Genomic DNA, 55,337 nt, shown 5'->3' with positions numbered 1-55,337 from the left:
AATCCCGAGCGCACCATCCCGCGAGCCACGTACCTCGCGGTCGTCATCATCGGCGTGTTCTACGCGGTCTCCTGCTGGGCGCTCGTCACGGGCGTCGGCGCGGGCAATGCGGTCGCCGTGGCCCAGCAGACGCTCGCGGGCGAGGGGAACCTGCTCCTCGACACCACCACGCAGTACCTCGGGCCGGTCGTGCGGGACGTCGTCCAGGTCCTGCTCATCACGAGCCTGTTCGCGTGCGTCCTCTCGTTCCACAACGTGATCGCCCGGTACCAGTTCACGCTCGCGCACAAGGGCGCGATGCCCGCTGCGCTCGGGCGTCGCCACGAGAAGCACCACTCGCCCGCGACGTCCTCGCTCGTGCAGACGGCGACCGCCGCCGTCGTGCTCGCCGTCCTCGCGCTCTCGGGCCTCGACCCCCTCGTCGGTGTCTTCGGCTCGATGGCCGGCGTCGCGACGGTGGGGATGGTGCTGCTCATGCTCGTCACCTCGATCGCGGTGGTCGTGTTCTTCGCACGCCGCCCCGAGCTCGGCGCGGGGCGCGCCTGGTCCACCCGAGTCGTGCCCGCGGCGGCGGTCGCCGGCCTCCTCATCGGGATGTGGCTCGTGCTGTCGAACTTCACCCTCGTCACCGGCGGGAGCCTCGGCGTGAGCATCATGCTCGCCCTGGTCCCGGCGATCGCGTTCGTCGTCGGTATCCTGCTGGGCAGGCGGTTCCCGCTCGACGCGTCGGATGACGACGAGGTCGCGGAGGTCGCCGCAGCAGACCGCGGCTGAACGCCGACCCCCGACATCCGTCACCGCGCCGGATCGCACGCGAGCCTCGGAAGGAGTCCTCGATGGATCTCTCATCCGGGCCGCTCGGTGCGATCCGGCGTTCGGGGGCGGTCGACACCGTGCGGGCGCGCATCATGCTCGCCGTCGAGCTGGGGATGCTCGCGCCCGGCCAGCGACTCCCGTCGCCCGAGGAGACGGCGAGGGCGTTCGACGTGAGCGAGATGTCGGTGCGCCGCGCGTATCGCACGCTCGCCGACGAGGGCCTCGTCTCCCGTCGTCGCGGCAACAGCGGCGGCACGTTCATCGTCGACGAGCCCCACGTGGGCGACCTGCCCGAGATCGAGGCGTACCGGGCCGATGCGCAGCACGTCCACGACCTCATCGACCAACGCGCCGTCCTGGAGGCCGGGCTCGCCGGGCTCGCGGCGCACGCCTGTCCGGCAGAGGACCTGGCGGCCCTGTCCGATCTCGTCGAGCGCATGCGCACGGTGCCGGACTGGGCGGGCTACCGGGAGCTCGACGCCGAGTTCCACGACCGCATCGCCCGCATTCCCGGCGTGGAGGCGGCCGCCCTGCTGCACCACCGACTGTCGCACGAGCTGTACGCGTACTTCATCCCGTACCGCATCGACTACCTGCGGGCGTCGAACGAGGAGCACGCCCGGCTCGTCGACGCCCTCGCGGCCGCGGATGCCGCACTCGCGAGCCGCCTCACGTTCGCGCACATCGTCGAGCTCCACGAGTCGATGTACGTGGGCCTCGGTGAGCGGGAGGCGCGCGGCGACTCGCGGCGTCCCGACCCGCCCGCGGACGCGCGGTGAGGCGGCCCGGCCGGGTCGGCCCGGCCGGGGCGTTCGGTGACCGGAGGCGGGGCGGGGATGCCGTCGCCCGCCGACCGCTCAGGATCCGGTCGGCCCCTGTCCGATGCTGAGCCACTCGCCCGCGTCCTCGGTGCCACCCGGTCGGCCTGTGCCGCCCGCCGCTGATGCGCCCGTGCCCTTCATCGCCTCGAGCTGCCGGTCGATGTCGGACTTCGCCTGCATCGCGGCGAGCTGGCGCTCGATGTCGGCATCCGCGGGGGCCGTGAGGTCCTTCAGCGCGCCGCTCGCGAGCATCTCGTCGGTGGCCTGGGCGCGCGCCTGCATCTGCGCGACGCGGTCGCGAGCGCGTTCGAGGCTCGTGCCGACGTCGTGCATGCTCGTGCCGAGCCCGGCGACCGCCTCGTTGGCCCGCACCTGCGCCTCGGAGGCGGAGTAGGTGGCCTTGATGGCCTCCTTCTCGATGCGGAAGGCGGCGACCTGCTCGGACAGCTGGCGTTCGCGGTCCTGCAGCTGCTCGGTCTGACGCTGCATGCCGAGGTACTGCTGCTGCAGGTTCGCGACCTGCCGCTCGATGAGCGCGCGACGTTCGAGGGCGGCGCGCGCGAGGTCCTCGCGGCCGCCGTCGAGGGCCTCCTGCGCCTGCGCCGCGAGTCGCTGGTAGCGCGCGCCGAGTTCCTGGCCCTGCAGGTCGATGCGCTTCTTCGCGGTCGCGACCTCGGCGAGGGCCTGCCGGACCTGCTGCAGCAGCTTGACCTGCTGGTCGTAGCTGTCGTCGAGCATCTCGCGGGGGTCCTCGATGCGGTCGAGGGCGCGGGAGGTCTTGCTGCGGAAGATGTCACGCATGCGCGACGAGTTGCTCATGGTGGTGTTCCCCTATCTCGAGCGGTCAAGGCGTCGGGCGGATGACTCGGGGGAGGCGTCGCCGTACGCGTCGCGCCCGTTGAGGGCGCGGAGCTCCTGGACCCCGGCGTGCAATGCGGACACCTCGCGGTCGACGTCGGCGCGCAGGGCCGCGAGGCTGTCGTCGGTGAGCCCGTCGAGCTGTGCGCCGACCGCCGCGCGGACGCGGCGCACGAGCGACACCAGCTGGTCGACGCGGCCCTCGGCGACCGGGAGGTCGCGCGCGAGGGCGGCGGTGTCGGTCTCGCTCTCCATGAAGCGCAGCTGACGGTCGAGGGCGTCGCCCTCCTGGGCGATGCGCCGATGCAGCCGGTCGAGCTCGCCGCGCGGTCCGGCGCCCTGCGCCGCGAGATCCACGGCGGCTCGTCCGCTGGCGAGCGAGTCGGCCAGTCGGACCCGGAGTCGCAGGACCTGTCCGCGCGGCCCGGTCGTGAACCGGGCGCGGGTGCGCAGGGCGCGCCCGGCGAGGGCGCGGCTGCGGCGGATGCGGCGGAAGACGGCGCGCACGACGAGCACCATGATCGCGATCGAGGCCACGGCCATGACCAGGAATGCGACGAAGATCCAGAGCAGGACCTCCACACGACCACCTCCAGCACGCGGGTCGCGCGGGACGAGTTCCGCGCGCTCAACTCGCGATATAACGCAATGTACGCCCCATCGCGGGTCGGACGGGAGGGTTCCCCCCAAACTCTCGGGATCGCGATGGAATCGGCCCCGACCGGTCGGGAGTCCCGGCGGCTACGCTGGGGCGGGTGACGGATGCCGCACCCCTCGCCCCGCTCGGCCTGGGCCTGGCCGCGCTCGGCCGCCCGGCCTACATCACGGAGGGTCGCGACGACGACCTCGGCGGCGACCGGAGCGTCGAGGCGCTGCGCGCTCGCGCGCACGCGATGCTCGACGCGGCGTGGGCCCGCGGCATCCGCTTCGTCGATGCGGCCCGCTCGTACGGACTGGCCGAGGAGTTCCTCGGGTCGTGGCTCGCCGCCCACCCCGAGCGTCGCGCCGACCTCACGATCGAGTCCAAATGGGGCTACGAGTACGTCGGCGGATGGCGCATGGACGCCGACGTGCACGAGCGCAAGGAGCACTCGCTCGCCATGTTCGAGCGCCAGTGGCCCGAGACGCTCGCCGCGCTCGGCGGGGCTCCGGACGTGTACCTCGTGCACTCGCTCACGCCCGACAGCCCGGCGCTCGCCGACCGGGCGCTGCTGGGCCGCCTCCGCGGCCTCGCGGCGTCCGGCATCCGGGTCGGCGTCTCCACCAGCGGACCCTGGCAGGGCGAGGCGCTCGATGCGGCGCGCACCCTGCCCGATTCGCCGTTCACGGCGGTGCAGGCGACGTGGAACCTGCTCGAGCCCTCGGCCGGGCCGGCGCTCGCACGCGCGCACGACGCGGGCTGGCTCGTCGTCGTGAAGGAGGCCGTCGCGAACGGCAGGCTCACGCCCGCGGGTGCCCGGCCCTCGGCGGCGGCGCTCGCGTCGGCGGGAGGCGCGTCGCTCGACGCGGTGGCGATCGGCGCGGCCCGCGCCCAGCCGTGGGCCGACGTGGTCCTCTCGGGGGCGGTCACGCCCGAGCAGCTCGACGCGAACCTCGCGTCCGGTGCGACGGTGACGGATGCCGCAGCCCTGCCCGACCTCGCCGAGGACCCCGAGTCCTACTGGGACGCCCGGAGCGCCCGTCCCTGGACCTGACCGAACGGGACGCGGCCCCGCCGCACGACGAACGCCCCGGGCCGAAGCCCGGGGCGTTCGTTGCGATCCGACGTGCGACGGTCCGGGGAACGGGTCACCGGACCACCGTCCTGATCGATCAGACCCGCTGCGGGAGGATGTCGAACGCCACGCGTCCGTCCTCGGCCACATGGGCGTCCAGGGTCTTGTCGTCGAGCGCCTTCGCCGCGTTCTCGGCGAGGTAGACGCGCGCGCCCTCCTGCTCGACGACCGAATCCCGCTCCTCAGGAGCCGGCGCGATGGCGACGCCGAATTCGGTGCCGGCGGCATCCTCGGTGTCGATGCGGAGGCCGGCCCCGGCGGGGGCACCACTGCGGTCGACGATCTCCTTCACGACGGTGCTCGCCGATGGGGTGAGTGTCAGCATGTCGTTCCTCCTCTGATCACGAGCCTCCAACCCTTCCGAACGGCCGGAGGCGACGCGACCCCTTGCGGCATGGGCGCGGATGGCGCACACTGGGCGCCCCTCGCCGCGAGGCGGCATCCGTCTCGCCAGCGCGCAGTGGGGCACCCGGGCGCCGTTCAGGCGCACGGACTACCCTGAAGCGTGACTTCCGTGGATTCCCCCGTCGAGGCCGCGGCTCCCGAGGAGCCCGCCGCGATCACCTTCTCCGACCTCGGGCTCGAGGGTCCGGTGCTCAAGGCACTCGACGACGTCGGCTACGAGACGCCCTCCGCGATCCAGGCCGCGACCATCCCGACCCTGCTCGCCGGCCGCGACGTCGTCGGACTCGCGCAGACCGGCACCGGCAAGACCGCCGCGTTCGCGCTGCCGATCCTCGCACGCCTCGACGTGTCGCAGAAGACCCCGCAGGCCCTCGTGCTCGCCCCCACCCGCGAGCTCGCGCTGCAGGTGTGCGAGGCGTTCGAGCGGTACGCCGCCCACCTCCGCGGCGTGCACATCCTGCCCGTCTACGGCGGCCAGGGCTACGGCGTGCAGCTGTCGGCGCTGCGCCGCGGCGTGCACATCATCGTCGGCACGCCCGGCCGCATCATGGACCACCTCGACAAGGGCACGCTCGACCTGTCGGAGCTGAAGTACCTCGTGCTCGACGAGGCCGACGAGATGCTGAAGATGGGCTTCGCCGAGGACGTCGAGACGATCCTCGCCGACACCCCCGACGACAAGCAGGTCGCGCTGTTCTCGGCGACCATGCCCGCCACGATCCGACGGATGTCGCAGCAGTACCTGCACGACCCCGAGGAGATCACGGTCAAGACGAAGACCCAGACCTCGGCGAACATCACGCAGCGCTACCTCGTCGTGTCGTACGCGCAGAAGGTCGATGCGCTCACCCGCATCCTCGAGGTCGAGAACTTCGAGGGCATGATCGTCTTCGTCCGCACCAAGAACGAGACCGAGACCCTCGCCGAGAAGCTCCGCGCCCGCGGCTACGAGGCCGCCGCGATCAACGGCGACATCGCGCAGGCGCAGCGCGAGCGCACCGTGAACCAGCTGAAGTCGGGCAAGCTCGACATCCTGGTGGCGACGGATGTCGCGGCCCGCGGCCTCGACGTCGAGCGCATCAGCCACGTCGTGAACTTCGACATCCCGACCGACAGCGAGCCCTACGTGCACCGCATCGGGCGCACGGGCCGCGCGGGTCGCACCGGCGACGCGATCAGCTTCGTCACGCCCCGCGAGCGCGGGCTCCTCGCGCGCATCGAGAAGGCGACCAAGCAGCCCATCACCCAGATGCAGCTGCCGAGCGTCGACGAGGTCAACGAGACCCGGCTCGCACGGTTCGACGACCGCATCACCGCCGCGCTGGGCCAGGCCGAGCGCATCGACGGGTTCCGCGACATCATCGCCCACTACGTGCGCAACCACGACGTGCCCGAAGCGGACGTCGCGGCGGCCCTCGCCGTCGTCGCCCAGGGCGACTCGCCGCTGCTGCTCGAGCCGGAACCCGAGCGGCCGGTGCGCGAGCGGTTCGATCGCGACCGGGACCGCCCGGACCGCGGCGACCGCGGCGACCGCGGCGGCGAGCGACCGGACCGCCGTCCGCGTCCGAACACGCGGATGGCGCAGTACCGCATCGCCGTCGGCAAGCGCCAGCGGGTGCAGCCCCGCCAGATCGTGGGTGCGCTCGCGAACGAGGGCGGACTGCAGCGCGACGACTTCGGCGCCATCCAGATCAAGTCGGACTTCTCGCTGGTCGAGCTGCCCGCCGACCTGCCGAACGAGGTGTTCGACCGCCTCGCGGGCACCCGGATCTCGGGGCAGCTCATCGAGCTGCGGCCCGACTCCGGGCGGCCGCGCCGGCGCAGCTGGGACGACGACCGGGGCCCGCGCCGCCCGCGCGAGTACGGTGACCGCCCTGCGCGCGAGGGCGAGGCCGGCGAGGCGGCCGGGGGCGACGACCGACCCGCTCGCAAGCCGCGTCACTCCAAGCGCTGACGCCGGCGCACGGTCACGCCCGCCTGGCGAGCTCCTCGCTGCGCCAGCGGTCGTACCGCTGCCAGGGGTCGTCGACCCCGGCGGCGAGTTCGGCCACGAGCGCGGCGATCGGGGCGTCGAACGCGAACCACTCGCCGCCCGGGTACCGGGATGCCGCGAACTGCGCGTGCCGCCGCTGCTCGAGCAGACGACCGCCGCGTTCGAAGGCGAGCACCTCATCGTGCGGGATCACCGCCAACCGCTGCCGCGGGTTCGAGGACGTGCCGATCTTGACGCGGTCGCGCCAGCGCACGTAGTAGACGACGTCGACCCGGGCCGGGAGGACGTCGAGGTCGGGCACGTCGCCGAGCCGCCACTCGCAGACGGCGCAGGTCCACCCCGACGGGAAGTGCACGCCCACGCGGGAGCCGCACACCGGGCACGCGCCCGGCAGTACGTCGGTCACGCCCTGCTCGCGCGCGACCCAGTCGTACGCGGCGAGCAGGTGCGTGGTGCACAGCGCCAGCGGAGCGCCCGGTTCGGCGGGAGCCGAGCAGGCGCCGAGTTCGTCGACGGCGGTGCAGGCCGCGGCATCGGTTGCCATGGAGGCAGCGTACGGCGAGCCGGTGACGTTCGGCCGGGTCTCGGTACGGGCGCTTCGCGTCCGCCTCGACCACCACTGGTCAGCGGGCGAGCAGCTCGTCGGTCGTGAGGTCGGGCAGGCCGACCGTGACCTGGGTGCCCCACGGGTCGTCGACCGTGATGGCGCGGCCGTCGTCGGCGAACCGCAGGCCGCGTCCGCGCAGGCGGGCGGCGAGCGCGTCGAGGTCGTCGCGGGCCGGCACGGTCACGGAGACGTCGCCGAGGCCGAGGCTCGCCGCGCGAGGTCCGGCGCCGCGGCTGTTCCACGTGTTCATGGCGATGTGGTGGTGGTATCCGCCGGCCGACGCGAACACCGCGCCCGGGTACCCGGTCTGCGTGGGCTCGAAGCCGATCGCGTCGACGTAGAACTCCCGTGCGCTCGTCAGGTCGCCGACCTGCAGGTGCACGTGCCCGACCTTCCCGACGAGCGACGGGCCGGCATCGACGGCGGCCTGGCTGAGGTGGCGGCGGAGGTAGTCGTTGGGATCCAGGTAGGCGGTCGCCATCCGGATCTGCTCGCCGTCGTGGATCCACGTGCTGCGATCGCGATCGGTGTAGAGCTCGACGCCGTTGCCCTCGGGGTCCGTGAAGTAGAACGCCTCGCTGACGAGGTGGTCGCTCGAGCCGACGAAGCGGCTGCGCGGGTCCTGCGCGGCGCGGAGCACCGTCGCCGCGAGGCTCGCCCGGTCGTCGAACAGGAACGCCGTGTGGAACAGGCCCGGCTGGCGGGGGTCGACCACGGGCAGGTCGGGCGTGTGCACGAGTCGGACCAGGGGAGTCGTGCTGCGACCCAGGACGCGATGCACCTCGCGGGCGCGGCTGCGCTCTTCGAGCGGCTCCATCGCGAAGGCGTTCGCGTAGTAGGCGGTCATGCCCTCGAGGTCGCCGACCCGCAGCGTGACGGCGCCCATCGAGGTGTCGGGGTCGAGTACGCGCTCGTCGGACATGAGGATCTCCTGTCGGTGATTACTTGTAGCAACAAGTATAACTCCGACGGTGGCGGGCGCATTCCGCCGCGTCGACGGAATGCGCCCGGTCGCGCTACTCGGTCTGGACCCGCTCGGACGACGCCGTGCGCCGCGCGCCGCGGACCAGGAGCCCGATCCCGATGGCCGTCACGACCCAGGGAGCCGCGACGATCACCGGGTCCATCCACTGATGCGCGGTGTCGGCGCGACCGACGCCGAACCGTGAGGCGACGCCGTGCCGGCGCCCCTCGCTCAGCACGCCGGTCTGCGTGATCGGGTTGTCGGGCCGCGTCGAGGCGAGCGAGCGGAGGTGCTGCTCGCCCGCGTCGACCCGGTCGCCGAGCACGAGCAGCAGCCAGTGCGCGGCGCGCGCCTCGCTGTAGTTCTCGTATGCGTAGCGTCGGATCGCCCCCGACAGGCCGCGCAGCGGCGCGACCGTGCCGAAGACCGGCGGCAGCATCCCGTGCTCGATGGACCGCTCACGCGGCTCGAGCTCCGGCTGACGCTCGGGCACGTCCCAATGCGCGCCGTTGTCCTCGGGGGTCAGGTTCAACTCGCGCGGCACCGACGGCCGATCGGCCGGGTCGAGGTCGGCGCCCCACCCGGGGATGCGCTCCCTCAGCGCCTCGGAACTGGGCCGGCGCAGGTGCGGTTCAGCGTTGTACGGCATGGTCTCCTCCTCCGTTCAGGCCGCGCTCGGCACGACGATGGGCTTGATGCAGTTGTCGAGCTTCGCCGAGAACATGTGGTAGCCCTCGGTGATGTGCTCGAGCGGGATCTCGTGGGTGATGATGTCGCTCGGCTTGAAGTAGCCCGCGCGGATGTGCTCGAGCAGTCGCGGCCACTGCCGCTTGACCGGGCACTGGTTGGTGCGGATGGTGAGGCCCTTGTTCATGGCGTCCCCGAACTTGACCGCACTGAAGATCGGCCCGTACGCACCCACCACCGACACCGTGCCGCCCTTCCGGACGGAGTCGATCGCCCAGTTCAGCGCGACGGGCGAGCCGCCCTGCAGCTTGAACTTCGCGCTGGTCACGTGCTGCAGGAAGTTCCCGTCGGCCTCCGCGCCCACCGCATCGATGACGACATCCGCCCCGAGCCAATCGGTCGTGCGCTTCATCTCGACGACCACGTCGTCGAGCTCGGTGAAGTTGACCGTCTCGGCGTGGGCGAAGTCCCGGGCCTTCTCCAGCCGGTACTCCAGGTGGTCGACGACGATGACGCGGCCGGCGCCCATGAGCCACGCCGACCGCGCGGCGAACAGCCCGACCGGCCCGGCCCCGAAGACGACGACCGTGTCGCCCTCGGCGATGTCGCCGAGTTGCGCGCCGAAGTAGCCCGTCGGCAGCGCGTCGGTCAGCAGCACGGCGTCGCGCTCGTCGAGCCAGTCGGGGATCACCGACGGACCCACGTCGGCGAGCGGCACGCGGACGTACTCGGCCTGGCCGCCGTCGTAGCCGCCGCTCGTGTGCGAGTACCCGTAGATCCCGCCGACCGCGGTGGCGTTCGGGTTCACGTTGTGGCAGTTGGAGAACAGGCCGCGCACGCAGAAGTAGCACGACCCGCAGTAGATGTTGAACGGCACCATCACCCGGTCGCCGACCTTCAGGCGCTCCACCGACGGTCCGACCTCGACGACCTCGCCGACGAACTCGTGGCCGAAGGTCATGCCGACTCGCGTGTCGGGGATCATGCCGTGGTACAGGTGGAGGTCGGAACCGCAGATCGCGGCGGCCGTGACGCGCACGATCGCGTCGTTCGGATGCTCGATCCGCGGCCGGTCCTTCTCCTCGACGCGGACCTTGTAGGGCCCTCGGTACACCATCGCGCGCATGTGTCGCTCCTCATCGTCGGCCGTGCCGTGTCGTGCTCGAGCGCACAGCCGAACACGGCGGTACCGACGCCGTCAGGGGGTTGCGGAACGACCGGAACAGTCGAACGCGACGGACGCGGTGCGTCTCGGAGCTCAGCCCTGCTCGTGCGCGCGCCGCTCCATCTGGTACACGGCAGCCTGCGTGCGGCGCTCGAACCCGAGCTTCGAGAGCAGGCCGGAGACGTAGTTCTTCACGGTCTTCTCCGCCAGTCCGAGCTGTTCACCGATCTGCCGGTTCGTGAGCCCGTCGGCGATGAGCGCGAGCACCTGCCGTTCCCGGAGGTTGAGGGCCGCGAAGCGGGGATCGTCGTGGTCGTCGCGCGCGGCCTGCTGCGTGACGCGCGCGGTGACCTTCGCGTCGATGAGCGACTTGCCGGCCGCCACTGCGCGGACGTCCTCGACGATGGTCGAGCCGCGGACGTTCTTCAGCACGTACCCCGATGCCCCCGCGAGCACGGCCGACATGGCCGCCTGGTCGTCGTCGTACGCGGTGAGGATCAGGCAGGCGATCTCGGGATTGCGCGAACGGATCTCCCGGCACAGGTCGATGCCGTCGCCGTCGGGGAGCCGCATGTCGAGCACCGCGACATCCGGCGCCGTGGCCTGGATGCGGGGGAGCGCGTGCGCCACGCTGTCGGCCTCGCCCACGACGACGAGGTCGGGTTCGCGCTCGAGCAGCTCGGCGACGCCGCGCCGCACGATCTCGTGGTCGTCGACGAGGAAGACTCGGGTCACTGGGGCTCCAATTCGCTCAGGGGTTCGCCGACACGGGCTCGGCCTCGACGGGGACGGACCACCGCGCGCGGGTGCCGTGCGGGCCGCTGTCGATCTCGAAGGCGCCGCCGAGCTGCTCGGCGCGCGTCCGCAGGTTGTCCAGGCCGCTCCGCCGGACGGGAGCGCCGATGCCGCGCCCGTCGTCGACCACCTCGGCCGCCACGACGCCGTCGGATGCCGCGACCGTCAGCCCCACGGTGTGCGCGTCGGCGTGCTTGACCGCGTTGGAGAGCAGTTCGCGGACCGACGCCGTGAGTTCGTCTGAGAGGCGGCCCTGCGAGATCAGGTCGACCGGACCGCTGAACGACACCGAGACCGGCTGCCGCAGGTGCCGCGACGCCGCGCCGGCGAGGTCGAGCACGCGGTGCCGCAACGTCGGCGCGCCGCCCGCACGGGGCGTGAGCGCGAACACGATCGTGCGGATCTGCGCGATGGACTCGTCGAGGGTCTCGACGGCCGACTCGATGCGTTCGGCCGCCGCGCCCGTGCTCAGCGAGGCGACCGCCTGCAGATCGAGCCCGGCGCCGTAGAGCTGCTGCACGACGTGATCGTGCAGGTCGCGGGCGATGCGGGCGCGGTCCTCGAGCAGCAGGGAACGCTGCTGGGCCTCCCGGGCCTCGGCGAGCTCGTGCGCGAGGGAGACGCGTTCCGCGAGGTCCTCGGCGATGCGCATCTCCGCGGGGGTGAAGTGCGGGGCGCCCGGGCGCCGGCCTGCGGCGATCACGGCAGTGGGCAGGCCCGACTTGCGCAGCGCGACGAACAGCACGGGTCCGTCGTGTCCGTCCGCGTGGAGGGCGAGGGCGTCGCGCGGCGCCTCGGTCCGCCCGCCGGGGGCGGTCCGCGTGGCGCCGCCCTCGAGGGTGACCGCTGCGAGCGTCCGGCCGGGCGGCACCTCGTCGCCGGCGACGTCGTCGCAGTCGACCCCGCGCGACTCGAGCACGCGCACCGATCCCGGTTCCTCGCCGCGCACCACGACCGACACGCGGTCGGCGGCCCCGCGCGACGCGAGTTCGTCGGCGATCAACGCGGCGGCATCGTCGCTCGACGAGGTCAGCAGGGCGGCGGCGACCTGGGCGGATGCCGCGGCCCAGGCCTCCCGCATCTGGGCCTCGGCGAAGCGGCGCGCGTTGTCGATCGCGACCCCCGCCGCGGCGGCGAGCGCCGAGATGAGCTCGACGTCCTCCTCCGAGAAGTCGCCGTCGGCGCGGTTGGTGAGGTAGAGGTTGCCGAAGATCTCGTCGCGCACGCGCACGGGGACGCCGAGGAAGCTGTGCATGGGCGGGTGCCCGGCGGGGAACCCGACCGAGCGGGGGTCCTCGCCGATCTCGTGCAGGCGGATCGGGTCGGGGTGGTCGATCAACGCGCCGAGCAGGCCGCGCCCTTCCGGCAGGTGGCCGATGCGATGCACCATGTCGTCGGGCATGCCGACGTGGATGAACTCCTCGAGTCCGCCCTGCGGCGCGAGCACCCCCAGGGCGCCGTACTCGGCGTCGACGAGCCTCACCGCGGCCTCGACGATGCGACGCAGCACCTCGGCGAGCTCGATCGGCTCCACGACGGCCTGGGTCGCCGAGAGGAGGGCGCGGAGACGCTCCTGCGTGCGCATGACCTCGTCCGCACGGTCGACGAGCTCCCTGAGCGTCCGGTCGAGCTCCGATCGCGGACCCTCGGGAAATGACAAGGGCGAATCCATCGCACCCATCCCCATATCCCCCACGGTATTTGCCGCCACTGTAGCACCCGCTTTCCGGCGCCCGGGACCCCCTCGGCAGGCGTCCGCCGCGGCGACCCGACGCGCTGGGGGACCAAAGGCCTCGCTCCCGCAGCCCCCGGGAGCGGATGCTGGATCGCATGACGATCGTGGTCGGTGCGGATGGAAGCGTGGCGAGTCGGGCGGCTCTCACCTGGGCGATCGATCGTGCGCGCAGCACCGGCGACGACCTCGTGCTCGCGACCGTGGTCGACGACGGCTGGGGCACGGTGGGCGGGTCGGCGCTCGCAGAGCTGAAGGGTGCGGCGGAGCGCGGCTCCGAGCGCGAGGTCGAGTTCGTGCGGGGCCTGGCGCCGGACCTCGAGGTGTCGACGCACCTCGCCGTGGGCAGCCCGATGCTGGCGCTCGCCGAGGCCGCGCGGGACGCCGCCCTCGTCGCGGTCGGCACCCACAAGGTCGGCTACTTCCACGGCCACGCCCTCGGCTCGCGGAGCCTGCAGCTCGCCGCCGTCTCGACCACGCCGACCGTCGTCGTGCCCGTGACGTCGTGGCGCGGCCGGTCGGGCGTGGCCGTCGGCGTCTCCGAGGGCACCGACAGCGACGAGGCCGTGCGGTTCGCCGCGCGGGAGGCGAAGCGGCTCGGGGAGGCCCTCGTCATCGTGCACTCCGACGGCGACGAGGAGCGACCGGCGCCCGCCGAGCGCGCGGCCTCCCTCGCCGCGGCGGTGCACCCGGACGTCTCCATCGAGCAGCGCAGCACCACCGACCCGGCCTCGGGCACGCTGATCGGCGTCTCCCGCCGGGCGGTCCTGACGGTGACGGGGCGACGCGGAGCGGACGGGCGAGGCTTCCTGCCCCTCGGCCGCACCAACTCCGACCTGCTCATGAACCTCGCCGGCCCGGTCGTGGTCGTGCCTGCCGCGGCTGCCGCGGCCGCCTCGTCCGCCGCCTGACGATACCGCGCGTCGCTCGTCGACCGGCGGCTCGTCGGCCTGCCGCTCGCGGTGACCCCCGTTCGGGAGGCGCGGTCGCGTTCCGGCAGGTAGGCTGCATCCGGCAATCGCACTGAGGGACGTGGTGGACGAGGCAATGGCAGACCCCAGGTCGGCATCGTCGGACGGGCGGCGCGGCCGTCACGCCGCCCCACGGCCCGGACTCCGCGAGGGCCTCGGCCGCGTCATCGCCGCCGCGCTCGCCCGCGTCCGCCGCAGCCCGGCCGTGCCCTGGTTCTCCGCTCACCGACCCGCGGTGCTCCTCGGCGCGGCGTCGGTCGTGGCCGCGCTGGCGCTCGGCGGCGCCACGGCCGTGATCTCGGCATCGGCGCCGATCGCCGGCGGCTCCGAACGGACCGAGCCCGACGACCGTCCGCGACCCGACCGCGAGCCGGCGACGCCATCGCCGATCCCGAGCGGGGCGTCGTCGCCGCCCACGGTCGGGCCCGCTCCGAGCCCGACGTCGCCGCCCGCCGAAACGGAGGCCGCACCACCGGCGTCCGACGTCCCCTCGGCCGCCGATCCGGAGCCCGCCGACGAGCCGGAGCCGGAGGCGCCCGGCAAGTCCGCGGATTCGCCCGGGGCCGCGAACCGGCCCGACAAGAAGAAGGACTGAGCGCTCGGCTCGCGCGACGGCGAGCTGCGCCTCCCGAGCGCATCGGGTGGACGGCAGGCCGGCGGCGAGGCTCCCGGGGGACGGGAACGGTCTTCAGCACGCCGACCGGCCTGCCAGAGGTGACGACCACCTCGGCACCGAGTCTGCGACGGTGCGACGATTCGGGGGAGGGCCTTGACATCCGGAATCGACCGTGGTCGGCGAAGCGTTCAGGTTCGTCACACTCCGCATTCACTGATCGTTCGGGTGGGCATGCTGCGCTAGCTTCGGATCGACCCGGACCATCGGCAACGAGACGGAGTCAGCGTGAACCCCCGCAGGGCCGAGTACCCCCGCCCGTCGCACTTCCTCCTGCACATCAGCGACACCCACCTGCTCGGAGCCGGGCGACGGCTCTACGACCGGATCGACGCCGACCGGCACCTGCGCGCGCTCTTCGAGCAGTTCGAGGCGTCGGGCGGACGGCCCGACGCGATCGTCTTCACGGGCGACCTCGCCGACCGCGGCGAACCCGAGGCGTACGACCTGATCCGTCGCATCGTCGAACCGGCCGCCGCGCGCCTCGGCTCGCGGGTCATCTGGGTCATGGGCAACCACGACGACCGCGACGCCTTCCGTCGTGGCCTCCTCCGCGACGTCGCCGGCGGGCAGCGCCCGGTCGACCGCGTCGACGACGTCAACGGCCTCCGCGTCATCACGCTCGACACGACCGTCCCCGGCCGGCACCACGGCGAGATCGCCGACGAGCAGCTCGACTGGCTCGCCGAGGAACTGTCGATCCCCGCGCCCGACGGCACGATCCTCGCGATGCACCACCCGCCGATCCCGAGCGTGCTCGACCTGGCCGTGTCGGTCGAGCTGCGCGACCAGGGACCGCTCGCCGAGGTCATCGCGGGCAGCGACATCCGCTCGATCATCGCCGGGCACCTGCACTACTCGTCGACCGCGATGTTCGCGGGCGTGCCGGTCTCGGTCGCCTCGGCGAGCTGCTACACCCAGGACCTCACGGTGCCGGTCGGCGGCACGCGCGGACGCGACGGCGCCCGCGCCTTCAACCTCGTGCACGTGTACCCCGGCACGGTGCTCCACTCGGTGGTCCCGCTCGGCGAGACGCCCGCGCTCGACTGGGTCGACGCCGCCGAGACCCGGCGCCGGCTCGACGCGGCCGGGGTCGAGATCACGGATGCCGCGGTGCCCGCCCCGCGCGAGGAGGAGCCGCCCTTCACGCGGCCCATCCCCGTCCTGGCGTAGCCGGCGAGGTCTCCGGTCACGGCGAGCGCCGCGCGTCAGGCCGCCGAGTGGTCGGCGTCGCTCGTGATCGGCGCGCCCGCGGCGTCGAACGCCGGCTCCGCGGCATCCGTCGCGCCCTTCTCCCACGGTGCCGCGAAGGGGAAGTAGCGCTCGAGGAAGTCGATGACCGCCTCGGTTCGCTCCTCGACCGAGATCTCGGGGAAGCTGCCGTCGTTGAGGCAGAACATGTCCATGTCGCGGCGCTTCAGCAGGCGCTTCATCGCCGGGAGCGCGCGCTTCAGGGTCGTCTCGATGTACTTGACCTTCGCATCGGTCTGCACCACGGCACGGCCGGTGAGCAGCGCGTAGTAGTGGTACAGCGAGTTCGTCACCGAGATGTCGGTCGCCGAGCGGAACCGGCTCGCGGCCGTGCGGCGGAACTCGTCGGGGAACTCGCGCTCGAGCTCGGCCATGACCGACTTGCGGAGCGGCGCCGCGCAGTGCTCGAGGTGCCGGGTGGTGACCTTGCCGAACCGCTCGCGCAGCAGCCGGCGGTTCACGCGAGCGGCGTTCTCGAAGCCCGACCGGCTCGGGTCGGAGTCGCCGAGGCCGATGCGCGTGCCGGCCTCGACGAACTTGGTGATGCCGCCCGGCGAGAAGAACAGGTCGGGCGAGAGCGGGCGCCCGAAGAACATGTCGTCGTTCGAGTAGAGGATGTGCTCGGCGATGCCCGGGATGCGGTGCAGCTGGCTCTCGACGGCGTGCGAGTTGTACGTGGGCAGCACCGACGTGTCGGCGAACATCTCCTCGGCCCGCACGATCGTCACCTTCGGGTGCTTCGCGAGCCACGCCGGCGGCCGCGAGTCGGTGCAGATGAAGATGCGGCGCACCCACGGCGCGAACAGGTACACCGAGCGCAGCGCGTACTTCAGCTCGTCGATCTGCCGGTAGCGCGCCTCGGAGTCGTCGCCCTCGCCGACGACGTAGGTCTGCATGCGACGTGCGCGCTCGCGGAGGAACTCGACGTCGGACCCGTCGACCCACGAGAACACCATGTCGATCTCGAAGTCGACGTCGCTCGCGAGCGGCGACCACATGTGCTCGAGCGTGCGCCACTCGCGCCCGTGCAGGTGCACGGTCTCCTCGACCGCCTCGCCGCGCGGCAGGGTGCGACGCATGAGGGCGTTCTCGACGGGCGCCTCGATGACGTCCTCGCCGAAGCGCCAGAACTCGAGCTGCACGGCGGTCTCCGCGCCGTACCGCAGCCGGCCCACGGGCTCGACCCGCGGGCGGTACAGGCGCACCGCCTTGGGCTTGCGGTGCGACGACAGGCTGCCGTCGGCCACGAGCACGTGCCGGTCGCCCGCGGCCTTGTCGGGCACGAGCGTCGCCGAGTAGAACGGCTCGTCGGCGAACGCCTCGGCGAGGGCGCGCGCGACCCGCTTGCGCTCGGCCCGGTCGACCGCGATCACGGGGCGACCGCCGTCGCGGCGCACCAGCAGGTAGTCGATGCCCGCGCCGTCGAGAGCGGATGCCACGGCGCAGAGGTCCTCGACCATCGACTCGTGCGGCGTGACGTGGCCGTTGCGCAGGGCGTACTGGCCCTTGCGCACCACGATGTCGTCGCGGTCGAAGCGCGAGTGCGTGGCATCCGGGGAGACGAGGACGAGCTCGGGCACGTCGCTGAGGCGCAGGCCGGGATCCGGGACGGGACGGCGACGGAACGCGTCGCCGGTCTGGGGCATGCGGTCGCGGCGGGGCTCGGCGGGCTCGGTCGTCGTCACGTCGTGAGGTGCTCCTCGGTCGGGGGTGTGCGCCGAACGGCGCGATGCTCTCATGGTACGTCCACGCGGGCGCCCGGATGCGGGGTTGCGTGGGGGGCGGGAGACCGCCCCCGTGTTTCGCCGCGTGTCGCACCGTGTCGTGCCGTGACGGGCGCCCCTTGAGCGGGTCCTCGCGGCATCCGTAGCGTCGGGCGCACCGCACGCGACGGGAGGGAGGCGGCATGCCGGACACGAGTGCGAGCACGACCCCGCGCGGCGGCGCGACGACGCTCGCGGACGCCCCGGCGCGGATGCCCGGAGCCGGGCCCGGACCGCTCGCCGCGCTCGTCGGCGCCGACCTGGACGTCCCCGTCCTCGGCGGCGGGCGCGTGCGCCACGTGAACCTCGACGTCGCGGCATCCGCCCCCGCGTTCACGGCCGTCGCCGAGCGGGTCGCCCGGGTGCTGCCGTACTACGCGAGCGTGCACCGCGGCACCGGCTACCTCTCGCAGGCGTCGACCGCCGTCGTCGACGACGCCCGCGTCGCCATCGCCCGCCACGTGGGCGCCCGGATCGACGACCACGTGGTCGTCACCCGCAACACCACCGACGCGCTCAACCTCCTCGCCTCGGCCGTGCCCGGCGACACCGTGGTGCTCGACCTCGAGCACCACGCGAACCTGCTGCCCTGGACGCGTCGCGGTCGTCGCGTGGTCGTCGCGCGCGGCACCCTCGCCGCCACGCTCGACGCGCTCGCCGTCGAGCTCCGCCGCACGCCTGCGGCACTGCTGTCGGTCACGGGCGCCTCCAACCTCACCGGCGAGGTGCTGCCGCTCGAGGTGCTCGCCCGGCTCGCGCACGACCACGGCGCGCGGTTCGCGGTGGATGCCGCGCAGCTCCTGCCGCACCGGCGCATCGACCTCGCGGCATCCGACATCGACTACGTCGCCTTCTCGGGACACAAGGCGTACGCGCCGTTCGGGGCGGGCGCGCTCGTCGGCCGGGGCGACTGGCTGGACGCCGCGCCCCCGCACCTCGCGGGCGGCGGCGCCGTCGAGGCGGTGGCCGTCGACGGTGCCGAGTGGAAGCGCGGACCGGAGCGGCACGAGGCGGGCACTCCCAACGTCATCGGCGTCGCCGCGATCGCCGCGGCCCTCGCGGAACTCGAGCGGCTCGGCGAACCGGCGTTGCGCGCCCACGAGGCGGCGCTCACCGGCCGTCTCCACGACGGGCTCGCCGCGATCCCGGGCGTGCGCGTGCTGCGCGGCTTCGCCGACGTCGACGACCGGCTCGGCATCGCCACCGTCGAGCTCGAACGCGGGTCGGTCGGGCTCGTCGCCGCGGCGCTCGCCGCCGAGCACGGCATCTCGGTGCGAGCCGGTCGGTTCTGCGCGCACCCGTTCTTCGACCGCATCGCCACGCGCGCCAACGGCCTCCGGGCGAGCGTCGGTGCGGGCACGTCGGCCGACGACGTCGACCGGTTCCTCGACGCGCTCCGCCGGCTCGTCGCCGCCGGCCCCGGGCACGTCTACGACCGCACGCCCGCGGGCTGGTGCCCGCGACACGACGACCGGCCGCGCCCCGCCGTCGGCTGACCGACCGTCGACGCGGCGTCCACCCGGTGGCGGCATCCGGGGTCGCGCCTACACTGGTTCGGGTCGAAGGGGGTCGGAATGCGTCCGCTCAGCGAGGACGAGCTCCGGTCGTCGTTCGTGAACGCGACCGATCGGGAGCTCGACGAGTTCGAACTGCCGCTCGAGTACCTGCTCGTCGACTGGGAGCACGTCGACGCGCTGGCCTGGCGCGACCGTCGGGCGAGCCGCCGCGGCTACCTCGTGACGATCATCGACGACGAGCCCGTCGGCATCGTGCTGCGCGCCGCCGACCCGCCGTCCTCGCGGTTCCGGGCCGGCATGTGCAACTTCTGCCACACGCAGCAGCCGGCGAACCAGGTGACCATGTTCTCCGCGCGGCGCGCGGGCGAGGCCGGGCGCAACGGCAACACGGTCGGCACCTACCTGTGCAGCGACCTGTCGTGCCAGGAGAACGTGCGACTGCACGCCCCGCTCGCGCCCGCCGAGGTGCGCACCGGCTCGCACGCGTGGGCGCGCATCGACGGACTCGCCCGACGCACGCGCGCCTTCGTCGAGGGCGTCCGCGCGGGCTGACGCGCTCGGTGGTCGAGTCGGACGCGAAGCGCCCGCACCGAGACCTACTCCCCGTCGAGCGTGACGGGCTCGAGCGTCGGCCGCTTGGCCGCGCGACCGTCGCCCGACGACCGGCCCGTGAGTCGTCGCCCGATCCAGGGCAGGACGTACTCGCGGTAGTACACGGCCGTGTTCCGGCTCTTCGGACCGGGCGGCGCAGCCGCCACCTCGGCGACGCCCCACTCCTCGGGCACGGGCACCCCGAGCGCCGTGAGCACGTTCGAGGCGACGCGCGCGTGGCCGAGCGAGTTGAGGTGCAGCTTGTCGGCCGACCAGTAGCGGATGTCGCGGAGCCCGCGATCGGCGAAGTTGTCGACGAAGGTGACGCCGTCGAGCGACGCGAGGTCGTACAGCGCCTGGGTGAGCCGCACCCCGCGCGCGTCGAACACGCGCCCGAGCGGCAGGTGCTCGGTGGGGTTGGCGCCGCTCAGCATGAGCACGTGGATGCCCTCGTCGCGGATGCGGTGCACCGCCTGGCGGAACCGCTGCGCGACGAGCTCCTCGGGCATGCGCGGGCGCAGCATGTCGTTGCCGCCGCCATTGAAGCTGATCACCTCGGGCTTCAGCGCGATGGCCGCCTCGAGCTGCTCGTCGACGATGGGCCCGAGCTTGCGGCCCCGGATCGCGAGGTTGGCGTACCGCACGGCCTCGGGGGAGGCCTCCTTGGCCAGCCCGAGGGCGACGAAGTCCGCCCATCCGCGCACGCTGCCGTCGGGCAACTCGTCGCCGACGCCCTCGGTGAAGCTGTCGCCGATCGCCGCGTACGAGTGGAAGAGCATGCGTTCCACGCTAGCGTGCGCCATCCGTCATCTCTCGGGGGTTGCCTTTCGGGCGTCGACGGATGCCACGACGCCGACCCGTGCGCGCCTCAGCCGGTCGCGTGCTCGAGCTCGCAGTCGCTGCCCGGGTAGAGCAGGGCCTCGTGCCCGTCGTCGAAGCGGACGACGTACGGGGGTGCGCCGTCGGCACCGCGGACCTCGAGCACCTCGCCGTGCCGTTCGGCGCTGCCCACCTGCTTGCCGTGGATGACCAGTCGATCGCCGACCGTCGCCTGCATCGGGAACCCTCCCTCCGTCGCGAGAACCGTCCGCTTCCACGGTACGCCTCGGCGTCCGCCGCGGGAAGGGAGGTCAGTCGGTCGCGAGGAGCGCCGCCCAGAGGTCGGCACGCGCGTGGAACCCCGACAGGTCCCGGCCGAGGAGCTTCTCGGCGAGCGCGATGCGGCTGCGGACGGTGTGGCGGTGCACGCCGAGCTCCTGCGCGGTCGCGTCGAACTGGCCGCCGTGCGCGAGCCAGGCGCGGGTCGTCTCGAGGAGGGCCGTGCCGTTCTGCTCGTCGTGCCGGATGAGGGGCTCGAGCGTGGCACGGGCCACGGCGCGGGCGTCGGTGCGGGCGAGGAACGCGAGCACGCCCTGGCGGCTGATGTCGTCGAACATGGTCACGCCCGGCCCGGTCTCGCGGGCGCGGTCGAGGGCGCGCAGCGCCTGCTCGTGCAGCTCGGCGAGGCGGGTGACGGATGCCGCGTCGGAGACGCCGACGGGCACGTCGAACTCGGTGGCGAGCTCGTCGGCGACCCCGCTGTCGGCGTCCTCCATCACGATGGTGACGGATTCGCCGTCGCGGCCGAAGAACAGCCGTCCGTCCCGTTCGTCGACGCGGAGCTCGAGGAACTCGGCCACCCGGTCGATGTGCTCGGTGGGCAGGTCGCACACGGCGACGCGGACGGGGTCGGCGGGCAGCGGCCCCCACATCTCGGCCGACACCTCGCTCGCGAGGTGCACGTCGCCCGCGAGCATCGAGCGCAGCAGCCCGGAGCGGAGGTGCCCGCGGGCGCGGTCGAGGTCGCGGTTCTGCTCGAGCGCGAGTCCGGCGAGCGCGATCACCGACGTCACGACCTCGCGGCCGGCCTGGTCGAGCTCGGGCGACTCGCCGATCGCCAGCACGCCGCGGAGCGCGCCGCCGGCGCCGAGCGTCTGCAGCGTCATCCGCTGCGGTCGGCCCACCGACGCGCCCGCCTCGAGGGTGCGGCTCGCGCGCTGCCCGCGTCGCAGCATCGACCGGGCCTCGCCGACGACCTCGCCGAGCGCCGGCTGGCCGAGTCCGCCCTCGGGCGCCTCGCGGTCGAGCGCACCCGCGGCGTCCACGAGCCCGACCCACGTGCCGAGGCGCTGGCTGAGCTCGGTGAGCGTCGCACCGAGCCCGTCCGGCCGGAGCGCCGCGAGCGAGATGGCCCGTTGCGCCTGCAGCGCCCACGCCTGCCGGGCGTTCGCATCGGCGGCGGTGAAGTCGGCGATGGTACGCGCGATGCGGATGAACGGCACGCGGTACGGCACCTCGAACAGCGGAAGTCCGTGGCGTTCGCACGCCTCGACGAGCGGGGCGGGCGTGGCGGGCCGCACCACCTCGGCGCCGAAGCCGAGTGCGGCGAGCCCAGCACCCTCGAGCCGCGCCACGTACGCGTCGAAGACGGCCGGATCGTCGCGGGACGGGTCGGCGCCGAACTGGGTGCCGGTGGTGAGCAGCACCTGGCCCGGCTCGAGGAACGGCGCGGGGTCGTCGAGATCGGAGCTGTGCACCCACGGCACGGGCGCGTCGAGGACGCCGTCGGGCAGGTGCGACTCGTCGACCAGTGGAGTGAGCGCGAGGTCGCCGCGCTCGAGCAGGGTGCGCACGGTGGGCTTCACGGGACCTCCTCGGTGTACGCCGCGTCGAGAACACTGGGGTCGAGTGTACATCGGGGAGGGGGTGGCATCCGTTCGCCGCTGCCTACCATGGCCCGACACCGCCACCGTCGTCACCGCATCGGAGCACCCATGACCCTCGTCGAACCCACGGCCACCGCCGTCGGCGGCCCCTCGCTCGCCCAGGAGCGCCGCCTCGTCACCAGCATCCCCGGCCCCCGCTCGCAGGAGCTCATGACCCGCAAGGCGGGCGCCGTCGCCAAGGGCGTGGGCACCACCATCCCCGTCTCGGTCGTCGCGGCCGGCGGCGGCGTCATCGTCGACGCCGACGGCAACTCGATCATCGACCTCGGCTCGGGCATCGCCGTCACCGGCGTCGGCAACTCGAACCCGCGCGTCGTCGAGGCCGTCACCGCGCAGCTCAACGCCTTCACCCACACCTGCTTCACCGTCGCGCCCTACGACAGCTACGTCGCCGTGGCCGAGAAGCTCAACGAGCTCACCCCGGGCGACCATGAGAAGCGGTCGGCCCTGTTCAACTCCGGCGCCGAGGCCGTCGAGAACGCCGTGAAGATCGCCCGCCACTTCACCAAGAAGATGGCCGTCGTCGCGTTCGACCACGCCTACCACGGCCGCACCAACCTCACCATGGGCCTCACCGCGAAGAACATCCCGTACAAGGACGGCTTCGGCCCGTTCGCGCCCGAGGTGTACCGCGCGCCCCTCAGCTACCCGTACCGCGACAACGGCCTCTCGGGCGCCGAGGCCGCGGCCCGCGCCATCACGCAGATCGAGAAGCAGATCGGCGCGAACAACCTCGCCGCGATCATCATCGAGCCCATCCAGGGCGAGGGCGGCTTCATCGTGCCCGCCCCCGGCTTCCTGCCCGCGCTCGTGAAGTGGGCGAACGAGAACGACGTCGTCTTCATCGCCGACGAGGTGCAGACCGGCTTCGCCCGCACGGGCGCCTGGTTCGCGAGCGAGCACGAGGGCATCGTGCCCGACCTGATCGTCACCGCGAAGGGCATCGCCGGCGGCCTGCCGCTCTCGGCCGTCACCGGCCGCGCCGACATCATGGACTCCGCCCACGCCGGCGGCCTCGGCGGCACCTACGGCGGCAACCCGCTCGCGTGCGCCGCCGCGCTCGCCGCGATCGACTCGTACGAGCAGGACGGGCTCATCGAGCGCGCCCAGCAGATCGGCGCCGTGCTCATCGGCCGCCTCAACGCGCTCCGCACCGCCGACGCCCGCATCGGCGACGTCCGCGGCCGCGGCGCCATGGTCGCCATCGAGCTCGTCGACCCCGCGACCGGCGCGCCCGACGCGGCGCTCACCGGCAAGCTCGCCGCGTACGCCCACGCCAACGGCGTGCTCGTGCTCACGTGCGGCACCTACGGCAACGTCATCCGCTTCCTCCCGCCGCTCACCATCGGCGACGAGCTGCTCATCGAGGGCCTCGACGTCATCGCCGAGGGGCTGAAGCAGGCATGAACCCCGTGACGGCGCCGACGATGTCGCCGACGGATGCCGCGGCATCCGTCACCCGCCCTGCCCCCTCGGTCGACGCCGAGGCGACCCCGCTCGCCGACGCGCGCGCCCAGCTCGCCGAGGCCGTCGCCCTGCTCGGCTACGGCGACGGGCTCCACCAGATGCTCGCGACCCCGCGCCGCGAGCTCAGCGTGGCCGTGCCGCTGCGCATGGACTCGGGCGAGAGCCGCCTGTACCTCGGCTACCGCGTGCAGCACAATTTCTCGCGCGGCCCCGCCAAGGGCGGCCTGCGCTACGCGCCGAACGTGAACCTCGACGAGGTGCGCGCGCTCGCCATGTGGATGACGTGGAAGTGCGCGCTCCTCGACGTGCCGTACGGCGGCGCCAAGGGCGGGCTCGCCATCGACCCGCGGGAGCACTCGCAGGCCGAGCTCGAGCGCGTCACGCGCCGCTACACGAGCGAGATCCTCCCGATCATCGGCCCGGAGCGCGACATCCCCGCACCCGACATCGGCACCGACGAGCAGACCATGGCCTGGATCATGGACACCTACTCGGTGAACTCCGGCTACACCGTGCCCGGCATCGTCACCGGCAAGCCGATCTCGCTCGGCGGGTCGCTCGGCCGCGCCTCCGCCACCTCGCGCGGCGTCACCCACATCGCGCTCGCGGCGCTCCGGCACGCCGGGTTCGAGCCGTCGCGGTCGACCGCCGCCGTGCAGGGCTTCGGCAAGGTCGGTGCGGATGCCGCGCGGTTCCTCGCCGAGGCGGGCGTGCGCGTCACCGCCGTGAGCGACCAGTACGGCGCCGTGCGCAACGACAGCGGGCTCGACATCGAGGCGCTCGCCGACCACGTGCGCGCCACCGGCTCGGTCGTCGGGTTCGCCGGCGCCGACGAGCTCGACCGCGACGCCGTGCTCACGCAGGACGTCGACCTGCTCGTGCCCGCCGCCGTCGAGGGCGTGCTCAACGAGTCCAACGCGCGCGAGGTGCTCGCCCGCGTCATCGTCGAGGGCGCCAACGGCCCCACGACGCCCGCAGCCGACGCGATACTTCGCGAGCGCGGCGTGCTCGTCGTTCCCGACATCCTCGCCAACGCGGGCGGTGTCATCGTCTCGTACTTCGAGTGGGTGCAGGCCAACCAGGCGTACTGGTGGCGTGCCGACGAGGTCGAGAGCAGACTTGAGGAGCGGATGCTGAACGCCTGGCGTCACGTCCTCGGCTACGCCGAGGCCCGCGACCTCTCGCTCCGCACCGCCGCCACGGCGCTCGCCGTCGAGCGCGTCGCCGAGGCGCACCGCATCCGCGGCCTCTACCCCTGATCGCGCGAGACCCGCGCACGACACGGAAACGGACAACCAACGCATGACCACTGCAACGCAGGAATCCGCACTCCTCGACCGCGTCGCCGACGGCCTGTACATCGGCGGCGAGTGGGTCGAGGCCGAGGGCGGCAAGACCTTCGAGGTCCGCGACCCGTCCACGGGCGAGGTCATCAAGACGATCGCCGACGCGTCGGCCGCCGACGGCATCCGCGCCCTCGACGCCGCCGTCGCGGCGCAGGACGCCTGGGCGTCGACCGCACCCCGCGAGCGCGGCGAGATCCTCCGTCGCGCGTTCGACCGCCTCATCGAGCGCCGCGAGGACTTCGCCCTGCTCATGACGCTCGAGATGGGCAAGCCCCTCGCCGAGGCCCGCGGCGAGGTGAACTACGGCGGCGAGTTCCTCCGCTGGTTCAGCGAGGAGGCCGTGCGCATCACCGGCCGGTACGGCTGGAACCCCGAGGGCACCGGCCGCATCGTGGTCGCCCAGCGTCCCGTCGGCCCGTCGTACTTCATCACGCCGTGGAACTTCCCGCTCGCGATGGCGACCCGCAAGATCGCCCCGGCGCTCGCCGCGGGCTGCACCGTCGTCGTGAAGCCGGCCGCGCTCACGCCGCTCACCACCATCGCCTTCGTGCAGCTGCTCGAGGAGGTCGGCCTGCCCAAGGGCGTCGTGAACGTCGTCACCACGACGAGCTCGTCGAAGGTCTCGGGTCCGATCATCGCCGACCCGCGCCTGCGGAAGCTCTCGTTCACGGGCTCGACCGAGGTGGGCCGCAAGCTCATCGAGCAGTCCGCGCAGGGCATCCTCCGCACCTCGATGGAGCTCGGCGGCAACGCGCCGTTCGTCGTCTTCGAGGACGCCGACCTCGACAAGGCCGTGGAGGGCGCGCTCGTCGCCAAGTTCCGCAACATCGGCCAGGCGTGCACGGCCGCGAACCGGTTCATCGTGCACGAGTCGGTCGCCGCCGAGTTCGCCAAGCGCGTCACCGAGCGCGTCTCGGCGATGCGCGTCGGCCGCGGCACCGAGGACGGCGTCGCGATCGGTCCGCTCATCGACGACAACGCGGTCGCCTCGACCGACGAGCTCGTGCAGGACGCGGTCTCCAAGGGCGCGAAGGTGCTCGCCGGCGGCGCCCCCGTCGACGGCACCGGTTCGTTCTACGCGCCGACCGTGCTCGGCGACGTCTCGGCCGACGCGCGCCTGCTCCGCGAGGAGATCTTCGGACCGGTGCTCGGCATCACCACGTTCGCCGACGAGGACGAGGCGGTGCGCCTGGCGAACGCCACCGAGTACGGCCTCATCTCCTACGTGTTCACGCAGGACCTCGCGCGCGGCCACCGCATGATCGACCGCCTCGACACCGGCATGATGGGCCTCAACACGGGCCTCGTCTCGAACGCGGCCGCCCCCTTCGGCGGCGTCAAGCAGTCGGGCATCGGTCGCGAGGGCGGCTTCGAGGGCATCCACGAGTTCCTCGACACCAAGTACACCCTGATCCCGGCCTAGCGCCGGGCGGGGCGGATGCCGCGAACCCCCGCGTCGCGGCATCCGCCCGCTTCTCTCTCGCCGCACTGCTCTTCTCAGGACGCGCCCGCCGAACCGGGCCGTTTCTCAGGACGACACGCCGCCGCCGGCGGCGACACACCCGAGAACTCCTGAGAACAGCAGGGGCGGACCCCGCACACAGAAGGAACACCATGCAACGCATCGACACCGACGTCGTCATCGTCGGCGCTGGCGCGGCCGGCCTCACCGCCGCGACCGAGCTCGTCAAGGCCGGGCGCGACGTCGTCGTGCTCGAGGCGCGCGACCGCGTCGGCGGCCGCCTGCACACCGACGTCATCGACGGCGCCATGCTCGAGGTCGGCGGCCAGTGGGTCTCGCCCGACCAGGACGCGCTCATCGAGACGCTCGACGAGCTCGGCCTCGGGACGTACCCCCGCTACCGGGAGGGCGTCAACGTCTACATCGGACCCGACGGCGAGGTGAAGAAGTTCGAGGGCGACATCTTCCCGGTGCCCCCGGCGACCGAGCAGCAGATCCTGACGCTCATCGAGAAGCTCGACGCCCTCGTCGCCGAGATCGACCCCGAGCAGCCGTGGGCCCACCCGCGTGCCAAGGAGCTCGACGAGATCTCGTTCGCCCGCTGGCTTGAGACGCAGACCGACGACGAGGAGGCCCGCGAGAACATCGGCATGTTCATCGCCGGCGCCATGCTCACCAAGCCCGCGCACGCGTTCTCGGCGCTGCAGGCCCTGCTCATGGCGGCATCCGCCGGTTCGTTCTCGAACCTCGTCGACGCCGACTTCATCCTCGACCGCCGCGTCGTCGGCGGCCTGCAGCTCGTGCCGATCGGCCTCGCCGAGCGCCTCGGCGACCGGGTCCGGCTGAGCCAGCCCGTGCGCACCATCCGCTGGCAGTCGGATGCCGCACCCGGGCAGGCCGCGGTCGTGGCCGTGACCGACGACCTCGAGGTGCACGCGCGCGAGGTCGTGCTCGCCGTGCCGCCGATCCTCGTGAACCGCATCTCGTACGAGCCGCCGCTGCCGCGCCGCCAGCACCAGCTGCACCAGCACCTGTCGATGGGCTTCGTCATCAAGGTGCACGCCGTCTACGAGACGCCGTTCTGGCGCGAGCAGGGCCTGTCGGGCACCGCGTTCAGCCCGTGGGAGCTCGTGCACGAGGCGTACGACAACTCCAACCACGACGACCCGCGCGGCACGCTCGTCGGCTTCGTCGCCGACGAGGCCGCCGACGGCGTCTTCGAGCTCAGCGCCGAGGAGCGCAAGGCGCGCATCCTCGAGTCGATGTCGCACTACTACGGCGAGCAGGCGAAGCATCCGGTGGTCTACTACGAGTCCGACTGGGGCTCGGAGGAGTGGACCCGCGGTGCGTACGCGGCGAGCTTCGACATGGGCGGCCTCGCCCGCTACGGCGCCGACCTGCGCACGCCGGTCGGACCGATCCGCTTCGCGTGCTCGGACATGGCCGGCAAGGGCTACCAGCACGTCGACGGCGCCATCCGCATGGGGCGCCTCGTCGCCGCCCAGATCCTGGAGGAGCTCGCATGACCGACGTGACCATCGTCGTCGGGTACACCGCCAACGAGGCCGGCGCCGACGCCCTGGCGCTCGCCAACCGCGTCGCCTCCGCGGCCGAGGCGCTGCTCGAGGTCGTGATGATCCTCCCGTCCGAGGCGCGCAACGCGCTGGTGCCCGCCGACGCCGGCTACGAGCGGTACCTGCGCGAGCAGTCGCGCGAGTGGCTCGCCGAGGCGTCGAAGCACCTGGGGGCGGATGTCGCGTCGAAGCTGCACCTGCGCTACGCCGAGTCGTACGCCGAGGGCCTCGTCGCGGCCGCCCACGAGTTCGGTGCCTCGCTCATCGTGGTCGGCGCCGCCGGCGGCGGATTGCTCGGACGCTCGCGCATCGGCTCGGTCGCGAACGAGCTGCTGCACTCCTCGGACGTGCCGGTCGTGATCGCGCCCGCCGGATCGCGCGAGGTCCCCGCGTCGCAGGGCGTGACGCGCGTGACGGCGTGCGTGGGCACCCGCCCCGGCGCCGACGCGCTGCTCGAGTCGGCGATCGTGCTCGCCCGGGCGACGAAGGCGCCGCTGCGACTGCTCTCGCTCGTGCCGATCGACCTGCCCCACGGCCTCGACCCGGAGCTCGTCGCGCTGACGAGCACGGTGCACGCCGAGGAGGTCCTCGACGAGGCCCGCCAGGCACTGCCCGACGGCATCGAGGCGACCGTCGAGACCGCGACGGGCGCGTCGATCGAGGACGCCGTCCGCGCGCTCGACTGGCACTCGGGCGAGCTCGTGCTCGTCGGCTCGAGCCGCCTCGCGGCACCGCGCCACCTGTTCCTGGGCTCGACCGCGGCGAAGATGCTGCGCGAGCTCCCGGTGCCCATGATCGTGGTGCCGCGCACCACCCGCTCCTCCTGAAAGACCGTGCAATGACGCAAACCAACCCCTCCCAGCCCCCGCTGACCGAGGCGACCCGTGCGGTCGACTCATCCGATCACGGCATCAGCAAGAAGGGCCTGTCGGCCGGCTCGGTCGGTCTCATCGGCGCGATCGTCATCGGCATCTCGTGCATCGCCCCGGCGTACACGCTGACCGCGGCGCTCGGCCCGACGGTGTCCGAGGTGGGCACGCAGGTCCCCGCGATCATCCTGCTCGGGTTCATCCCGATGCTGCTCGTCGCGTTCGGCTACCGCGAGCTGAACCGCCGCATGCCCGACTCGGGCACGTCGTTCACGTGGGCGACGCGAGCGTTCGGTCCGTGGATCGGCTGGATGGCCGGCTGGGGCCTCGTGGCCGCGACCATCCTCGTGCTGTCGAACCTCGCCGGCATCGCGGTCGACTTCCTGTTCCTCGCGATCTCCCAGGTCGTCGGGAATCCGGAGATCGCCGGCATCGCCGCGAACCCGTTCGTGAACGTGGTCGTGTGCCTGCTGTTCATGCTCGGCGCGACGACGATCTCGTACCGCGACATGCAGACCACCCAGAAGCTGCAGTACTGGCTGGTCGGGTTCCAGGTGCTCGTGCTCGTCATCTTCTCGGGCGCGGCGCTCGTCGAGGTCGCGAACGGCAACGCGTTCGACGCGACGCCCATCGAGCTCAGCTGGTTCAACCCGTTCGCGGTGAGCGACTTCAGCGCCCTGGCGGCCGGCCTGTCCCTGTCGATCTTCATCTTCTGGGGCTGGGACGTCACCCTCACCATGAACGAGGAGACGAAGGGCTCGGAGCGGACCCCGGGCCGTGCGGCGACCCTGTCGGTGCTCATCATCGTCTCGCTCTACCTGCTGATCTCCGTCTCGCTCATCTCGTTCGCCGGCGTCGGCGACGGCGAGTACGGCCTCGGCAACCCCGACATCCAGGACAACGTGTTCTTCGCGCTCGCCGGGCCCGTGCTCGGCCCGCTCGCGATCCTCGTCTCGCTCGCGGTGCTCACGAGCTCCGCGTCGAGCCTGCAGTCGACGTTCGTGTCGCCGGCCCGCACGCTCCTCGCGATGGGCCACTACGGCGCGCTCCCGAAGAAGTTCGCGCAGGTGAGCCCGCGGTTCTTTACGCCCGGGTACGCGACGATCGTGTCGGCCGTCGTGGCATCCGTCTTCTACGCGGTCATGCGGTTCGTGAGCGAGAACGTGCTGTGGGACACGATCACCGCGCTCGGCATGATGATCTGCTTCTACTACGGCATCACGGCGTTCGCGGCGGTCTGGTTCTTCCGCAGGACGTGGTTCCGCTCGGTGCGCGAGTTCTTCTTCACGCTCCTGTTCCCGCTCGTCGGCGGCGTCATCCTGTCGGTGCTGTTCTTCACGACGCTGATCGACAGCATGGACCCCGACTACGGCTCGGGCTCGGCGATCGGCGGCGTCGGCCTCGTGTTCATCCTCGGCATGGTGGTGCTGCTCACGGGCGTGGTCATCATGATCTGGCAGGCGATCAAGCGTCCCGCGTTCTTCCGCGGCGAGGTGCTCTCGCGCGCCTCGGCCGACTGAGCCGCGCCGGGTCCCGCGTCGCCTCACCGCGCGGGACCCGCGCGAACCGAACCGCCCCGCCGGCGACACCCGGCGGGGCGGTTCCGCGTTCCCGCCGGTGCCGGCGCCGCATCCTTCATGCGCGAGGGGACGCAACACGCCGTCCGGGCGGCTGGCCCGACGGCGTGTTCCGTCCCCTCGGCGGGGATGGGCGGGCGGGCTGATGGGCGCGGCGGGCTGAGGGCGCGCGGCGGGGCGTCAGTCCGCGGCGGGCGCGGATGTGCCGGTGTAGGCGGCGTACGTGGTGTCGGCCGCCCGGCGGGCGGTCGCGGCATCCGCCCCGCTCGCCTCGTGGGCTGCGGCCCATCGGTCGGCGCTCAGGCGCTGGAACCGCCGGCCCTCGTCGGACTGCAGCCACTCGGCGGAGTTGTCGGGGCGGATCTCGCCGGTCGTGAGGTGCTGGCTGAGTCCGAGCAGCGCCCCGTCCCATCCGATTCCGGTCGCCGACGGCCCGAACTGCTCCCACATCTCGGCACCGAGGTCGTCGGCGAGCGCGACGTGCTCGAGCTCGACGCGGGTGTGCGTCTCGTCGACGGCGCTGAGCCGCACCGTGAGCCAGGTGACGCCCCCGCCGAACTCCCACGTGACGCCGTACGAGTTCGGGGCGTCGCACGTCTGGACGGTGCCGCCCGCGTTGCCCTCGACCTGGTAGCGGCCGCCGAGGCGCAGGTCGCCCGTGACCGGCAGGAACCAGCGCGGGATCCGCTCGACCGACGTGAGCGCGTCCCACACGTCGTCGATCGGAGCCGGGTAGGTCTGCGCGAGCGTCTGCACGCGCGTCACGGCGCCGTCGCGCGTGCCGTCGGTGAGGCCGCGGTCGACCGCGGCGATCTGGGCGTCGATGTCCATGTCAGGTCTCCTTCGTCTGCGTCGTCGCTGAAGCGGATGCCGCGAGCCGGCGCGCCCGCGCCGACCGGGCCAGTTCGGTGCCCAGTGCGTCCAGGCGCGGACCCCAGAAACGCTCGAACGGCGTGAACCACTCGGCCGCCTCGCGCATCGGCTCGGGGTCGAGCGCGTAGAGGCGTCGGGTGCCCTCGGCCCGCACCGTGGCGAGGCCGGCTTCGCGCAGCACCCGGAGGTGCTGCGACACGGCGGGTTGGCTGATGCCGAACTCGCGCTGCACGACGCGCCCGACCTCTCCCGCGGCCAGTTCGCCATCGGCGAGCAGCTCCACGATCCGGCGTCGGACCGGATCACCGAGGAGGTCGAGCGCGTGCATGACACCATAATTCACCAACGCCTTATATAAGTCAACGCGCAATTATGGACGGCCCTCCCACCTCCGATCCGGCGCGGTCCGGGCCGCAGGGGCGGTCCTCGTTCACGGCTGATTCCCGGCGACGACGCACCGGCCCGGATGGATCCCGGCGGTACCGTGACGGCAGGCCGATCACCGGGAGGGCGCATGTCGGAGCACGATCTCATCGCGGCGTGGCGGGCGAGCCGCTGGCACGTCATCGTCTCGCAGCTCGGGCCGACCTTCCTGCTCACGCTCACGACGTGGTTCCTGCTCATCGGGCTCGCCGACGCCGAGCTGCCGGTGCGGCTCGCCGCGGCCGGGATCCTGCTCGCCTCGGGGATCCTCGGGGCCGTCGCGCAGGTCAGCGCGGCGAACGAGGGGCTCGCGGTGATCGACGACCTCCGGGCGCTCCCGGCGGCGACGCCCCTCGGGCGGCGGATCGCGGCATCCGCCCTCTGGATGCAGGTCGTGAAGTGGGTCACGCCGACGATCTTCGTGCTGATCTACCTCGCGCTGCTCTGGGCGATGTTCCTCGGCTGACTCGCAGCAACGGGGCCTACCGCGGCGCAGGACGCTGCGGTTAGCGTGAACCAGGACGCCCGACGGCGGGCGCGGAGGGAGACCATCCAGATGGCCGCGTACGACGACATCATCGCCAACATCCCGATCTCCGACCTGTCGCGACGCCTCGGCGTCGACGAGGCGACGACGCGTCGCGCGGTCGACGAGGCGCTCCCGGCGCTGCTCGGCGGCATGGGCGCGAACGCGCAGGACCCCGCGGGGGCCGCGTCGCTCGAGCGCGCGGTGCAGCAGCACCCGGCGACGCTGTTCGAGGGCGGCGTGGACCTCGACGAGGTCGACGAGCAGGACGGCGACAAGATCGTCCACAACGTCTTCGGCCGGAACACCGACCAGGTGGTGCAGAAGCTCGGCGCATCGGGCAGCACCGACCAGGGCCTGATCCAGAAGCTGCTGCCGATCCTCGCGCCGATCGTGCTCAGCTTCCTCGCGAGCCAGTTCGCCAAGCGCCAGCAGAACCCCGGGCAGGCGGATGCCGCGCCCACGGGCGGTGGCGGCGGCATCGGCGACCTGCTGGGCGGCCTGCTCGGTGGCGGCGGCGGCGGTGGCGGCGGCGGTGCGGGTGCCGGCGGCGGGGCCGGCGGCATGCTCGGCGGGCTGGGCGACCTCCTCGGCGGACTCCTCGGCGGCGGCAAGCGCTGACCCACCGGCACGGGCGGGCCGGCGACGGATGCCGGATCGACCCGCCGCAGGCGCCCCTGCGTAGACTGTCACGGTGCCTGTGAACCCCGAGCTGCAGGGGCGCGTGTTCGCGCCCACCGCGCCGTACCTCGTCGGCCGCGAGAAGGTGCGCGAGTTCGCGCGCGCCGTGTTCGCGACGAACCCCGTCAACCTCGACGTCGACGCCGCCCGCGCCGCCGGGTACGACGACGTCGTCGCGCCGCCCACGTTCGCGGTGGTCGTGCAGGAGCACACGCTCGCGCAACTGCTCGCCGAGCCCGACGCCGGCATCGACTTCTCCCGGGTCGTCCACGGCGACCAGCGGTTCACGTCGTCGCGTCCGATCGTCGCGGGCGACGAGCTGACCGCGACGCTCACCGTGTCGGGCGTGAAGACGCTCGGCGCCCACTCGATGGTGACCGCCGAGTCGGTCATCACGGATGCCGCGGGCGCGCACGTCGTCACCGCGATCTCCACCCTCGTCGTGCGAGGAGACGACTGATGGCCGCCGCCCCCACCACCCCCGACTTCGACGCGCTCGCCGTCGGCGACGTGGTCGCCGAACGCGACGTCCACCTCACGCGCGACTCGCTCGTCCGCTACGCGGGCGCCTCGGGCGACTTCAACCCGATCCACTACCGCGACGACGTGGCCGCCGCCGTCGGGCTGCCCGGCGTGCTCGCCCACGGCATGCTCACCATGGGGCTCGCCGTGCAGCCGGTCGTCGACTGGGCCGGCGACCCCGGCCGCGTCGCCGACTACCAGGTGCGCTTCACGCGTCCGGTGGTCGTCGCCCCCGAGGCGGGCGCCGACGTGAGCGTCACCGCCAAGGTGGGCCAGCTCGACGCCGAGGCCCGCGCTGCGCGCATCGACCTCACCGTGACCTTCGAGGGCGCCACGGTGCTCGGCAAGGCCCAGGTGCGGGTGGTGCTCGCCTGACATGACCGACGCCGCGACCACGGAGGAGCCCGGCATCCGCTTCGCCGACCTCACGACCCTGCGCGTGGGCGGGCCGATCGGCCGCCTCGTGACGGCGACGACCCCCGACGAGCTCGTCGCGCACGTGCGCGAGGCCGAGGCGTCGGGCGGGCCGTGGATGGTGCTGGGCGGCGGATCGAACGTGCTCGTCGGCGACGACGGCTTCCCCGGCACGGTCGTGCGCATCGCGACGCGCGGCATCGAGGTGCACCCCGGCGACGACGAGGGCACCGTGCGCCTGCGCGTGCAGGCCGGCGAGAACTGGGATGAGCTCGTCGCGTTCACCGTCACCCGCGGGTACTCGGGCCTCGAGGCGCTGTCGGGCATCCCCGGCTCGGTGGGCGCGTCGCCCGTGCAGAACATCGGCGCGTACGGGCAGGAGGTCTCCGACGCGCTCATCGGCATCGAGTTCCTCGACGAGGGCGCCGACGAGCCGCGCTTCATGTCCGCCGACGAGCTCGAGCTCGGGTACCGCACGTCGGTGCTGAAGCAGGGGCTTCGCGGCGTCGTGGTGTCGGTCGAGTTCGCCCTCCACGACACGACCGCCGAGCGCGAGGTGCTCGGCGAGCCCGTGGGCCGGCCGGTCGCCTACGCGCAGCTGGCGCAGGCCCTCGGCGTGCAGCTCGGCGATCGGGTGCCGGTCGCGCGGGTGCGCGAGGCCGTGCTCGCGCTCCGCTCGGCCAAGGGCATGGTCCTCGACCCCGACGACCGCGACTCGGTGAGCGCCGGGTCGTTCTTCACCAACCCGATCGTCTCCGAGCACGTCGCCCGCACCCTGCCCGGCGACGCGCCGCGCTGGTACCTCGAACCCGACGAACCCGACGAGGTCACCCCGCTCGCCGAGCTCGAGGCCCGGTCCCCGCTCGACGCGTTCCTCGCCCACCAGGCCGAGGTCGAGCAGGCCGAACAGCGGGCGGATGCCGCACCCGACGAGCCGCTCGTGAAGCTCTCGGCCGCGTGGTTGATCGAGCACAGCGGCATCCGTCGCGGCTTCGCCCTGCCCGGGTCGCGCGCGGGCATCTCGACGAAGCACACACTCGCGCTCACCAACCGGGGCGGCGCCTCGGCCGAGGAGATCGCGCAGCTCGCCCGGTTCGTGCAGGGACGCGTGCAGGCCGAGTTCGGCATCACGCTGCACCCCGAGCCGGTGCTGGTCGGCCTCGAGCTCTAGCCGCGGGCTCCGACTCGCGACACGGCGTCAGCCGGCGTCGCGCTCGGCGAGGAGCCGCTCCCGCACCTTCCGCCGCAGCACCTTGCCGATGAGCGAGCGCGGCAGCTCGTCGACCGCGACGATGCTGCGCGGCACCTTGTACGGGGTGAGGCTCTCGCGGCAGAAGTCGCGCATCGCGCCGGCGTCGAACGCGGCGCCGTCGCGCAACTCGACCACGGCGGCGACCTCCTCGCCGCCCGCGTCGCGCGGCAGTCCGACGACGGCCGCACCGCGCACGTCGGGGTGCGCGAGCAGGACGCCCTCGACCTCCGACGGCGCCACGTTGAAGCCGCCCGTGATGATGAGCTCCTTGCGCCGGTCCACGATCGTGACGAACCCGTCGTCGGACACCCGCACGATGTCGCCCGTGCGCAGCCATCCGCCCGGCAGCAGCGTCTCGGCCGTCTCGGACGGCCGCCGCCAGTAGCCCTCGAACACCTGCGGACCGCGGAGCAGCAGCTCGCCCTCCTCACCCGACGGCACGTCCTCGGTCGGGCGCTCGGGATCGACCACCCGGATCTCCGTGCTGGGGAACGGCACGCCCACCGTGCCCGGCCGACGGGTGGGACCCATCGGGTTCCCGATGGCCACCGGCGAGGACTCGGTCATGCCGTATCCCTCGACGAGGAGGCCGCCGGTCACGCCCTCCCAGCGGTCGACCGAGGCGGTCGGCAACGCCATGGCCCCCGAGATCGCGTAGCGGATGCCGCGCAGCGGGGCGGTGCTGCCGCGAGCCTCGGCGGCTCGGGCCAGCGCGTCGTAGATCGGCGGGACCGCCGGCAGGAAGGTCGGCGGGGACTGCCTCGCCGCGGCGAACACCAGGTCGACGTCGAACTTGGGGAAGAGGACGAGCCTCGCGCCGATGCTCATCGCGAACGTCAGGCACAGCGTCATGCCGTAGGCGTGGAACAGCGGCAGCACCCCGTAGAACACCTCGTCGCCCTCGCGGAGACCCGGAACCCAGGCGCGCCCCTGCATGGCGTTGGCGCGCAGGTTGCGGTGGGTGAGCACGGCGCCCTTGGGCGTGCCGGTGGTGCCGCTGGTGTACTGCAGCAGCGCGGTGTCGCCGAGCACGGGCCGCGGATGCCGCTTCGAGAGCGGACGCGCGTCCTGCACGTCATGCCAGGCGACGACGCCGCGCGCCGTGGGCCTGGTCGTGAGCGCCGCGCGAGCCGTGCGCGCCTTCCGCAGGGGCAGGCGGAGCGCCATCCGCTTGCCGAACGGGAGCGCCCTCGTGAGGTCCACCGAGATCACGTGCGCGGGCCGGATGTCGCGCGGGAAGTCGGCGACGGTGTCGGCCGTGGCGTCCCAGACGATCGCGACGGCCGCGCCGTGGTCCTCGAACTGGTGGCGCAGTTCGCGTGCCGTGTAGAGCGGATTGTGTTCGACGACGACGGCGCCGAGCCGGAGCACGGCGTAGAACGCGACGACGTGCTGCGGGCAGTTCGGCAGCACGAGGGCCACCCGGTCGCCCGGCCCCACCCCGAGCCGCCGGAGCCCTTCCGCGGCCCGCGCGATCTGCTCGCCGAGCTCGCGGTAGCTGGTCTCGGCGCCGAAGAACTCGAGCGCGGTGCGACGGTCGAACCGAGCGACCGCGTCGTCGATCAGGTCGACGAGCGTCTGCGTCGGCTCGTCGATCTCGTGCGGCACGCCCGGGGCGTAGTGCGCGAGCCACGGCCGGTGCTCGTACGGATTCATCGTGGACCTTCCATCGGGGTGGTGCGAACGGCGGGCCGGTACACCTCGAGCGCGCCGGGCACGAGCCGCACGGTCGTGCGGTAGCCCGGGGCCGAGAGGTCGGCGGATGCCGCGGCCGGCCCGCCGACCGCGAGCTCGCCGTCGTGCGCGAACCCGGGCGGCTGACCGCCCCGCGGACGCACGTCGACGGTGACCTCGGTGTCGGTGTACGCCTCGACGCGCTCGGGGATCAGACGGAGCCGCCGGAGCAGGCCCGCCGACCGGCGCCCGAACGCGAGCGACGCGATCGCCCGCACGTGGGAGCCCGCGTGCAGGATGCGCACGTCGAGCAGGCCGTCGTCGAGGTACTGCCGCTGCAGCGGAGCCGGGGTGTCGCGGTCGTTGCGCCCGAGTCCGATGAAGAGCGTCCACACCTGGGCGCGGCGTCCGTCGACCACGACCGTCGTCGGCTGCGCGCGGCGCAGGACGCGCTCGGCGGCGACCACACCCGCGAGCCACTTGTTGCCGAGGCGCCGCTGCAGCACCTCGCGCGCCTGCACGAAGTCGGGGTAGATGCCGACGGATGCCGCGTTGATGACCGTGATCGGGTCGGCGTCGCCGAACGCGAGCTCGGCGACATCCGCTCGCACCCCTTCGCCTCGCTGCAGCGCCTCGACTGCCACCTCGGCGGAGGGCACGCCCGCCGTGCGCGCGAAGTGGTTGAAGGTCCCGCCGGGGACGACGAGGAGCGGAACGCCCGCGCGCCGGGCCTCGTGCGCGACCGCGGCGACCGAGCCGTCGCCGCCGCAGATGCCGAGCACGCGCGGCGGGGCCGGTCGTGCGAGCGCGTCCCGCACCACCTCGCCGAGGTCCTCGTCGTCGTCGAGGATCCGCACCTCGGCGAGGGGCAGCCGGTCGCGGACGACGTCGAGGGGGTCGGTGCGCACGATGCTCGTGCCCGACGAGCGGTTGGCGACGACGAACACGCCCTCGCCCTCGGGCGACGCGAGCAGTTCCCGGTCGGCGCCCGCCGGGAGCGGGGTGGGTGGCGGGCCCGGCCGGGGGCGGACGACGGCGGCGCCGACCGCCGCCACGCCCGCGCCGATCGTGATGCCGCCGACGACGTCGGAGAGCCAGTGCGCGCCGACGTGCAGCCGCGAGTACGCGACGCCCAGCGCGACGGGGGCGATCGCCGCCCCGATCCGCGGCGACTCGAGGGCGACGCCCGTGGCGAACGCGGCCGCGCTCGCGGAGTGGCCCGACGGGAACGTGCGGCTCGACGGCTGCACCGGGAGGCGGCGTCCGATGGGGATGTCCTCGAGCGTGGGCCGGTCGCCGCCGAAGATGCGCTTGGCGATGAGGTTGGTGAGGGCGCTCGCCGCGGTGAGCGAGAGGATGCCGCGCGCCGCCGCGCGACGGCGGCCGACCACGGCGAGCACGCCCGCGATGGTGAACCACAGCACGCCCTTGTCGGCGAAGCCCGTGAGCCTGGACCAGAAGCGGTCGACGTGCGGGTGCGAGTGCCATCCGTTCACGCGACGCGCGGCCGCGGCATCCGCTCGCTGCACCCAGGGCGGCAGCAGGCGCGCGCGACGGACGGCGACGCGTACCCCCGTGACGACCCCCACGAGGCCAGCGTAGGCCCACGGGGTCGTCAGAGCAGCCCGAGCTCCATCGCGCGCGTGACCGCACGCGTGCGGTCGCTCACCTCGAGCTTGGCGAACACGTTGATCAGGTGGGTCTTCACGGTCGCCTCGCCGATGTGCAGCAGGCGCGCGATCTCGGGGTTGGAGCGCCCGTCGGCGACGTGGCGCAGCACCTCGAGCTCGCGAGGCGACAGCGACGGCGCCGCCCGGCCCGCGGCGGCCGCCCCCTCGCGGACGCGCGTCACGAGCTTCGCCGCGATCGACGGCGCGAGCACCGTCTCGCCCGCGGCGACCGAGCGGATGCCGGCCAGGATCTCCTCCTGCGGCGCCGCCTTCAGCAGGTACCCGCTCGCGCCCGCCTCGATCGCGGCGAGGATGTGGTCGTCGGTCTCGTACGTCGTGAGGACGAGCACGCGCGTGCCGGCGCCCGCCTCGGCGAGGATGCGTTCGGTCGCCGCCGCGCCGTCGAGCACGGGCATGCGCAGGTCCATCAGGACGAGGTCGGGGCGCAACTCGGCCGCGAGCGCCGCGGCCTCGGCGCCGTCGGCGGCCTCGCCGACCACCTCGATGCCGGGCTCCGACTCGAGCAGCGCGACGATGCCCGACCGGACGATGGGGTGGTCGTCGGCGACGACGACGCGGATGGGCTCGGCGCCGTCCCCGGGTGCTCGCACGGTCATGACGTGACTCCCGTCGGATCGTGGGGGGCGGTGGTCGCGGCATCCGCCCTCGGCACGGTCACGCGCAGCACGGTGCCGCCGGACGCGCCGCGACCGAACTCGACGCGGCCGCCGACGAGCGCGACGCGGTCGCGCATGCCGGCGAGCCCGAAGCCGCCGTCGACGGCCGCCACGTCGCCCGGACCGACTCCGTCGTCCTGCACCTCCAGCGTCACGGCGCCGGCGTCGACCGCGACGCGCACCTCCGCCGCCGACGCGTGCGCGTGCTTGCGCACGTTCGCGAGTCCCTCCTGCGCGCAGCGCAGCAGCACGACCTCGAGTTCGCGGTCGAGGTCCGCGGCATCCGTCGTCGCCGTCACCCGGACCCCGGTCTCGCGCTCGAACGACGTCGCGAGCCGCCGCAGCGCCTCGGCGAGTCCGGCGCCCGGATCGACGGGCGCGAGCGAGGCGACCAGTCCTCGCGCCTCCGTGAGGGCCTCCCGGGCCATCTGCTCCATGAGCTCGAGATCGCTGCGAGCGGATGCCGCGCCCGCGCCGTCGACGCCGTCGAGCCGCCGCTCGGCACGCTGCGCGACCATCACGAGACCGGTGAGGCTCTGCGCGATCGTGTCGTGGATCTCGCGCGCGACCCGGGCCCGCTCGTCGGCGACGCCCGCGTCGCGATGGACGGCGGCGAGCTGGCCCTGCGCCGCCTGCAGCTCGTCGAGCAGCCGGGCGCGTTCCTCGCCGTACATCGCGATCCGGGTGATCCAGAGGCCGAGGGCGATGCTGAACCCGACCGAGAGCGCGGCGATCGCGGTGCCCGTCACGAGCCCGGCGGGCCAGTGCCGGATCGCGTAGCCGGCGACGATCGCGACCGCGATGAGGAGGTTCGCGACGATCGCGGCGCGCGTCGACGGCGAGGTCGACCAGACGAACGGGTAGAGGAACGCCTGCAGGATCGCGAACGACGGCTCGATCGTGGTGCCGACGGCGAGGATCACCGCGTAGGCGATCGCGACCGCGAGGTGACGGCGGCTCGACGCCACCGGCACGCACCCGCGGCCCCACGCGAGGTGGACGAGCAGGAACGCCCCGGCCGCCGCCCAGGTCGCCGCGTCGTCCGTCCCGTACGGCGGGTCGAGCAGGCTGATCGCGACGATGACGGCCGCGACCGCCACCGCCGCGGCATCCCACCACCGCACGTTCTGCATCGACTCAGGCTCCCACAGCGGCCGTCAGGCGTCCCGGCGGATCCAGCGGAACGTGAGGCGGCTGACGACCAGCCCGACGATCAGCCAGGCGAGCAGCACGAGCGCGACCCAGCCGAGGTCCCACGACTCGTTCTGCTCGAGGACCGCGAAGTCCTCGGGGAGGAACACGGCGCGCATGCCCTGCGCCATCCACTTCAGCGGGAACAGGCTCGCGAGGTTCTGCATCCACTCCGGCAGCGCGTAGAACTGCAGGTAGACGCCCGAGATGAACTGCAGCACCAGCAGGATCGGGATGACGACCGCCGCCGCCGACTTGCCGGACCGCGGCACCGACGAGAGCGCGATGCCGAGCAGCGCCGACGTGGCGACGCCGAGCACGAACACCCAGGCGAAGGTCGCCCACTTCTCGGGCTCGGTCGGCAGGGCGATCCCGAACAGGGTCGCCGCGGCGAGGAGCAGCAGGGCGGCCTGGAGCAGGCCGGTCACGAACACCTGGCCGAACTTGCCGAGGAAGTACGACACCGGCGAGAGCGGTGTCCCGCCGAGGCGCTTCAGCGTGCCGTCCGACTTCTCCATGGCGATGTCGATCGCCAGGTTCTGCACGCCCGAGAGCAGCATGCCCGCCGCGAGCAGGCCCGGCAGGTAGTACGCCCCGACCGAGATGCCCTCGGCTCCCGGCCCGGGCTGGATGTCGCCCGAGGAGCTGAACGCGGCGGTGAAGATGCCGAGCATGATGAACGGGAACAGGAAGGTGAAGAACACCGCGTCCGGGGTTCGGAAGTAGCCCACCACCTCGTATCCGATGCGACCGATGCCGACGGCGAGCCGGCCGGGCCGGGTGCCGCGTCGACGGCGGGCGTCGGGGGCGGTCGAGCGGATGTCGCGGGCGGTGCCGTCGGCGCGATCGGTCGTGGTGCTCATGCGAGCGCCTCCTCGTCATCGGGGGCGACGCTTCCCGTCGCGCCCACCATCCCCAGGTAGATGTCCTCGAGGCTCGGGCGGATCACCTCGAGCCCGTCGGGATCGCCGCCCAGGTCGCGCGCGACGGCGGCCACGAGCTCGGCGGGCCGCTCGGTGCGCTCCTCGCGGAGCACCCCGTCACGGTCGCGCCAGCGCACGATCGGCACCCGCGCCTCGGCGCCGCCGATCTCGCCGATCGGAGCGACCTCGACGAGCCGGCCGCCGACGATCACGCCGGCGCGGTCGCCGAGCTGCGCGGCCTCGTCGAGGTAGTGCGTGGTGAGCAGGATGGTGGTGCCCTCCTGCTTGAGGGCGCGGATGAGCGTCCAGAACTCGCGCCGCGCCTCCGGGTCGAACCCGGTCGTGGGCTCGTCGAGGAACAGCAGCTCCGGCCGGCCGATGATGCCGAGCGCGACATCCACCCGACGACGCTGACCACCGGAGAGCTTGGCGACGCGCGTGCGCGCCTGCGGCTCGAGCCCGACGGCGGCGATGACCTCGTCGACGTCGCGAGGGTCGGGGTAGAACCGGGCGAAGTGGGCGAGCTGCTCGCGGACGGTGTACCGGCCGGGTTCGGCGGCCGACTGCAGCACGATGCCGATGCGGGCCTTCCAGTCGAGGCTGCCGTGGGCGGGGTCGGCGCCGAGCACGCTCACCTCGCCCGCGGTGCGGAGCCGGTAGCCCTCGAGGATCTCGATCGTCGTCGACTTCCCGGCGCCGTTCGGACCCAGGAGGGCGAACGTCTCGCCCCGGCCGATGTCGAGGTCGATGCCGTCGACCGCGGCCTTGCCGCCGTAGTCCTTGCGGAGCCCGCGCACCCGTACGGCGGGGGCGTCCGATGTCGCGATCTGGTCCATGCTCCCGATCCTGCCCGCCCGCCCCGGGCCGCGGTAGCCGTGATCCGGTCGATTCCGCCCTCCACCGACCGGTGGATGCCGACGTGCCCGACGATCGAGTGTCCACATCGTGCGGGTCCGGTGCTCCGCGACCCGCATCGAGTGGACACTCGATCGGATCAGGCCCCGACCAGCAGGTGCGGGTGCTGCGCCTCGACCACGTTCGGGTGCGCGCGCAGCCGGCTCTTCAGCCAGTTCTCGCCGAAGACCGCGTGGAGCGGGTTCGCCGGGTCCTGCGTGACCCCCGCCGCCTCGGCCGCGAGCGCCGGCGGGAGCTCGATGGTCGGGATCGTGGCGTCGAGGGCCGGTCCGTGGAAGTAGGGGATCGAGATCCGCTCCGTCCCGGGCGCGGGGGAGACCACGCGGTGCAGCGTCGCCTTGAGGTACCCGCCGGTGGCGATCTCGAGGAGCTCCCCGATGTTCACCACGAACGCGTGGGCGGGCGGGGTCACGTCGATCCACTCGCCGTCCTTCTCGACCTGCAGCCCGGCCTTGCCCTCCTCGACCGAGAGGAGCGTGAGCACCCCGAGGTCCTTGTGGGCGCCGACGCCCTGCGCGGGCTGCTCGGCCTCGACGCCGGGGTAGCGGGCGATCTTCATGTACGGCGACGGGTTCCGGAACGCCTCGTCGAACGTGTCGGCGGGCGCTCCGAGTGCCTCCGCCCAGGCGCGCAGCAGGCGCGAGCTCACCTCGTCGAGCCGGGCGATCCACTCCTCGGCGACCTCGCGCAGCTCGGGCAGCGCCTCCGGCCACAGGTTCGGGCCCTGCAGGATCCAGTAGTCGGGGGTGTCGGGTCCGGCGGGCACGGCGGGGCGCTCGGCGCCGATGTCGATCTGCTCGCGGATGTCGACGCGGCCGAGCGTGCGCTCTCCGCCCATGCGCGTGTAGCCGCGGAAGTGCGGGCTCGTGACGTTCTCGATCGCGAGCTTGTGCGACTCGGGCAGCGCGAAGAACGCGTGCGCCACCTCGTACGCGCGGTCGATCAGCTCAGCGGGGACGCCGTGGCCGACGAGCGAGAAGAAGCCCACCTCGTGGGTCGCGCGGCGCAGTTCGTCGCGGAACTGCGCCTGCTGCTCGGCGGTGCCGTTGAGGAGGGAGAGGTCGAGGACGGGGATGCCGGACATGTGCTGGTCCTTTCGAGGGTGCCGGGGATGGGTGCGCCGACGACGAGGCGGCCCCGGCATCCTTCGACGTCGGCTCGTGGCATCCGTTTCGATGGCGGTGCCTCGAAGAGCGGATGCCGCTGAGCTGACGCGGACGCGTCGGATGCGGCGTGAGCACGGGGGCTGCGGTCGGCGGCGCGGAGGAATCGCGCCCTGGGATCGTCGGGGAGACGATCGCCTAACGGCGACAGCAGCGACAGGACTTGGTGCTCACGATGACGCACACGGTAGCACGACTCAGGTGGGCAGCACGAGCGAGACCGCGATGGCGAGCATCACGACGGCGATGATGCCGTCGAGGATGCGCCAGGCATGCGGGCTCGCCAGCACCCGGCCGAGCAGGCGGGCGCCGTACGCGAGCGAGAAGAACCAGACGAGGCTCGCGAGCATCGCGCCGACGGCGAAGGTCCAGCGGAGGTCGCCGTACGTGGCGCCCACCGAGCCGAGCAGCACGACCGTGTCGAGGTAGACGTGCGGGTTCAGCCAGGTCAGCGCGAGGCACGTGAGCACGACGGGGAGCACCGCCGTCGGCCGGGCGATCACGCCGGTGGTCGAGGAGGATGCGCCGGCGCCCGCCCCGGTGGTCGAGTAGGACGCGTCAGCGCCCGCCCCGGTGGTCGAGTAGGACGCGTCAGCGCCCGTATCGAGACCAGCGGCTCCGTCCTCCGCGACGAGCCCCGCCTCCGTCCCACGGATGGCCCGCCGTGCCGCGAGCACCGCGTATCCCACGAGGAACGCCGCGCCCGCCCAGCGCGCGACGCCGACCAGCCACGGCATCGCCTGCAGCGCCGCGCCCATGCCGCCGACGCCCGCGCCGATGAGCACCGCGTCGGAGATCGCGCAGATCGCGGCGACGACGAAGACGTGCTCGCGGCGGATGCCCTGCCGCAGCACGAACACGTTCTGCGCGCCGATCGCGACGATGAGCGAGAAGCCGAGGCCGAGGCCGGCCACGAGCACGCTGAGGTCCATGGCGTCAGGCTACGCAGCGCGCGGGATCAACTCCAGCTCAGGATTCTTCAGGAGCATTAGCATTGCTTCATGCAGATCCCGCTCGACCTGGCGCGCACGCTCGCCGCCGTGGTCGACGCCGGCACGCTCGAGGCGGCGGCCGCCGAGCTCAGCATCACGCCGTCGGCCGTCTCGCAGCGCCTCAAGCAGCTCGAGCAGCGACTCGGTCGAGTGCTCGTCGTGCGCTCGAAGCCGGTCCGCACCACCGAGGCGGGTGCCGCGGTCGTCCGCCTGGCTCGCCAACTCGCCCTGCTCGAGCACGACGCGCTCGCCGCGTTCGGCGGCGACGACGCGGCATCCGCTCGCCCCACCACCGTGCCCCTCGCGGTCAACGCGGACTCGCTCGGCACGTGGTTCCTGCCGGCGCTCGCGCGGATCGCCGAGCGCCACCGCGTCGTCTTCGACCTGCACCGCGACGACCAGGACTTCACCGCCGAACTCCTCGAGTCGGGCACCGTCATGGGTGCCGTCACCTCCCGAGCGGCGGCGGTCGCGGGCTGCGTCGTCCGCCCGCTCGGGGTCATGCGGTACACCGCCGTCGCGACGCCCGGCTGGGTCGCGCGATGGTGTCCCGAGGGGGCGGATGCCGCGGCGCTCGCCGACGCGCCCCGGGTCGACTTCGATCGCCGCGACGACCTGCAGGGCGAGTACCTGCGGCTGCTGGGGACGGATGCCGCGGAGCCGCCCCGGCACTACGTGCCCGCCTCGAACGACTTCGCCACGGCCGTGAAGCTCGGACTCGGGTGGGGCCTGCTGCCCGGATTCCAGTCCGACGACGAGCTCGCCGACGGTCGTCTCGTCGCCCTCGGCGGGCCGCCCATCGACGTCCCGCTGTACTGGCAGCAGTGGAACCTCGGCTCGCCCCTGCTCGACGCGATCGCCGAGGGCATCACCGCCGAGGCGCGCCGCGCCCTGCGGCGTCCGCCGGTCGAGTAGGACGCGGAGCGCCCGTACCGAGACCTCAGAGGTTCTGCCCGATGTCCCACAGCCGGTCGGGGCGACCGTCGATCGCCTCCGACACCGCGAGCGCCTGGTCGTCGGACAGCGACGCGACGTAGTCGATCACGCCGCGGCCGACCCCGAGCGCCGGCACGTCCGCGGCATCCGGGACGGGCACGCCCTCGGGTCGCGTCTCGCGCAGCTGCGCGTACCCGTCGGTGGCGATCTCGACCAGCTCCTTCAGTCGCTGCGGGACGCGGTCGCGGTCGTCCTCGTCGTGCACCCACGCGGTGAGCCCGTTGACCGCGCGGGTCAGCACCCGGCTGAGCCCGCGCTGGTACATGACGATGTCGGACCGGTCGAGGATGAAGTGACGGTGCACGAACTTCAGCACCTCGACCTCGTGCCACGCCCGCACGTCGAGCGTCACGGGACCGGCCCGCACGACGCCCTCGGGCGACGGCACGACCGAGGACTGCAGGTGGTCGATCCACCGGTTCGCGAACGACGACAGCGCCCGTTCGGAGGCGATCGAGCCATCGAACGGCATCGCGAGCAGGCCGTCGACGAGGTCGTCGGCCACCACGGACACCGCCTCGCGGAACGCAACGTCGTTCGCGATCCACGGGTCGCTCGCGTGCATCTTGCGGCGCAGCGCCTCGAGTGCGCTGCCGGGCGGGGCGGTCCGCCCGCGGAGCGCGTCGGCCTCGAGGTCGCGGAGCTGGGCGGTGAAGTCCATCCAGCCGCGGAACTCGCGCGCCACCGCGCCCTGGCTGAGCAGGCCCGCGCGGTAGAAGTCGTCGACGTCGTGGATGGAGTACGCGATGTCGTCGGCGATGTCCATGACGGAGCACTCGAGCGACTGGGTGAGCGGCGGGTGGCCGCGGCGCGCCTCGTGGAAGTCGGCGGCGTCGATGCCGTACGTCGAGAACTTCAGCACGTCGACCCCGTCGGGCGTGCGACGCAGGCCGCGGGGGAGGGGGCCGTCGCCGAGGGCCTCCACGTCGAGGTAGCGCGTCCACGGGTACTTCGCGACCGCCGTGCGGACTGCGGCGGTCAGGTTGAGCCCGCGGGGCGCCGCCTCGCTCACGTCGAGCGAGGCGAGGATGCGGTACGTCTGCGCGTTGCCCTCGAAGCCGTCGGTGAGGCCCAGCCGCTCGCGCGCGAGCCGGTCGAGCACGCGCTCGCCGAGGTGCCCGAACGGCGGGTGTCCGAGGTCGTGGGCGCTCGCGGCCGCCTGCACGACGACCGCGTCGCAGCCGTGCTCGAGGGCGAGCGATCGGGCGGGGGACGCGGCATCCGTCAGCTTGACGGCGATCGCGCGCGCGACCGCGGTCACCTTGATCGAGTGGGTCAGGCGGTTGTGGATGAGCGGCCCGGCCCCGGGCTGCGCGATGACCTGCGTCACGGCCGACAGCCGGGAGAAGTACGGCGAGAACCGGATCCGCTCGAGGTCGAGGCGGAACTGCGAGTGCTCGCCGACCACGTCGGCGCTGCGGCGCGGTTCGTGGACGCGTCGCGTCGCGCGATCCATCGGCGGCACCCGGGTCAGCCGAACAGGCGCTGCAGGCGCTGGACGCCCTCGAGCAGCGGCTCGTCGCCGAGCGCGTAGCTGAACCGCAGGTACCCGCTCGGGCCGAACGCCTCACCGGGCACGGCCGCGACCTCGGCGCGCTCGAGCATGAGGTCGGCGAGCTCGAGGGAGGTCGTCGGCGTGACGCCGTCCCACTCGCGGCCGAGCAGGCCCGTGACATCCGGGTACACGTAGAAGGCGCCCTGCGGGACGGGCACCGCCATGCCGTCGATCTTCGACAGCTCGGCGACGATCAGGCGCCGGCGGCGGTCGAAGGCCTGCCGCATCCGCTCGACGGGCTCCTGGGGCCCGGTGAGGGCCGCGATCGCCGCGCGCTGCGAGATGTTCGACACGTTCGACGTGAGGTGCGACTGGAGGTTCGCGGCGCCCTTCATGACGTCGGCGGGGCCGACCATCCAGCCGAGGCGCCAGCCGGTCATCGCGTACGTCTTGGCGACGCCGTTGACGAGGACGGTGCGGTCGGCGAGCTCCGGCACGGCCTCGACGATCGACACGGCCCGCGGCGCGGGCCCCCCCTCGTCGTCGGCGTACGTGAGGTTCTGGTAGATCTCGTCGGTCACGACCCAGATGCCGTGCTCGAGCGCCCACTCGCCGATCTCGCGGACCTGCTCGGGCGAGTACACCGCACCGGTGGGGTTCGAGGGCGAGACGAACAGCAGCACCTTGGTGCGGTCGGTGCGCGCCGCCTCGAGCTGGTCGACCGTGACGAGGTAGCCCTGGTCGCTGCCGGCGAACACGTCGACCTGCGTGCCGCCCGCGAGCTTGATCGCCTCGGGATACGTGGTCCAGTACGGCGTGGGGACGAGCACCTCGTCACCCTCGTCGAGCAGCACCTGGAAGGCCTGGTAGACCGCCTGCTTGCCGCCGTTGGTCACGACGACCTGGCCGATGCCGACCTCGAGCCCGGAGTCGCGCAGGGTCTTCGCTGCGATGGCCTCGCGGAGGTCGGGCAGGCCCGCCGCGGGCGTGTACCGGTGGTTGCGCGGGTCGCGGACCGCCTCGAGCGCGGCCTCGACGATGTGCTCGGGCGTGGCGAAGTCGGGCTCGCCCGCGGCGTACGAGATCACCGGGCGGCCCTCGGCCTGCAGGGCTTTCGCCTTCGCATCGACCTTCAGGGTCGCGGACTCGGCGATGGCGGCGATGCGGGCTGAGAGACGTCGCTGTTCGTTCACGCGACCAGCCTAGGGTTTGCGCCCGTCCGTGTCAGCGGATGCCGCGGGGAGCCCGCCCGCCCGCACGGAGCGGCGCCGCGGCAGTGCCCCCAGCCGCGGCGCCGGCGCCCGCCCCCACGGGCGCGCCCTGTGCTCAGTCGTTCCGGACGGCCAACTCCCTGCCGTGGACGGTGAGCGCGTAGATGACGAAGACGTCGAGCACGATGACGATGAGCGACCACCACGGCTGGGCCGGGAGGAGGAAGACGTGGCCCACCGCGTTCAGCGACGCGAGCACGACGGCGACGACGCGGGCCCACGTGGCGCCGGTGAACAGCGCGAGCGCGACGAGGATGAGGACGATCCCGAGGATCAGGTGCCACCAGCCCCACCCGGACACGTCGAGCAGGAACAGCGTGCCGCTCGTCACGACGAAGTACGCGTCGGGCTGCAGGATGGCGATGAAGCCGTAGATCGCGTCGATCGCGCCGGCGATCAGCAGGATGGTCCCGGCGAACCAGCCCCAGCCGATCCAACCGGTCACGCGGACCTCGTCCGCGGCGGAACGAGTGCTCATGGCGGTGCCCCCTTCCGTGCGGTGGCGGGGCGGCCTCCGGCCCGCTCGCCGTACGCGCGTCACGGTAATCCCGAGGCGGATGCCGCGGGCGGGACGTTCGTCCCGCGGGATTCCGGGCGGTTTGGTGCCGCTCCCGGCGTCGCATACACTTGGTGAGGTTGTTGAAGTCAGCCAAGATCTTCTGCGCCTTCTTCCGGGTCACCGCCCGTCGGGAGGAACGGGATCGGCGGCTTCGATCCATGTGATCCGCCGGTTGCGGGTCGCATAGGGCGGTGGCTCAATTGGTAGAGCAGCGGTCTCCAAAACCGCAGGTTGCAGGTTCGAGTCCTGTCCGCCCTGCGAGCCGGCCGGCGTCGGCCGGCCCATGAAAGGTGTACGAGTGGCCCGGAAAGTGATCGACGAACCCAGCGAGGAGATCGTCGCCGATGCCAAGCGCGAACGCGCGGCACGGCGCAACCCCTTCGCCCGGATCGCCCTGTTCATCCGGCAGGTCATCGGCGAGCTGAAGAAGGTCGTCACCCCGACGCGCAAGGAGCTGTTCACCTTCACCGGTGTCGTGCTGGTGTTCGTGGTGATCATGATGGCGATCGTCTGGGGTATGGACCAGGTGTTCGGCTGGCTGGTTCTGTACGTCTTCGGACAGCCGGGGGTCTGATCGGGCCGTCGGCCCGATACCCGCCGCCGTCTCCGGGCGGCACGGCAGAAGAGAAGGATTGAGGAACAGTGTCGAGGAACGAGCGCGAAGACGTCGACTGGGCCACGGCCGCTGAGCAGTCGTCCGAGGTCGAGGAGGCCCAGGAGGGCGCCACGCAGGAGCACGACGAGGACTCGGTCGAGCCCGCCGAGCACCGCGCGGTGCACGTCGTCGACGACGAGGGCACCGAGGTCGACCTCGACGCCGTGCTCGACTCGCTGGCCGAGGCGACCGACCCCGAGGCCGACGCCGTCGTGGACGACGCCCTCGACATCGACTCCGCCGACGAGGCCGAGGCCGCATTCGAGGCCGTGACCGAAGAGGACGAGGAGCACGACCCCTACGAGGCGTTCCGCAACGAGCTGCGCTTCCTCCCGGGCAAGTGGTACGTCGTCCACTCCTACGCCGGGTTCGAGCGTCGCGTGAAGGCGAACATCGAGCAGCGTCGCGAGACCATGGCCATGGCGGAGTTCATCCACCAGGTCGAGGTCCCGATGGAGGACGTCGTCGAGATCAAGAACGGCCAGCGCAAGATGGTCACGCGCGTCCGCGTGCCCGGCTACGTGCTCGTCCGCATGGACCTCAACGAGGAGAGCTGGTCGGTCATCCGCCACACTCCCGGCGTCACCGGCTTCGTCGGCAACGCGCACAACCCGACGCCGCTCCGCTTCGAGGAGGCCTTCAACATGCTAAAGAGCCTCGTCGACATCAAGGACGTCGCTCCCGCCAAGGGTGCGAAGGGTGCCGCCGCGGGCGGTGCCGCGCGCCAGATCCCCGCCGAGGTCGACTTCGAGATCGGCGAGACCATCACCATCAAGGACGGCTCGTTCGCGGGCCTGCCCGGCACGATCAACGAGATCAAGCCCGAGAGCGGCAAGCTCACCGTGCTCGTCTCGCTGTTCGAGCGCGAGACGCCGGTCGAGCTCAGCTTCGACCAGGTCACCAAGCTCTAAACCGAACACAGCATCCGCGCAGCGACCCTCCGGTATCATCGGAGGGTTGTGCTGCGTTCCGCACACACCACAGACCACCGCAACCCGGAACCGCCGGGACCTGCGGGAGAGTGCCCCGGCCCAGGCCGGGCGTTCGAACAGGAAGAGAGAAATCATGGCACCGAAGAAGAAGGTCACGGGTCTGATCAAGCTTCAGATCAAGGCCGGCGCCGCCAACCCCGCCCCGCCGATCGGTCCGGCGCTGGGTCAGCACGGCGTCAACATCATGGAGTTCTGCAAGGCGTACAACGCCGCCACCGAGGCGCAGCGCGGCAACGTCATCCCCGTCGAGATCACCGTCTACGAGGACCGCTCCTTCACCTTCGTCCTGAAGACCCCGCCCGCCGCGGAGCTCATCAAGAAGGCCGCCGGCGTCGCCAAGGGCTCGGGCGTCCCGCACACCACCAAGGTGGGCAAGATCTCGGCCGACCAGGTCCGCGAGATCGCCGAGGCCAAGATGGTCGACCTCAACGCCAACGACATCGACGCCGCGTCGAAGATCATCGCCGGCACCGCTCGCTCGATGGGCATCACGGTCGAATAGCCGACTCGCCCGGGTCTCGGTACGGCGCTTGGCGCCGACTCGACCACCGGGCTGACGGATGCCACGCGGCATCCGTCACCACAGAACTCTCATTCGTGGCAGCGCCCGCCAGGCGCGATGACCACACTCTCGCAAGGAGAACCAACATGGCACAGAAGTCCAAGGCCTACCGGGCCGCGGCCGAGAAGATCGAGGCCGGCAAGTACTACACCCCGACCGACGCCGTCGCGCTCGCGAAGGAGACCGGCTCGGCGAAGTTCGACTCGACCGTCGAGGTCGCGCTGAAGCTCGGCGTCGACCCCCGCAAGGCCGACCAGATGGTGCGCGGCACCGTCATCCTCCCGCACGGCACCGGCAAGACCGCCCGCGTCATCGTCTTCGCGACCGGCCCGGCCGCCGAGGCCGCCATCGCGGCGGGCGCCGACGAGGTCGGCGGCGCCGAGCTCATCGAGAAGGTCGCCGGCGGCTACACCGCGTTCGACGCGGCCGTCGCCACCCCGGAGCTCATGGGCCAGGTCGGTCGTCTCGGCAAGGTCCTCGGCCCCCGCGGCCTCATGCCGAACCCGAAGACCGGCACCGTCACCCCCAACCCGGCCAAGGCCGTGGAAGACATCAAGGGCGGCAAGATCGAGTTCCGCGTCGACAAGCACGCCAACGTGCACTTCGTCGTCGGCAAGGCCTCGTTCACGCAGGAGCAGCTGAACGACAACATCAAGACCGCGCTCGAGGAGGTCGTCCGCCTCAAGCCGTCGAGCGCCAAGGGCCGCTACATCCAGAAGGGCGCCGTGTCGACCACGTTCGGCCCCGGCATCCCGCTGGACGTCAACGCCATCTGAGTCGCCTGACTCGTCACGAGGGGCCCGCCGGTTCGCCGGCGGGCCCCTCGTCGTTCCCGGAGGCTACTCGGTCGACTCCGGCGCGTCGTCGAGGTCGATCTCCTCGCCAGCCAGGTCGTTGTCCGCGTACATCGGCTCCTGCTCGCGGGGCGACCCACCGGTCGGCCCGTCGTTGCCGTCGCCGGTGCCCGGCAGGACGGTCTCGCCCGCGACCGCGTCGTTCACCACGGTCTCCTTCGCCTCCCGGTCGGCCTCGATGAAGTCGTCTCGTCGATCGGTCATGCGTCCGCCTCCTCTGCTCGCGCGCGGTCGTCCGCGCCCGCCTCGTCCTCATCGGTGATCACGCCGGTCTCCTCCGCCGGGATGATCCGGTGCTCGGTGCCGAGCGACGCGGCGAGCTCGCGCCCGGCGTCGATCGCCTCGTCGCGCGTGCGGAAGCTCCGCGAGCGCTCGGGCTCGCCGATCACCCGGTTGACCCACTGTCCGCGCTTGGACATCGTCTCGACATCGCCCTCGGCCATGGGCACCTCCTCTCGGTCCGCCGGCAGTCGTCGACCGCCGACCGTCCCAGTCAAGACCGGCACGCCTCGGACCGACAGGCGTTGACACGCTCCCCGCCGGACGTCACGCGCCGCGGGCCATGGGCGGCGGCATCCGTCAGCTGACGACGCGGAAGCCCCGCTCGCCCGTCGGCGCGAGGTCGGCGGTGCTCATCGAGGTGACGTCGGCACCGGGCGGGCCCTCGTCGAGCCACGACAGCATGGCGTCGACCGCGGCGGCCTCGCCCTCGATCTCGGCCTCGACGGCGCCGTCCGAGCGGTTCTTGATCCATCCGGAGACGCCGAGCCGCTGGGCCTCGACGCGCGCGCTGAACCGGAAGCCGACCGCCTGCACGCGGCCGTGGACGATGACGCGCTGTCGGATCATGCGACCCCCTCGTCCCGAGGGTAGACCCGCCGACCCGGCGACGCACGGATGCCGCCGCGCGAGCCCCGCGTAGCATGAGCCGCATGGGCGAGGTCGACGAGTACGTGGCGGGGCTCGACGAACCGGCGAGGTCCGCCATCGCGGCGGTGTACCGGGTGGCGCGGGCGACCATCCCGGACGCGGTCGAGGGCCGGGGCTACGGCATGCCGGCGCTGCGCTACCGCGACGCCGCACTGCTCTCGGTGATGCAGGCGAAGGCGCACCTCGGGCTGTACCCGTTCAGTCCCGCCGTGATCGCAGCGCTCGCCGACGAGCTGGCGGGGTTCGACACGGCCAAGGGCACGATCCGGTTCACCCCGCAGCATCCGCTGCCCGATGACCTGGTCGAACGACTCGTGTCGCTGCGGCGCGACGAGATCGACGCGTCCGTCGGCGGTCGCCGGTGAGCGGCAACGAGCGGCCGCGGCTCCTGGGCGCCGCCGTCGACGAGGAGCTCACCCGGGCGCTCGGCCGGGTCGTGGAGTCGGTCGACGGCGGGAAGGTCGCCGACGGCATCCCGGAACTCGCCGACGTGGACCCCGACCGGTTCGGGGTGTCGGTCGCGAGCGTGCTCGGACGCGTGTACGGCGCGGGCGACACCGGGGTCGGGTTCACGATCCAGTCCGCCTCGAAGCCGTTCGTGTACGCGTTCGCGTGCGAGACGGTCGGCACCGACGCCGTGCACCGCAGCGTCGGCGTGGAACCCAGCGGCGAGCCGTTCAACGCGATCAGCCTCGACGAGCTCGGTCGGCCCGAGAACCCGTTCATCAACGCCGGCGCGATCGTGACGACCTCGCTCGTGCCGGCGGCGGACGCCGAGGAGCGGTTTTCACGCATCCACGAGGCGCTGTCGCGATTCGCCGGCCGCGAGCTCGACGTCGACGAGGAGGTGTACACCTCGGAAGCCGACACCGGCCACCGCAACCGGGCGCTCGCGGGCCTCGCGCTCGCGGCCGGATCGCTCGCGACCGACGACGTCGACAGCGCGACCGACCCGTACTTCCGCCAGTGCTCGCTCATCGTCACCACCGAGGACCTCGCGCTCATGGGGGCGACGCTGGCGAACGGCGGCGTGCACCCGCTGACGCGCGACCGCGTCGTGGGCGAGCGGGCCGCCCGCGACACGCTCTCGGTCATGGCCACGTGCGGCATGTACGACCGCTCCGGGTCCTGGGCGTTCCGGGTCGGGATGCCGGCCAAGTCGGGCGTCGGCGGCGGGATCGTCGCCGTGCGGCCCGGCGAGTTCGGCGTGGGCGTGTTCAGCCCGCCCCTCGACGAGGCCGGCAACAGCCTCCGCGGGGTCGCGATGCTCGAAGAGCTGTCGGCCCGCTTCGGCCTGCACATGTTCGACCACCTGCGCGTCCCGGCGTCGCCCGTCGGGTCGGCGACGGTCGACGAGGAGACCCGCTCGGTCACGCTCGAGCTTCGCGGCGAGCTCGACTTCCTGGCGGCCGAGCAGGTCGTGCACGACGCAGGCCGGCTCGTGGAGCACGTCGACGCGCGCACCCTCCGCCTCGACTTCGACGACGTGACCTACGTCAGCGAAGTGGCTGAGCGGCTGCTGCGCGCGACGGCCGCCGCGGCCGAGGAGGCCGGCCTCGACGTGCAGTTCCCGGGTGCGCCCGAGGGCATCGACCCCGGCATCCGCTAAAGCGACGACGCCGTGCAGACGACGCCGCGGACGGCGCCGCGCAGACGACGACGCGCCCCGCAGCGGATGCCGCGGGGCGCGTCGGACGGGGCGATCAGCCGATGCGGATGAGCTTCTTGTTCACGAACTCGTCGGCGCCGAACCGGCCCAGCTCACGGCCCGAACCGGAGCGCTTCACGCCGCCGAAGGGCAGCTCCGCGCCATCCGCGAGCACGACGTTCACGAAGACCATGCCGGCCTCGATCTGGTCGGCGACGCGGAGCGCCTGCTCCTGGTCGGTCGTGTAGACGTACGAGCCCAGGCCGAAGGGGATGTCGTTCGCGATGCGGACCGCCTCGGACTCGTCCTTCGCGCGGTACACCTGCGCGACCGGCCCGAAGAACTCCTCCTTCGACGCGGGGTTGTCGCTCGCGACATCCGTCAGCACCGTGGTCTGGAAGAAGGCGCCGTCGCGGCCGCCGCCGTGCACGAGCTTCGCGCCGTGCTGCACGGCGCGCTCGACCTGCTCGGCGAGGCCCTCGGCCGCACGCAGCGACGACAGCGGACCGAGCGCCGAGTCCGACGAGGTCGGGTCGGTCGCCTCGACCTCGGCGATCTTCGCCGTGAACTTCTCGAGGAACGGCTCGTACAGCTCGTCGATCACGATGAAGCGCTTGGCCGCGTTGCAGGACTGACCGCTGTTGTCGAGACGCGCGTCGACCGCGTTCTGCACGGCCTCGTCGAGGTCGTCGGTCGACAGCAGGATGAACGGGTCGGAACCGCCGAGCTCGAGCACGACCTTCTTCAGGTGCTTGCCCGCGACCGCGGCGACCGCGGCGCCCGCGCGCTCGGAGCCGGTGAGCGACACGCCCTGCACGCGCGGGTCGGCGATGACCCGCTCGATCTGGTCGTGCGAGGCGTAGATGTTCACGTACACGCCCTCGGGGGCGCCCGCGTCGCGGAAGATCCGCTGGATCGCCTCGGCCGACTCGGGGCACTGCTCGGCGTGCTTCAGCAGGATCGTGTTGCCGATGATCACGTTCGGGCCGGCGAAGCGCGCCACCTGGTAGTACGGGAAGTTCCACGGCATCACGC

The 55,337-nt window shown here is 72.8% G+C and carries 57 protein-coding genes and 1 tRNA gene (2 of these 58 cut by a window edge); 28 read left to right on the top strand and 30 right to left on the bottom strand.

Annotated features, from left to right (window positions below; genetic code table 11):
• Positions 1-774, top strand: partial view of an APC family permease gene (locus tag AVP42_RS16075; RefSeq protein ID WP_067950841.1) — the 3' portion only. Its footprint begins 699 nt before the window's first position; 774 of the gene's 1,473 nt are visible here — the last part of the coding sequence; the start codon falls outside the window, past its left edge; the stop codon is at positions 772-774.
• Positions 775-836: 62 nt separating this feature from the next.
• Complete coding sequence (locus AVP42_RS16070) at positions 837-1,595, top strand: FadR/GntR family transcriptional regulator (protein ID WP_067950839.1); 759 nt, start codon at positions 837-839, stop codon at positions 1,593-1,595.
• Between the two features lie 78 nt (positions 1,596-1,673).
• Here the strand turns inward: AVP42_RS16070 and AVP42_RS16065 are convergent, their stop codons facing one another.
• Positions 1,674-2,456, bottom strand: coding sequence for a PspA/IM30 family protein (locus tag AVP42_RS16065; RefSeq protein ID WP_067950838.1), 783 nt, complete (start codon positions 2,454-2,456; stop codon positions 1,674-1,676).
• Positions 2,457-2,468: 12 nt separating this feature from the next.
• The gene (locus AVP42_RS16060; protein ID WP_067950836.1) at positions 2,469-3,077 is read right to left on the bottom strand and encodes a hypothetical protein; all 609 of its coding nucleotides are present in this window, start codon (positions 3,075-3,077) and stop codon (positions 2,469-2,471) included.
• Between the two features lie 173 nt (positions 3,078-3,250).
• Between AVP42_RS16060 and AVP42_RS16055 the strand changes: the two genes are divergently transcribed.
• Complete coding sequence (locus AVP42_RS16055; protein ID WP_067950834.1) at positions 3,251-4,189, top strand: aldo/keto reductase; 939 nt, start codon at positions 3,251-3,253, stop codon at positions 4,187-4,189.
• 118 nt (positions 4,190-4,307) lie between these two features.
• Here AVP42_RS16055 and AVP42_RS16050 read toward each other — a convergent pair whose 3' ends face one another.
• Positions 4,308-4,595 carry a hypothetical protein gene (locus AVP42_RS16050; protein ID WP_067950832.1) on the bottom strand — a complete coding sequence of 96 codons (288 nt, stop codon included), beginning with the start codon at positions 4,593-4,595 and terminating at the stop codon, positions 4,308-4,310.
• Positions 4,596-4,775: 180 nt separating this feature from the next.
• Here AVP42_RS16050 and AVP42_RS16045 point away from each other — a divergent pair, with 180 nt between their 5' ends.
• The gene (locus AVP42_RS16045; protein ID WP_082847356.1) at positions 4,776-6,629 is read left to right on the top strand and encodes a DEAD/DEAH box helicase; all 1,854 of its coding nucleotides are present in this window, start codon (positions 4,776-4,778) and stop codon (positions 6,627-6,629) included.
• Positions 6,630-6,642: 13 nt separating this feature from the next.
• Here the strand turns inward: AVP42_RS16045 and AVP42_RS16040 are convergent, their stop codons facing one another.
• The 6 genes from AVP42_RS16040 to AVP42_RS16015 form a co-directional block, all read right to left on the bottom strand.
• The gene (locus tag AVP42_RS16040) at positions 6,643-7,212 is read right to left on the bottom strand and encodes a GIY-YIG nuclease family protein (RefSeq protein WP_067950830.1); all 570 of its coding nucleotides are present in this window, start codon (positions 7,210-7,212) and stop codon (positions 6,643-6,645) included.
• A 79-nt stretch (positions 7,213-7,291) separates the two neighbouring features.
• On the bottom strand, positions 7,292-8,197 hold the full coding sequence (locus AVP42_RS16035; RefSeq protein WP_067950828.1) for a VOC family protein: 906 nt from the start codon (positions 8,195-8,197) through the stop codon (positions 7,292-7,294).
• Between the two features lie 94 nt (positions 8,198-8,291).
• The gene (locus tag AVP42_RS16030; protein ID WP_067950826.1) at positions 8,292-8,888 is read right to left on the bottom strand and encodes a hypothetical protein; all 597 of its coding nucleotides are present in this window, start codon (positions 8,886-8,888) and stop codon (positions 8,292-8,294) included.
• A 15-nt stretch (positions 8,889-8,903) separates the two neighbouring features.
• Entirely contained in the window at positions 8,904-10,052 is a 1,149-nt protein-coding gene (locus AVP42_RS16025) for a zinc-dependent alcohol dehydrogenase (protein ID WP_067950824.1), read from the bottom strand.
• 132 nt (positions 10,053-10,184) lie between these two features.
• Positions 10,185-10,826, bottom strand: a complete 642-nt coding sequence (locus tag AVP42_RS16020) for a response regulator transcription factor (RefSeq protein ID WP_067950822.1) — start codon at positions 10,824-10,826, stop codon at positions 10,185-10,187.
• A gap of 16 nt (positions 10,827-10,842) precedes the next feature.
• Positions 10,843-12,558, bottom strand: coding sequence for a GAF domain-containing protein (locus AVP42_RS16015; RefSeq protein WP_231878676.1), 1,716 nt, complete (start codon positions 12,556-12,558; stop codon positions 10,843-10,845).
• 158 nt (positions 12,559-12,716) lie between these two features.
• Between AVP42_RS16015 and AVP42_RS16010 the strand changes: the two genes are divergently transcribed.
• The 3 genes from AVP42_RS16010 to AVP42_RS16000 all read left to right on the top strand — a co-directional run bounded on the left by AVP42_RS16010 (position 12,717) and on the right by AVP42_RS16000 (position 15,435).
• Positions 12,717-13,529, top strand: coding sequence for a universal stress protein (locus tag AVP42_RS16010; protein WP_067950817.1), 813 nt, complete (start codon positions 12,717-12,719; stop codon positions 13,527-13,529).
• 136 nt (positions 13,530-13,665) lie between these two features.
• Positions 13,666-14,184 (top strand): hypothetical protein, encoded by a 519-nt coding sequence (locus tag AVP42_RS16005; RefSeq protein ID WP_067950815.1) that lies wholly within the window; start codon positions 13,666-13,668, stop codon positions 14,182-14,184.
• 306 nt (positions 14,185-14,490) lie between these two features.
• A complete protein-coding gene (locus tag AVP42_RS16000) occupies positions 14,491-15,435 on the top strand; it encodes a phosphodiesterase (protein WP_067950813.1) in 945 nt (314 codons plus the stop codon).
• A gap of 35 nt (positions 15,436-15,470) precedes the next feature.
• Here the strand turns inward: AVP42_RS16000 and AVP42_RS15995 are convergent, their stop codons facing one another.
• Positions 15,471-17,159, bottom strand: coding sequence for a stealth family protein (locus AVP42_RS15995; RefSeq protein WP_082847363.1), 1,689 nt, complete (start codon positions 17,157-17,159; stop codon positions 15,471-15,473).
• Positions 17,160-17,419: 260 nt separating this feature from the next.
• On the opposite strand from AVP42_RS15995, the gene AVP42_RS15990 reads away from it, so the two are divergent.
• On the top strand, positions 17,420-18,772 hold the full coding sequence (locus AVP42_RS15990; RefSeq protein WP_197467054.1) for an aminotransferase class V-fold PLP-dependent enzyme: 1,353 nt from the start codon (positions 17,420-17,422) through the stop codon (positions 18,770-18,772).
• Positions 18,773-18,850: 78 nt separating this feature from the next.
• On the top strand, positions 18,851-19,345 hold the full coding sequence (locus AVP42_RS15985; RefSeq protein ID WP_067950811.1) for an FBP domain-containing protein: 495 nt from the start codon (positions 18,851-18,853) through the stop codon (positions 19,343-19,345).
• A 44-nt stretch (positions 19,346-19,389) separates the two neighbouring features.
• Here the strand turns inward: AVP42_RS15985 and AVP42_RS15980 are convergent, their stop codons facing one another.
• From AVP42_RS15980 to AVP42_RS15970, 3 genes are all read right to left on the bottom strand, one after another.
• Entirely contained in the window at positions 19,390-20,163 is a 774-nt protein-coding gene (locus tag AVP42_RS15980) for an SGNH/GDSL hydrolase family protein (RefSeq protein WP_067950809.1), read from the bottom strand.
• An 89-nt stretch (positions 20,164-20,252) separates the two neighbouring features.
• Positions 20,253-20,441 carry a DUF1918 domain-containing protein gene (locus AVP42_RS15975; RefSeq protein ID WP_067950807.1) on the bottom strand — a complete coding sequence of 63 codons (189 nt, stop codon included), beginning with the start codon at positions 20,439-20,441 and terminating at the stop codon, positions 20,253-20,255.
• Between the two features lie 73 nt (positions 20,442-20,514).
• Entirely contained in the window at positions 20,515-22,068 is a 1,554-nt protein-coding gene (locus AVP42_RS15970) for a PucR family transcriptional regulator (RefSeq protein ID WP_231878675.1), read from the bottom strand.
• Positions 22,069-22,197: 129 nt separating this feature from the next.
• On the opposite strand from AVP42_RS15970, the gene gabT reads away from it, so the two are divergent.
• The 6 genes from gabT to AVP42_RS15940 all read left to right on the top strand — a co-directional run bounded on the left by gabT (position 22,198) and on the right by AVP42_RS15940 (position 30,387).
• The gene (gabT, locus tag AVP42_RS15965; protein WP_157356877.1) at positions 22,198-23,556 is read left to right on the top strand and encodes a 4-aminobutyrate--2-oxoglutarate transaminase; all 1,359 of its coding nucleotides are present in this window, start codon (positions 22,198-22,200) and stop codon (positions 23,554-23,556) included.
• A gap of 20 nt (positions 23,557-23,576) precedes the next feature.
• A complete protein-coding gene (locus tag AVP42_RS15960; RefSeq protein WP_067950886.1) occupies positions 23,577-24,875 on the top strand; it encodes a Glu/Leu/Phe/Val dehydrogenase in 1,299 nt (432 codons plus the stop codon).
• A gap of 43 nt (positions 24,876-24,918) precedes the next feature.
• Positions 24,919-26,385: an NAD-dependent succinate-semialdehyde dehydrogenase gene (locus AVP42_RS15955; RefSeq protein ID WP_067950801.1), complete on the top strand. Its 1,467-nt coding sequence runs from the start codon at positions 24,919-24,921 to the stop codon at positions 26,383-26,385.
• A 191-nt stretch (positions 26,386-26,576) separates the two neighbouring features.
• Positions 26,577-27,950 carry an NAD(P)/FAD-dependent oxidoreductase gene (locus AVP42_RS15950; RefSeq protein ID WP_067950799.1) on the top strand — a complete coding sequence of 458 codons (1,374 nt, stop codon included), beginning with the start codon at positions 26,577-26,579 and terminating at the stop codon, positions 27,948-27,950.
• Complete coding sequence (locus tag AVP42_RS15945; protein ID WP_067950797.1) at positions 27,947-28,825, top strand: universal stress protein; 879 nt, start codon at positions 27,947-27,949, stop codon at positions 28,823-28,825. Before AVP42_RS15950 ends, AVP42_RS15945 begins: the two co-directional genes overlap by 4 nt.
• Positions 28,826-28,836: 11 nt before the next feature.
• Positions 28,837-30,387, top strand: a complete 1,551-nt coding sequence (locus AVP42_RS15940) for an APC family permease (RefSeq protein WP_067950795.1) — start codon at positions 28,837-28,839, stop codon at positions 30,385-30,387.
• A 237-nt stretch (positions 30,388-30,624) separates the two neighbouring features.
• Here the strand turns inward: AVP42_RS15940 and AVP42_RS15935 are convergent, their stop codons facing one another.
• Together AVP42_RS15935 and AVP42_RS15930 are read right to left on the bottom strand one after the other, a co-directional pair.
• The gene (locus AVP42_RS15935) at positions 30,625-31,275 is read right to left on the bottom strand and encodes an SRPBCC family protein (RefSeq protein WP_067950793.1); all 651 of its coding nucleotides are present in this window, start codon (positions 31,273-31,275) and stop codon (positions 30,625-30,627) included.
• Position 31,276: 1 nt separating this feature from the next.
• Positions 31,277-31,645, bottom strand: coding sequence for a helix-turn-helix transcriptional regulator (locus AVP42_RS15930; protein ID WP_067950791.1), 369 nt, complete (start codon positions 31,643-31,645; stop codon positions 31,277-31,279).
• A 186-nt stretch (positions 31,646-31,831) separates the two neighbouring features.
• On the opposite strand from AVP42_RS15930, the gene AVP42_RS15925 reads away from it, so the two are divergent.
• From AVP42_RS15925 to AVP42_RS15905, 5 genes are all read left to right on the top strand, one after another.
• Positions 31,832-32,206: a hypothetical protein gene (locus tag AVP42_RS15925; RefSeq protein ID WP_067950789.1), complete on the top strand. Its 375-nt coding sequence runs from the start codon at positions 31,832-31,834 to the stop codon at positions 32,204-32,206.
• A 45-nt stretch (positions 32,207-32,251) separates the two neighbouring features.
• The gene (locus AVP42_RS15920) at positions 32,252-32,887 is read left to right on the top strand and encodes a DUF937 domain-containing protein (protein ID WP_231878673.1); all 636 of its coding nucleotides are present in this window, start codon (positions 32,252-32,254) and stop codon (positions 32,885-32,887) included.
• A 73-nt stretch (positions 32,888-32,960) separates the two neighbouring features.
• Positions 32,961-33,407, top strand: coding sequence for a MaoC family dehydratase N-terminal domain-containing protein (locus AVP42_RS15915; RefSeq protein ID WP_082847352.1), 447 nt, complete (start codon positions 32,961-32,963; stop codon positions 33,405-33,407).
• Positions 33,407-33,844: a MaoC family dehydratase gene (locus AVP42_RS15910; RefSeq protein ID WP_067950782.1), complete on the top strand. Its 438-nt coding sequence runs from the start codon at positions 33,407-33,409 to the stop codon at positions 33,842-33,844. Before AVP42_RS15915 ends, AVP42_RS15910 begins: the two co-directional genes overlap by 1 nt.
• Before the next feature lies 1 nt (position 33,845).
• Complete coding sequence (locus AVP42_RS15905) at positions 33,846-35,054, top strand: UDP-N-acetylmuramate dehydrogenase (protein WP_067950781.1); 1,209 nt, start codon at positions 33,846-33,848, stop codon at positions 35,052-35,054.
• A gap of 27 nt (positions 35,055-35,081) precedes the next feature.
• On the opposite strand, the gene AVP42_RS15900 is transcribed toward AVP42_RS15905, so the two are convergent.
• The 8 genes from AVP42_RS15900 to AVP42_RS15865 form a co-directional block, all read right to left on the bottom strand.
• Positions 35,082-36,791 carry a long-chain-fatty-acid--CoA ligase gene (locus AVP42_RS15900; protein WP_067950779.1) on the bottom strand — a complete coding sequence of 570 codons (1,710 nt, stop codon included), beginning with the start codon at positions 36,789-36,791 and terminating at the stop codon, positions 35,082-35,084.
• Entirely contained in the window at positions 36,788-38,398 is a 1,611-nt protein-coding gene (locus tag AVP42_RS15895) for a phosphatase PAP2 family protein (RefSeq protein ID WP_067950777.1), read from the bottom strand. The genes AVP42_RS15900 and AVP42_RS15895 overlap by 4 nt, the downstream gene beginning before the upstream one ends.
• A 26-nt stretch (positions 38,399-38,424) precedes the next feature.
• A complete protein-coding gene (locus AVP42_RS15890; protein WP_067950774.1) occupies positions 38,425-39,096 on the bottom strand; it encodes a response regulator transcription factor in 672 nt (223 codons plus the stop codon).
• Positions 39,093-40,289, bottom strand: coding sequence for a sensor histidine kinase (locus AVP42_RS15885; RefSeq protein ID WP_067950772.1), 1,197 nt, complete (start codon positions 40,287-40,289; stop codon positions 39,093-39,095). Before AVP42_RS15885 ends, AVP42_RS15890 begins: the two co-directional genes overlap by 4 nt.
• A gap of 24 nt (positions 40,290-40,313) precedes the next feature.
• Complete coding sequence (locus AVP42_RS15880) at positions 40,314-41,210, bottom strand: ABC transporter permease (RefSeq protein WP_082847351.1); 897 nt, start codon at positions 41,208-41,210, stop codon at positions 40,314-40,316.
• Positions 41,207-42,106, bottom strand: coding sequence for an ABC transporter ATP-binding protein (locus tag AVP42_RS15875; protein WP_067950770.1), 900 nt, complete (start codon positions 42,104-42,106; stop codon positions 41,207-41,209). The genes AVP42_RS15880 and AVP42_RS15875 overlap by 4 nt, the downstream gene beginning before the upstream one ends.
• 158 nt (positions 42,107-42,264) lie before the next feature.
• Positions 42,265-43,269 carry an isopenicillin N synthase family oxygenase gene (locus tag AVP42_RS15870; RefSeq protein ID WP_067950768.1) on the bottom strand — a complete coding sequence of 335 codons (1,005 nt, stop codon included), beginning with the start codon at positions 43,267-43,269 and terminating at the stop codon, positions 42,265-42,267.
• A 276-nt stretch (positions 43,270-43,545) separates the two neighbouring features.
• Complete coding sequence (locus AVP42_RS15865; protein WP_067950766.1) at positions 43,546-44,280, bottom strand: LysE/ArgO family amino acid transporter; 735 nt, start codon at positions 44,278-44,280, stop codon at positions 43,546-43,548.
• 69 nt (positions 44,281-44,349) lie between these two features.
• Here AVP42_RS15865 and AVP42_RS15860 point away from each other — a divergent pair, with 69 nt between their 5' ends.
• Positions 44,350-45,255, top strand: coding sequence for a LysR family transcriptional regulator ArgP (locus AVP42_RS15860; RefSeq protein ID WP_067950765.1), 906 nt, complete (start codon positions 44,350-44,352; stop codon positions 45,253-45,255).
• A gap of 25 nt (positions 45,256-45,280) precedes the next feature.
• Here the strand turns inward: AVP42_RS15860 and dgt are convergent, their stop codons facing one another.
• The 3 genes from dgt to AVP42_RS15845 form a co-directional block, all read right to left on the bottom strand.
• The gene (gene dgt, locus AVP42_RS15855; RefSeq protein WP_067950763.1) at positions 45,281-46,792 is read right to left on the bottom strand and encodes a dGTP triphosphohydrolase; all 1,512 of its coding nucleotides are present in this window, start codon (positions 46,790-46,792) and stop codon (positions 45,281-45,283) included.
• Positions 46,793-46,806: 14 nt separating this feature from the next.
• The gene (locus AVP42_RS15850; RefSeq protein WP_067950761.1) at positions 46,807-48,024 is read right to left on the bottom strand and encodes a pyridoxal phosphate-dependent aminotransferase; all 1,218 of its coding nucleotides are present in this window, start codon (positions 48,022-48,024) and stop codon (positions 46,807-46,809) included.
• Positions 48,025-48,157: 133 nt separating this feature from the next.
• Positions 48,158-48,580: a hypothetical protein gene (locus tag AVP42_RS15845; protein WP_067950759.1), complete on the bottom strand. Its 423-nt coding sequence runs from the start codon at positions 48,578-48,580 to the stop codon at positions 48,158-48,160.
• Between the two features lie 266 nt (positions 48,581-48,846).
• Here AVP42_RS15845 and AVP42_RS15840 point away from each other — a divergent pair.
• From AVP42_RS15840 to rplA, 5 genes are all read left to right on the top strand, one after another.
• Positions 48,847-48,919 (top strand) — tRNA-Trp (locus AVP42_RS15840).
• 40 nt (positions 48,920-48,959) lie between these two features.
• Complete coding sequence (secE, locus tag AVP42_RS15835) at positions 48,960-49,235, top strand: preprotein translocase subunit SecE (RefSeq protein WP_067950757.1); 276 nt, start codon at positions 48,960-48,962, stop codon at positions 49,233-49,235.
• A 68-nt stretch (positions 49,236-49,303) separates the two neighbouring features.
• A complete protein-coding gene (gene nusG, locus AVP42_RS15830) occupies positions 49,304-50,227 on the top strand; it encodes a transcription termination/antitermination protein NusG (protein WP_067950755.1) in 924 nt (307 codons plus the stop codon).
• Between the two features lie 154 nt (positions 50,228-50,381).
• Positions 50,382-50,810: a 50S ribosomal protein L11 gene (rplK, locus tag AVP42_RS15825; protein WP_067950753.1), complete on the top strand. Its 429-nt coding sequence runs from the start codon at positions 50,382-50,384 to the stop codon at positions 50,808-50,810.
• Between the two features lie 146 nt (positions 50,811-50,956).
• A complete protein-coding gene (gene rplA / locus AVP42_RS15820; protein ID WP_067950751.1) occupies positions 50,957-51,646 on the top strand; it encodes a 50S ribosomal protein L1 in 690 nt (229 codons plus the stop codon).
• A gap of 63 nt (positions 51,647-51,709) precedes the next feature.
• On the opposite strand, the gene AVP42_RS15815 is transcribed toward rplA, so the two are convergent.
• The 3 genes from AVP42_RS15815 to AVP42_RS15805 all read right to left on the bottom strand — a co-directional run bounded on the left by AVP42_RS15815 (position 51,710) and on the right by AVP42_RS15805 (position 52,573).
• The gene (locus AVP42_RS15815) at positions 51,710-51,928 is read right to left on the bottom strand and encodes a hypothetical protein (RefSeq protein ID WP_067950749.1); all 219 of its coding nucleotides are present in this window, start codon (positions 51,926-51,928) and stop codon (positions 51,710-51,712) included.
• A complete protein-coding gene (locus tag AVP42_RS15810; RefSeq protein ID WP_067950747.1) occupies positions 51,925-52,167 on the bottom strand; it encodes a DUF2188 domain-containing protein in 243 nt (80 codons plus the stop codon). Before AVP42_RS15810 ends, AVP42_RS15815 begins: the two co-directional genes overlap by 4 nt.
• Before the next feature lie 136 nt (positions 52,168-52,303).
• Positions 52,304-52,573 (bottom strand): acylphosphatase, encoded by a 270-nt coding sequence (locus AVP42_RS15805; protein ID WP_067950745.1) that lies wholly within the window; start codon positions 52,571-52,573, stop codon positions 52,304-52,306.
• Positions 52,574-52,656: 83 nt separating this feature from the next.
• On the opposite strand from AVP42_RS15805, the gene AVP42_RS15800 reads away from it, so the two are divergent.
• Both AVP42_RS15800 and glsA read left to right on the top strand, forming a co-directional pair.
• Positions 52,657-53,019 carry an iron chaperone gene (locus tag AVP42_RS15800; RefSeq protein WP_067950743.1) on the top strand — a complete coding sequence of 121 codons (363 nt, stop codon included), beginning with the start codon at positions 52,657-52,659 and terminating at the stop codon, positions 53,017-53,019.
• Entirely contained in the window at positions 53,016-54,263 is a 1,248-nt protein-coding gene (glsA, locus tag AVP42_RS15795) for a glutaminase A (protein ID WP_197467053.1), read from the top strand. The genes AVP42_RS15800 and glsA overlap by 4 nt, the downstream gene beginning before the upstream one ends.
• 94 nt (positions 54,264-54,357) lie before the next feature.
• Here the strand turns inward: glsA and AVP42_RS15790 are convergent, their stop codons facing one another.
• Positions 54,358-55,337 carry the 3' portion of an NAD-dependent succinate-semialdehyde dehydrogenase gene (locus tag AVP42_RS15790; protein ID WP_067950742.1) on the bottom strand. The gene runs 388 nt beyond the window's last position, so only the last 980 of its 1,368 coding nucleotides appear in the window; the start codon falls outside the window, past its right edge; it ends in the stop codon at positions 54,358-54,360.

Source organism: Agromyces sp. NDB4Y10, from assembly GCF_001620055.1.
GTDB lineage: Bacteria > Actinomycetota > Actinomycetes > Actinomycetales > Microbacteriaceae > Agromyces > Agromyces indicus.
The sequence above is the reverse complement of the archived record's forward strand: the minus strand, read 5'-3'. Positions and strand labels throughout refer to the sequence as shown.

Excerpts from the sequence above, each read along its gene's own strand:
- AVP42_RS16070 (WP_067950839.1), top strand. The coding sequence starts at position 837 with ATGGATCTCTCATCCGGGCCGCTCGGTGCGATCCGGCGTTCGGGGGCG.
- AVP42_RS16065 (WP_067950838.1), bottom strand. The coding sequence starts at position 2,456 with ATGAGCAACTCGTCGCGCATGCGTGACATCTTCCGCAGCAAGACCTCC.
- AVP42_RS16050 (WP_067950832.1), bottom strand. The coding sequence starts at position 4,595 with ATGCTGACACTCACCCCATCGGCGAGCACCGTCGTGAAGGAGATCGTC.
- AVP42_RS16040 (WP_067950830.1), bottom strand. The coding sequence starts at position 7,212 with ATGGCAACCGATGCCGCGGCCTGCACCGCCGTCGACGAACTCGGCGCC.
- AVP42_RS16035 (WP_067950828.1), bottom strand. The coding sequence starts at position 8,197 with ATGTCCGACGAGCGCGTACTCGACCCCGACACCTCGATGGGCGCCGTC.
- AVP42_RS16030 (WP_067950826.1), bottom strand. The coding sequence starts at position 8,888 with ATGCCGTACAACGCTGAACCGCACCTGCGCCGGCCCAGTTCCGAGGCG.
- AVP42_RS16025 (WP_067950824.1), bottom strand. The coding sequence starts at position 10,052 with ATGCGCGCGATGGTGTACCGAGGGCCCTACAAGGTCCGCGTCGAGGAG.
- AVP42_RS16015 (WP_231878676.1), bottom strand. The coding sequence starts at position 12,558 with ATGGATTCGCCCTTGTCATTTCCCGAGGGTCCGCGATCGGAGCTCGAC.
- AVP42_RS16010 (WP_067950817.1), top strand. The coding sequence starts at position 12,717 with ATGACGATCGTGGTCGGTGCGGATGGAAGCGTGGCGAGTCGGGCGGCT.
- AVP42_RS16005 (WP_067950815.1), top strand. The coding sequence starts at position 13,666 with ATGGCAGACCCCAGGTCGGCATCGTCGGACGGGCGGCGCGGCCGTCAC.
- AVP42_RS15995 (WP_082847363.1), bottom strand. The coding sequence starts at position 17,159 with ATGCCCCAGACCGGCGACGCGTTCCGTCGCCGTCCCGTCCCGGATCCC.
- AVP42_RS15990 (WP_197467054.1), top strand. The coding sequence starts at position 17,420 with ATGCCGGACACGAGTGCGAGCACGACCCCGCGCGGCGGCGCGACGACG.
- AVP42_RS15985 (WP_067950811.1), top strand. The coding sequence starts at position 18,851 with ATGCGTCCGCTCAGCGAGGACGAGCTCCGGTCGTCGTTCGTGAACGCG.
- AVP42_RS15980 (WP_067950809.1), bottom strand. The coding sequence starts at position 20,163 with ATGCTCTTCCACTCGTACGCGGCGATCGGCGACAGCTTCACCGAGGGC.
- AVP42_RS15975 (WP_067950807.1), bottom strand. The coding sequence starts at position 20,441 with ATGCAGGCGACGGTCGGCGATCGACTGGTCATCCACGGCAAGCAGGTG.
- gabT (WP_157356877.1), top strand. The coding sequence starts at position 22,198 with ATGACCCTCGTCGAACCCACGGCCACCGCCGTCGGCGGCCCCTCGCTC.
- AVP42_RS15960 (WP_067950886.1), top strand. The coding sequence starts at position 23,577 with ATGTCGCCGACGGATGCCGCGGCATCCGTCACCCGCCCTGCCCCCTCG.
- AVP42_RS15955 (WP_067950801.1), top strand. The coding sequence starts at position 24,919 with ATGACCACTGCAACGCAGGAATCCGCACTCCTCGACCGCGTCGCCGAC.
- AVP42_RS15950 (WP_067950799.1), top strand. The coding sequence starts at position 26,577 with ATGCAACGCATCGACACCGACGTCGTCATCGTCGGCGCTGGCGCGGCC.
- AVP42_RS15945 (WP_067950797.1), top strand. The coding sequence starts at position 27,947 with ATGACCGACGTGACCATCGTCGTCGGGTACACCGCCAACGAGGCCGGC.
- AVP42_RS15940 (WP_067950795.1), top strand. The coding sequence starts at position 28,837 with ATGACGCAAACCAACCCCTCCCAGCCCCCGCTGACCGAGGCGACCCGT.
- AVP42_RS15935 (WP_067950793.1), bottom strand. The coding sequence starts at position 31,275 with ATGGACATCGACGCCCAGATCGCCGCGGTCGACCGCGGCCTCACCGAC.
- AVP42_RS15930 (WP_067950791.1), bottom strand. The coding sequence starts at position 31,645 with ATGCACGCGCTCGACCTCCTCGGTGATCCGGTCCGACGCCGGATCGTG.
- AVP42_RS15925 (WP_067950789.1), top strand. The coding sequence starts at position 31,832 with ATGTCGGAGCACGATCTCATCGCGGCGTGGCGGGCGAGCCGCTGGCAC.
- AVP42_RS15910 (WP_067950782.1), top strand. The coding sequence starts at position 33,407 with ATGGCCGCCGCCCCCACCACCCCCGACTTCGACGCGCTCGCCGTCGGC.
- AVP42_RS15905 (WP_067950781.1), top strand. The coding sequence starts at position 33,846 with ATGACCGACGCCGCGACCACGGAGGAGCCCGGCATCCGCTTCGCCGAC.
- AVP42_RS15900 (WP_067950779.1), bottom strand. The coding sequence starts at position 36,791 with ATGAATCCGTACGAGCACCGGCCGTGGCTCGCGCACTACGCCCCGGGC.
- AVP42_RS15890 (WP_067950774.1), bottom strand. The coding sequence starts at position 39,096 with ATGACCGTGCGAGCACCCGGGGACGGCGCCGAGCCCATCCGCGTCGTC.
- AVP42_RS15885 (WP_067950772.1), bottom strand. The coding sequence starts at position 40,289 with ATGCAGAACGTGCGGTGGTGGGATGCCGCGGCGGTGGCGGTCGCGGCC.
- AVP42_RS15880 (WP_082847351.1), bottom strand. The coding sequence starts at position 41,210 with ATGAGCACCACGACCGATCGCGCCGACGGCACCGCCCGCGACATCCGC.
- AVP42_RS15875 (WP_067950770.1), bottom strand. The coding sequence starts at position 42,106 with ATGGACCAGATCGCGACATCGGACGCCCCCGCCGTACGGGTGCGCGGG.
- AVP42_RS15870 (WP_067950768.1), bottom strand. The coding sequence starts at position 43,269 with ATGTCCGGCATCCCCGTCCTCGACCTCTCCCTCCTCAACGGCACCGCC.
- AVP42_RS15865 (WP_067950766.1), bottom strand. The coding sequence starts at position 44,280 with ATGGACCTCAGCGTGCTCGTGGCCGGCCTCGGCCTCGGCTTCTCGCTC.
- AVP42_RS15860 (WP_067950765.1), top strand. The coding sequence starts at position 44,350 with ATGCAGATCCCGCTCGACCTGGCGCGCACGCTCGCCGCCGTGGTCGAC.
- dgt (WP_067950763.1), bottom strand. The coding sequence starts at position 46,792 with ATGGATCGCGCGACGCGACGCGTCCACGAACCGCGCCGCAGCGCCGAC.
- AVP42_RS15845 (WP_067950759.1), bottom strand. The coding sequence starts at position 48,580 with ATGAGCACTCGTTCCGCCGCGGACGAGGTCCGCGTGACCGGTTGGATC.
- rplK (WP_067950753.1), top strand. The coding sequence starts at position 50,382 with ATGGCACCGAAGAAGAAGGTCACGGGTCTGATCAAGCTTCAGATCAAG.
- rplA (WP_067950751.1), top strand. The coding sequence starts at position 50,957 with ATGGCACAGAAGTCCAAGGCCTACCGGGCCGCGGCCGAGAAGATCGAG.
- AVP42_RS15815 (WP_067950749.1), bottom strand. The coding sequence starts at position 51,928 with ATGACCGATCGACGAGACGACTTCATCGAGGCCGACCGGGAGGCGAAG.
- AVP42_RS15810 (WP_067950747.1), bottom strand. The coding sequence starts at position 52,167 with ATGGCCGAGGGCGATGTCGAGACGATGTCCAAGCGCGGACAGTGGGTC.
- AVP42_RS15805 (WP_067950745.1), bottom strand. The coding sequence starts at position 52,573 with ATGATCCGACAGCGCGTCATCGTCCACGGCCGCGTGCAGGCGGTCGGC.
- AVP42_RS15800 (WP_067950743.1), top strand. The coding sequence starts at position 52,657 with ATGGGCGAGGTCGACGAGTACGTGGCGGGGCTCGACGAACCGGCGAGG.